Origin of the sequence: Pseudomonas sp. BMW13 (genome assembly GCF_013357275.1) — a bacterium.
Classification (GTDB): Bacteria; Pseudomonadota; Gammaproteobacteria; order Pseudomonadales; family Pseudomonadaceae; genus Aquipseudomonas; species Aquipseudomonas khazarica.
Window position 1 is genome coordinate 56,666 of record NZ_SUKD01000001.1, and the last position, 57,256, is coordinate 113,921.

53 protein-coding genes (2 of these 53 cut by a window edge) are annotated in these 57,256 nt (G+C 58.8%); 26 read left to right on the forward strand and 27 right to left on the reverse strand.

Going from position 1 to position 57,256, the window contains the following annotated elements; translation table 11 throughout:
* The 19 genes from glmU to rpmH all read right to left on the reverse strand — a co-directional run.
* Positions 1 to 1,240, reverse strand: the 5' portion of a protein-coding gene (glmU, locus tag E4487_RS00265) for a bifunctional UDP-N-acetylglucosamine diphosphorylase/glucosamine-1-phosphate N-acetyltransferase GlmU (protein ID WP_175252488.1). 122 nt of this gene lie to the left of the window's left edge; the window shows 1,240 of its 1,362 coding nt (coding positions 1-1,240); it begins with the start codon at positions 1,238 to 1,240; the stop codon falls past the left edge of the window.
* A gap of 112 nt (positions 1,241 to 1,352) precedes the next feature.
* On the reverse strand, positions 1,353 to 1,778 hold the full coding sequence (locus E4487_RS00270) for a F0F1 ATP synthase subunit epsilon (RefSeq protein ID WP_037054758.1): 426 nt from the start codon (positions 1,776 to 1,778) through the stop codon (positions 1,353 to 1,355).
* An 80-nt stretch (positions 1,779 to 1,858) separates the two neighbouring features.
* A complete protein-coding gene (gene atpD, locus E4487_RS00275) occupies positions 1,859 to 3,235 on the reverse strand; it encodes a F0F1 ATP synthase subunit beta (protein WP_037054766.1) in 1,377 nt (458 codons plus the stop codon).
* Between the two features lie 30 nt (positions 3,236 to 3,265).
* Complete coding sequence (atpG, locus tag E4487_RS00280; protein WP_037054767.1) at positions 3,266 to 4,126, reverse strand: F0F1 ATP synthase subunit gamma; 861 nt, start codon at positions 4,124 to 4,126, stop codon at positions 3,266 to 3,268.
* A gap of 50 nt (positions 4,127 to 4,176) precedes the next feature.
* Positions 4,177 to 5,721 carry a F0F1 ATP synthase subunit alpha gene (gene atpA / locus E4487_RS00285; protein ID WP_037054768.1) on the reverse strand — a complete coding sequence of 515 codons (1,545 nt, stop codon included), beginning with the start codon at positions 5,719 to 5,721 and terminating at the stop codon, positions 4,177 to 4,179.
* A 21-nt stretch (positions 5,722 to 5,742) separates the two neighbouring features.
* Positions 5,743 to 6,279, reverse strand: coding sequence for a F0F1 ATP synthase subunit delta (locus E4487_RS00290; protein WP_037054769.1), 537 nt, complete (start codon positions 6,277 to 6,279; stop codon positions 5,743 to 5,745).
* Between the two features lie 14 nt (positions 6,280 to 6,293).
* A complete protein-coding gene (locus tag E4487_RS00295) occupies positions 6,294 to 6,764 on the reverse strand; it encodes a F0F1 ATP synthase subunit B (protein WP_037054770.1) in 471 nt (156 codons plus the stop codon).
* Positions 6,765 to 6,820: 56 nt separating this feature from the next.
* Positions 6,821 to 7,078, reverse strand: coding sequence for a F0F1 ATP synthase subunit C (atpE, locus tag E4487_RS00300; protein WP_003097235.1), 258 nt, complete (start codon positions 7,076 to 7,078; stop codon positions 6,821 to 6,823).
* Positions 7,079 to 7,229: 151 nt separating this feature from the next.
* On the reverse strand, positions 7,230 to 8,096 hold the full coding sequence (gene atpB, locus E4487_RS00305) for a F0F1 ATP synthase subunit A (protein ID WP_037054772.1): 867 nt from the start codon (positions 8,094 to 8,096) through the stop codon (positions 7,230 to 7,232).
* Between the two features lie 17 nt (positions 8,097 to 8,113).
* Positions 8,114 to 8,518 (reverse strand): F0F1 ATP synthase subunit I, encoded by a 405-nt coding sequence (locus E4487_RS00310; protein WP_037054774.1) that lies wholly within the window; start codon positions 8,516 to 8,518, stop codon positions 8,114 to 8,116.
* 160 nt (positions 8,519 to 8,678) lie between these two features.
* The gene (locus E4487_RS00315; protein ID WP_037054776.1) at positions 8,679 to 9,548 is read right to left on the reverse strand and encodes a ParB/RepB/Spo0J family partition protein; all 870 of its coding nucleotides are present in this window, start codon (positions 9,546 to 9,548) and stop codon (positions 8,679 to 8,681) included.
* A gap of 11 nt (positions 9,549 to 9,559) precedes the next feature.
* Positions 9,560 to 10,348: a ParA family protein gene (locus E4487_RS00320; RefSeq protein ID WP_037054778.1), complete on the reverse strand. Its 789-nt coding sequence runs from the start codon at positions 10,346 to 10,348 to the stop codon at positions 9,560 to 9,562.
* Positions 10,349 to 10,360: 12 nt separating this feature from the next.
* Positions 10,361 to 11,008, reverse strand: a complete 648-nt coding sequence (rsmG, locus tag E4487_RS00325) for a 16S rRNA (guanine(527)-N(7))-methyltransferase RsmG (protein ID WP_167519235.1) — start codon at positions 11,006 to 11,008, stop codon at positions 10,361 to 10,363.
* A complete protein-coding gene (gene mnmG, locus E4487_RS00330) occupies positions 11,005 to 12,897 on the reverse strand; it encodes a tRNA uridine-5-carboxymethylaminomethyl(34) synthesis enzyme MnmG (protein WP_175252489.1) in 1,893 nt (630 codons plus the stop codon). Before mnmG ends, rsmG begins: the two co-directional genes overlap by 4 nt.
* 639 nt (positions 12,898 to 13,536) lie before the next feature.
* Positions 13,537 to 14,904 carry a tRNA uridine-5-carboxymethylaminomethyl(34) synthesis GTPase MnmE gene (gene mnmE / locus E4487_RS00335; protein WP_152490065.1) on the reverse strand — a complete coding sequence of 456 codons (1,368 nt, stop codon included), beginning with the start codon at positions 14,902 to 14,904 and terminating at the stop codon, positions 13,537 to 13,539.
* A gap of 105 nt (positions 14,905 to 15,009) precedes the next feature.
* The gene (gene yidC, locus E4487_RS00340; RefSeq protein WP_150607333.1) at positions 15,010 to 16,755 is read right to left on the reverse strand and encodes a membrane protein insertase YidC; all 1,746 of its coding nucleotides are present in this window, start codon (positions 16,753 to 16,755) and stop codon (positions 15,010 to 15,012) included.
* 2 nt (positions 16,756 to 16,757) lie between these two features.
* The gene (gene yidD, locus E4487_RS00345; protein ID WP_080757053.1) at positions 16,758 to 17,003 is read right to left on the reverse strand and encodes a membrane protein insertion efficiency factor YidD; all 246 of its coding nucleotides are present in this window, start codon (positions 17,001 to 17,003) and stop codon (positions 16,758 to 16,760) included.
* Positions 16,996 to 17,397, reverse strand: coding sequence for a ribonuclease P protein component (gene rnpA / locus E4487_RS00350; RefSeq protein ID WP_134676624.1), 402 nt, complete (start codon positions 17,395 to 17,397; stop codon positions 16,996 to 16,998). Before rnpA ends, yidD begins: the two co-directional genes overlap by 8 nt.
* A gap of 16 nt (positions 17,398 to 17,413) precedes the next feature.
* Positions 17,414 to 17,548: a 50S ribosomal protein L34 gene (rpmH, locus tag E4487_RS00355; RefSeq protein ID WP_003290924.1), complete on the reverse strand. Its 135-nt coding sequence runs from the start codon at positions 17,546 to 17,548 to the stop codon at positions 17,414 to 17,416.
* Between the two features lie 518 nt (positions 17,549 to 18,066).
* Here rpmH and dnaA point away from each other — a divergent pair.
* The 11 genes from dnaA (at position 18,067) to E4487_RS00410 (ending at position 34,712) form a co-directional block, all read left to right on the forward strand.
* The gene (gene dnaA / locus E4487_RS00360) at positions 18,067 to 19,557 is read left to right on the forward strand and encodes a chromosomal replication initiator protein DnaA (protein ID WP_037054792.1); all 1,491 of its coding nucleotides are present in this window, start codon (positions 18,067 to 18,069) and stop codon (positions 19,555 to 19,557) included.
* A gap of 31 nt (positions 19,558 to 19,588) precedes the next feature.
* On the forward strand, positions 19,589 to 20,692 hold the full coding sequence (gene dnaN / locus E4487_RS00365; protein ID WP_037054793.1) for a DNA polymerase III subunit beta: 1,104 nt from the start codon (positions 19,589 to 19,591) through the stop codon (positions 20,690 to 20,692).
* A 7-nt stretch (positions 20,693 to 20,699) separates the two neighbouring features.
* Positions 20,700 to 21,803 carry a DNA replication/repair protein RecF gene (gene recF, locus E4487_RS00370; RefSeq protein WP_047592343.1) on the forward strand — a complete coding sequence of 368 codons (1,104 nt, stop codon included), beginning with the start codon at positions 20,700 to 20,702 and terminating at the stop codon, positions 21,801 to 21,803.
* A gap of 4 nt (positions 21,804 to 21,807) precedes the next feature.
* Positions 21,808 to 24,228, forward strand: coding sequence for a DNA topoisomerase (ATP-hydrolyzing) subunit B (gyrB, locus tag E4487_RS00375; RefSeq protein ID WP_037054798.1), 2,421 nt, complete (start codon positions 21,808 to 21,810; stop codon positions 24,226 to 24,228).
* A gap of 632 nt (positions 24,229 to 24,860) precedes the next feature.
* Complete coding sequence (locus E4487_RS00380) at positions 24,861 to 26,471, forward strand: class I SAM-dependent DNA methyltransferase (RefSeq protein WP_175252490.1); 1,611 nt, start codon at positions 24,861 to 24,863, stop codon at positions 26,469 to 26,471.
* A complete protein-coding gene (locus tag E4487_RS00385; protein WP_175252491.1) occupies positions 26,468 to 27,715 on the forward strand; it encodes a restriction endonuclease subunit S in 1,248 nt (415 codons plus the stop codon). The genes E4487_RS00380 and E4487_RS00385 overlap by 4 nt, the downstream gene beginning before the upstream one ends.
* A gap of 10 nt (positions 27,716 to 27,725) precedes the next feature.
* On the forward strand, positions 27,726 to 28,610 hold the full coding sequence (locus tag E4487_RS00390; RefSeq protein ID WP_175252492.1) for an OST-HTH/LOTUS domain-containing protein: 885 nt from the start codon (positions 27,726 to 27,728) through the stop codon (positions 28,608 to 28,610).
* Between the two features lie 3 nt (positions 28,611 to 28,613).
* Positions 28,614 to 31,898: a type I restriction endonuclease subunit R gene (locus E4487_RS00395; protein WP_175252493.1), complete on the forward strand. Its 3,285-nt coding sequence runs from the start codon at positions 28,614 to 28,616 to the stop codon at positions 31,896 to 31,898.
* Between the two features lie 13 nt (positions 31,899 to 31,911).
* Positions 31,912 to 32,622, forward strand: a complete 711-nt coding sequence (locus E4487_RS00400; RefSeq protein ID WP_175252494.1) for a SprT family zinc-dependent metalloprotease — start codon at positions 31,912 to 31,914, stop codon at positions 32,620 to 32,622.
* Positions 32,623 to 32,625: 3 nt separating this feature from the next.
* The gene (locus E4487_RS00405; RefSeq protein WP_175252495.1) at positions 32,626 to 33,567 is read left to right on the forward strand and encodes a hypothetical protein; all 942 of its coding nucleotides are present in this window, start codon (positions 32,626 to 32,628) and stop codon (positions 33,565 to 33,567) included.
* 98 nt (positions 33,568 to 33,665) lie between these two features.
* Entirely contained in the window at positions 33,666 to 34,712 is a 1,047-nt protein-coding gene (locus tag E4487_RS00410) for a hypothetical protein (RefSeq protein WP_175252496.1), read from the forward strand.
* Between the two features lie 10 nt (positions 34,713 to 34,722).
* Here the strand turns inward: E4487_RS00410 and E4487_RS00415 are convergent, their stop codons facing one another.
* Both E4487_RS00415 and E4487_RS00420 read right to left on the reverse strand, forming a co-directional pair.
* Complete coding sequence (locus tag E4487_RS00415; protein WP_175252497.1) at positions 34,723 to 34,953, reverse strand: hypothetical protein; 231 nt, start codon at positions 34,951 to 34,953, stop codon at positions 34,723 to 34,725.
* Positions 34,954 to 35,119: 166 nt separating this feature from the next.
* Positions 35,120 to 36,175, reverse strand: coding sequence for a hypothetical protein (locus tag E4487_RS00420; protein ID WP_175252498.1), 1,056 nt, complete (start codon positions 36,173 to 36,175; stop codon positions 35,120 to 35,122).
* Positions 36,176 to 36,278: 103 nt separating this feature from the next.
* Between E4487_RS00420 and E4487_RS00425 the strand changes: the two genes are divergently transcribed.
* The 8 genes from E4487_RS00425 (at position 36,279) to E4487_RS00460 (ending at position 44,217) form a co-directional block, all read left to right on the forward strand.
* Positions 36,279 to 37,001 (forward strand): hypothetical protein, encoded by a 723-nt coding sequence (locus E4487_RS00425; protein ID WP_106735641.1) that lies wholly within the window; start codon positions 36,279 to 36,281, stop codon positions 36,999 to 37,001.
* 1 nt (position 37,002) lies between these two features.
* Positions 37,003 to 38,958, forward strand: coding sequence for a transposase (locus E4487_RS00430; RefSeq protein ID WP_175252499.1), 1,956 nt, complete (start codon positions 37,003 to 37,005; stop codon positions 38,956 to 38,958).
* A complete protein-coding gene (locus tag E4487_RS00435; RefSeq protein ID WP_175252500.1) occupies positions 38,958 to 39,938 on the forward strand; it encodes a TniB family NTP-binding protein in 981 nt (326 codons plus the stop codon). The genes E4487_RS00430 and E4487_RS00435 overlap by 1 nt, the downstream gene beginning before the upstream one ends.
* Positions 39,939 to 39,950: 12 nt before the next feature.
* Positions 39,951 to 41,828 (forward strand): TniQ family protein, encoded by a 1,878-nt coding sequence (locus E4487_RS00440; RefSeq protein ID WP_175252501.1) that lies wholly within the window; start codon positions 39,951 to 39,953, stop codon positions 41,826 to 41,828.
* The gene (locus E4487_RS00445) at positions 41,822 to 42,154 is read left to right on the forward strand and encodes a hypothetical protein (RefSeq protein ID WP_106735637.1); all 333 of its coding nucleotides are present in this window, start codon (positions 41,822 to 41,824) and stop codon (positions 42,152 to 42,154) included. Before E4487_RS00440 ends, E4487_RS00445 begins: the two co-directional genes overlap by 7 nt.
* A 13-nt stretch (positions 42,155 to 42,167) precedes the next feature.
* Positions 42,168 to 42,575: a hypothetical protein gene (locus tag E4487_RS00450; RefSeq protein WP_106735636.1), complete on the forward strand. Its 408-nt coding sequence runs from the start codon at positions 42,168 to 42,170 to the stop codon at positions 42,573 to 42,575.
* Between the two features lie 10 nt (positions 42,576 to 42,585).
* Positions 42,586 to 42,987, forward strand: coding sequence for a hypothetical protein (locus tag E4487_RS00455; protein ID WP_256579549.1), 402 nt, complete (start codon positions 42,586 to 42,588; stop codon positions 42,985 to 42,987).
* Between the two features lie 90 nt (positions 42,988 to 43,077).
* A complete protein-coding gene (locus tag E4487_RS00460; protein ID WP_175252502.1) occupies positions 43,078 to 44,217 on the forward strand; it encodes a hypothetical protein in 1,140 nt (379 codons plus the stop codon).
* Here E4487_RS00460 and E4487_RS00465 read toward each other — a convergent pair.
* Complete coding sequence (locus E4487_RS00465; RefSeq protein ID WP_175252503.1) at positions 44,211 to 45,164, reverse strand: hypothetical protein; 954 nt, start codon at positions 45,162 to 45,164, stop codon at positions 44,211 to 44,213. The genes E4487_RS00460 and E4487_RS00465 overlap by 7 nt on opposite strands.
* Before the next feature lie 128 nt (positions 45,165 to 45,292).
* On the opposite strand from E4487_RS00465, the gene E4487_RS00470 reads away from it, so the two are divergent.
* From E4487_RS00470 to E4487_RS00500, 7 genes are all read left to right on the forward strand, one after another.
* On the forward strand, positions 45,293 to 46,459 hold the full coding sequence (locus E4487_RS00470) for a competence protein CoiA family protein (RefSeq protein ID WP_175252504.1): 1,167 nt from the start codon (positions 45,293 to 45,295) through the stop codon (positions 46,457 to 46,459).
* 220 nt (positions 46,460 to 46,679) lie between these two features.
* Entirely contained in the window at positions 46,680 to 47,762 is a 1,083-nt protein-coding gene (locus tag E4487_RS00475) for an ATP-binding protein (protein ID WP_175252505.1), read from the forward strand.
* 23 nt (positions 47,763 to 47,785) lie between these two features.
* Positions 47,786 to 48,346 carry a winged helix-turn-helix transcriptional regulator gene (locus E4487_RS00480; protein WP_175252506.1) on the forward strand — a complete coding sequence of 187 codons (561 nt, stop codon included), beginning with the start codon at positions 47,786 to 47,788 and terminating at the stop codon, positions 48,344 to 48,346.
* Positions 48,347 to 48,635: 289 nt separating this feature from the next.
* A complete protein-coding gene (locus E4487_RS00485) occupies positions 48,636 to 48,968 on the forward strand; it encodes a YegP family protein (protein WP_090506100.1) in 333 nt (110 codons plus the stop codon).
* 398 nt (positions 48,969 to 49,366) lie between these two features.
* The gene (locus tag E4487_RS00490; protein WP_003284884.1) at positions 49,367 to 49,606 is read left to right on the forward strand and encodes a type II toxin-antitoxin system RelB/DinJ family antitoxin; all 240 of its coding nucleotides are present in this window, start codon (positions 49,367 to 49,369) and stop codon (positions 49,604 to 49,606) included.
* Positions 49,596 to 49,883 (forward strand): type II toxin-antitoxin system RelE/ParE family toxin, encoded by a 288-nt coding sequence (locus tag E4487_RS00495; protein WP_044315231.1) that lies wholly within the window; start codon positions 49,596 to 49,598, stop codon positions 49,881 to 49,883. The genes E4487_RS00490 and E4487_RS00495 overlap by 11 nt, the downstream gene beginning before the upstream one ends.
* Before the next feature lie 44 nt (positions 49,884 to 49,927).
* Entirely contained in the window at positions 49,928 to 52,315 is a 2,388-nt protein-coding gene (locus E4487_RS00500) for a DEAD/DEAH box helicase family protein (RefSeq protein WP_175252507.1), read from the forward strand.
* A 613-nt stretch (positions 52,316 to 52,928) separates the two neighbouring features.
* Here E4487_RS00500 and E4487_RS00505 read toward each other — a convergent pair.
* The 5 genes in view from E4487_RS00505 to E4487_RS00525 are tightly spaced (at most 9 nt apart) and all read right to left on the reverse strand, a layout consistent with a single transcriptional unit that may run on beyond the window.
* Complete coding sequence (locus E4487_RS00505; RefSeq protein WP_037052335.1) at positions 52,929 to 53,861, reverse strand: phosphatidate cytidylyltransferase; 933 nt, start codon at positions 53,859 to 53,861, stop codon at positions 52,929 to 52,931.
* A gap of 1 nt (position 53,862) precedes the next feature.
* Entirely contained in the window at positions 53,863 to 54,486 is a 624-nt protein-coding gene (locus E4487_RS00510) for a 1-acyl-sn-glycerol-3-phosphate acyltransferase (RefSeq protein WP_037052333.1), read from the reverse strand.
* 9 nt (positions 54,487 to 54,495) lie between these two features.
* Complete coding sequence (locus E4487_RS00515) at positions 54,496 to 54,945, reverse strand: hypothetical protein (RefSeq protein WP_175252508.1); 450 nt, start codon at positions 54,943 to 54,945, stop codon at positions 54,496 to 54,498.
* Positions 54,935 to 56,272, reverse strand: coding sequence for a phosphatase PAP2/dual specificity phosphatase family protein (locus E4487_RS00520; protein WP_175252509.1), 1,338 nt, complete (start codon positions 56,270 to 56,272; stop codon positions 54,935 to 54,937). Before E4487_RS00520 ends, E4487_RS00515 begins: the two co-directional genes overlap by 11 nt.
* Positions 56,272 to 57,256: the 3' portion of a bifunctional alpha/beta hydrolase/class I SAM-dependent methyltransferase gene (locus E4487_RS00525; protein WP_175252510.1), read on the reverse strand. Its footprint extends 770 nt past the window's final position; 985 of the gene's 1,755 nt are visible here — the last part of the coding sequence; the start codon falls outside the window, past its right edge; it ends in the stop codon at positions 56,272 to 56,274. The genes E4487_RS00520 and E4487_RS00525 overlap by 1 nt, the downstream gene beginning before the upstream one ends.

The window sequence follows — 57,256 nt, forward strand, 5'->3', positions numbered from 1 at the left end:
CACCAAGGTTGACCGGCGCCACCAGGGCGCTGTTGGAACCGATGAACACGTCCTCGCCCATCACCGTCCGGAACTTGTTGGCGCCGTCGTAGTTGCAGGTGATGGTGCCTGCGCCGATGTTGCTCCGCGCACCGATCTCGGCATCGCCCAGGTAGCTGAGGTGACCGGCCTTGGCGCCCTCGCCCAGCACGGCGTTCTTCAGCTCGACGAAGTTACCCACATGGGCCCTGGCCCCCAGTCGGGTGCCCGGACGCAGACGCGCGAACGGACCGCAGTCGGCGCCCTCGCCCATCTCGGCACCTTCCAGATGACTGTTGGCCTTGACGATGGCGCCCTTGCGCAGGACGGAGTCCCTGATCACGCAGTTCGGACCGATCTGCACGTCGTCCTCGATCACCACCCGGCCTTCGAGGATCACGTTGACGTCGATCAGCACGTCACGTCCCACCGTCACCTCGCCGCGCAGGTCGAAACGCTGCGGATCGCGCAGGGTCACGCCCTGCGCCATCAGGCGGCGCGCGGCGCGCTGCTGATAGTGGCGCTCCAGCTGCGCCAGCTGGATACGGTCGTTGGCCCCCAGCACTTCCATCTCGTCGGCCGCCTGCTCGGTGGCCACGATCAGGCCATCGGCGACGGCCATGGCGATCACGTCGGTGAGGTAGTACTCGCCCTGCGCGTTTCTGTTGGACAGGCGCCCCAGCCAGTCCCCCAGGCGCTTGCCCGGAACCGCGAGAATGCCGGTGTTGCCTTCGCGGATGGCCCGCTGCGCGTCATTGGCGTCCTTGTGCTCGACGATCGCCTGCACCACGCCGTTGTCATCACGGACGATGCGGCCGTAGCCTGTCGGGTCGGCCAGCTCGACGGTGAGCAGCCCCAGCTGGTCATCACTGACCAGGGCCAGCAGGCGTTCGAGCGTCGCGCTCTCGATCAGCGGCACGTCGCCATAGAGGATCAGCACGGTGTCGGCGCTGAGCTGCGGCAGCGCCTGAGCAACGGCGTGGCCGGTGCCGAGCTGCTCGGCCTGAATGACGAAGTTCAGGTCGGCGGCGGCCAGGCGCTCGCGCACGGTAACGGCGCCATGCCCGATCACCACCTGGATGCTGCTGGGCTGCAGACTGCGTGCGGTGGCGATGACATGCCCGAGCATGGGCTTGTCAGCGACCGGGTGCAGGACCTTGGGCAGGGCGGAACGCATGCGGGTGCCTTGCCCTGCAGCGAGGATGACGATATCGAGCGACATAAACGACGATTCCTTGGCAGCCTCCGTCGCGGGGCGCCGGAGGGTGAAACGGCAGAAATGAAAAAGGGTAGCCTAGGCTACCCTTTCTCTTGCAACGGTTGAAGTGGGGGCCTCAGCCGCCGAACTTCTTGCGCAGTTGCTGGACGGTACGCAGCTGGGCTGCGACTTCGGCCAGGTGAGCGGCGGCGGAGCTGTAGTTGAACTCAGCACCCTGCTCGCTCAGCGCTTTCTCGGCGGCCTTGAGGGCCTCCTGAGCAGCGGCTTCATCGATGTCTGCTGCACGCTGCACGGTGTCGGCGAGAACCTTGACCATGTTCGGCTGCACTTCGAGGAAACCACCGGAGATGTAGAACACCTCGGCTTCACCACCCTGCTTGATCAGGCGGATCGGGCCCGGCTTCAGGTCGGTGATCAGTGGCGCGTGGCCTGGAGCGATACCCAGATCACCCAGGTTGCCGTGCGCAATCACCATCTCCACCAGGCCGGAGAAGATCTCCGCTTCCGCGCTGACGATATCGCAATGGACTGTCATAGCCATACGCTTGCCTCAGGTTGCAGGCTGTGGACAACCCAGGTTATCCACAAACCTGATGCGCCCGTTGCCAGGCGCATGGGTGATTACAGTTTCTTCGCTTTCTCGATGGCTTCGTCGATGCCGCCAACCATGTAGAAAGCCTGCTCCGGCAGGTGGTCGTAGTCGCCCTTGAGGATACCGCTGAAGCCAGCGATGGTGTCCTTCAGGGAGACGTACTTGCCTGGGGAACCGGTGAACACTTCGGCCACGAAGAACGGCTGGGACAGGAAGCGCTGGATCTTACGAGCGCGCGATACCAGCTGCTTGTCCGCTTCGGACAGCTCGTCCATACCCAGAATGGCGATGATGTCCTTCAGTTCCTTGTAACGCTGCAGCACGTACTGAACGCCACGAGCGGTCTCGTAGTGTTCGTTGCCGATGACGTTCGGATCCAGCTGACGGCTGGTGGAGTCCAGCGGGTCAACGGCCGGGTAGATACCCAGGGAAGCGATGTCACGGCTCAGTACGACGGTGGCGTCCAAGTGGGCGAAGGTGGTCGCCGGGCTCGGGTCGGTCAGGTCGTCCGCAGGTACGTATACGGCCTGGATCGAGGTGATCGAACCTTTCTTGGTGGAGGTGATGCGCTCCTGCAGAACGCCCATCTCTTCGGCCAGGGTCGGCTGGTAACCTACTGCCGACGGCATACGGCCGAGCAGTGCGGATACTTCGGTACCGGCCAGGGTGTAACGGTAGATGTTGTCGACGAACAACAGTACGTCACGGCCTTCGTCACGGAACTTCTCGGCCATGGTCAGGCCGGTCAGGGCGACGCGCAGACGGTTGCCTGGTGGCTCGTTCATCTGACCGTAGACCAGGGCTACCTTGTCCAGAACGTTGGAGTCCTTCATCTCGTGGTAGAAGTCGTTACCCTCACGAGTACGCTCACCCACACCGGCGAACACGGAATAACCGCTGTGCTCGATGGCGATGTTACGGATCAGTTCCATCATGTTCACGGTCTTGCCGACACCGGCACCACCGAACAGACCGACCTTACCACCCTTGGCGAACGGGCAGACCAGGTCGATTACCTTGATGCCGGTTTCCAGCAGGTCGTTGCCGCCCGCTTGCTCGGCATAGCTCGGCGCAGCGCGGTGGATTTCCCACTGCTCTTCTTCACCGATGGGGCCGGCTTCGTCGATCGGGTTGCCCAGCACGTCCATGATACGGCCCAGGGTCGCTTTACCGACCGGTACCGAGATGGCCTTGTTGGTACGAGTGATGTCCAGACCGCGCTTGAGGCCTTCGGTCGAACCCATCGCAATGGTACGTACCACACCGTCGCCCAGCTGCTGCTGAACTTCCAGGGTGGTTTCGGCGCCAACTACTTTCAGCGCCTCGTATACGGCTGGCACCTGATCACGCGGGAATTCCACGTCGATAACGGCGCCGATGATTTGAACGATACGTCCGCTACTCATCTTTGGTTCCTCTGAATATTTGAACCGTTCTTAAACCGCGGCAGCGCCGCCGACGATTTCCGAAATCTCTTGGGTGATCGCTGCCTGACGCGCCTTGTTGTAAATCAGCTGCAGGTCTTTGATGAGCTGGCCAGCGTTGTCGGTGGCGTTCTTCATCGCGATCATCCGTGCAGCCTGCTCGGCCGCATTGTTCTCGACCACTGCCTGGTACACCTGGGATTCGACGTAGCGAACCATCAGGCCTTCGAGCAGTTCCTTGGCATCGGGCTCGTACAGATAGTCCCAGTGATGCTTGAGGTCTTGATCCGGATCGGCCACCAGCGGAACCAACTGCTCCACTGTAGGCTTCTGCGTCATGGTATTGATGAACTTGTTCGAGACCACGGACAGACGGTCGATACGCCCCTCGAGGTAAGCGTCGAGCATGACCTTGACACTACCGATCAGGTCGTTGATCGACGGCTCTTCGCCGAGGTGGCTGATCGCAGCGACGACATTGCCACCAAAGTTGCGGAAGAATGCCGCACCCTTGGAGCCAATCACGCAGAGATCGATCTCCACGCCTTGCTCGCGATCTTTCGCCATGTCCTTGACCAGGGCCTTGAACAGGTTGGTGTTCAAGCCACCGCACAGACCACGGTCACTGCTCACCACCACATAACCGGCGCGCTTGACGGGGCGCTCGATCATGAAGGGATGGCGGTACTCCGGGTTGGCGTTGGCCAGATGACCAATCACCTGGCGGATACGCTCCGCGTAGGGACGGCTAGCAGCCATGCGCTGTTGTGCCTTGCGCATTTTGCTGACCGCCACCTTTTCCATGGCGCTGGTGATCTTCTGCGTGCTTTTGATGCTCGCAATCTTGCTGCGAATCTCTTTTGCGCCTGCCATTTCACACCTATCGGGTTAGCAGGCGGGCGTCTTGCGACGCCCGCTGCGGCTTACCAGGTTTGGGTGGCTTTGAACTTCTCGATACCGGCTTTGATGCCCGCGTCGATTTCGTCGTTGAAGTCACCTTTCACGTTGATCTTGGCCATCAGATCGGCCAGCTCACGGTTGAAGTAGCCCAGCAGGGCTGCTTCGAAGGCGCCAACTTTGTTCACTTCCACGTCGGTCAGGAAGCCACGCTCGGCAGCGTACAGAGACACGGACATGTCGGCGATCGACATGGGTGCGTACTGCTTCTGCTTCATCAGCTCGGTAACGCGCTGACCGTGCTCGAGCTGCTTGCGGGTGGCTTCGTCCAGGTCAGAGGCGAACTGGGCGAAGGCCGCCAGTTCACGGTACTGAGCCAGAGCGGTACGGATACCACCGGAGAGCTTCTTGATGATCTTGGTCTGAGCGGCACCGCCCACACGGGATACCGAGATACCGGCGTTGACGGCCGGACGGATACCCGAGTTGAACATGGCCGATTCCAGGAAGATCTGACCGTCGGTGATCGAGATCACGTTGGTCGGAACGAACGCGGAAACGTCACCCGCCTGGGTTTCGATGATCGGCAGAGCGGTCAGGGAACCAGTCTTGCCGGTCACGGCGCCATTGGTGAACTTCTCGACGTATTCCTCGGAAACGCGGGAAGCGCGCTCCAGCAGGCGGCTGTGGAGATAGAACACGTCGCCCGGGTAGGCTTCACGGCCTGGCGGACGGCGCAGCAGCAGGGAGATCTGGCGGTAAGCAACGGCCTGCTTGGACAGGTCGTCGTACACGATCAGAGCGTCTTCACCGCGGTCGCGGAAGTATTCGCCCATGGTGCAGCCGGAGTACGGCGCCAGGAACTGCAGTGCGGCGGATTCGGAAGCGGAAGCGGCCACCACGATGGTGTTGGCCAGCGCACCGGTTTCTTCCAGCTTGCGCACGACGTTGGCGATGGTCGATTGCTTCTGACCGATAGCCACGTACACGCAGCGGATGCCGCTGTCTTTCTGGTTGATGATGGCGTCGACGGCCAGAGCGGTCTTACCGATCTGACGGTCACCGATGATCAGCTCGCGCTGGCCACGGCCGACCGGGATCATGGCATCGACCGACTTGTAACCGGTCTGTACCGGCTGGTCGACGGACTTACGCCAGATCACGCCCGGTGCAACCTTCTCAACCGCGTCAGTTGCCTGAGCGTTGATCGGGCCTTTGCCGTCGATCGGGTTACCCAGTGCGTCGACGACGCGGCCCAGCAGTTCCGGACCAACCGGGACTTCCAGGATGCGACCGGTGCACTTGGCGCTCATGCCTTCGGCCAGGCTGGTGTAAGCACCCAGCACAACGGCACCGACGGAGTCTTGCTCCAGGTTCAGTGCCATACCGTAGACACCGCCCGGGAACTCGATCATTTCGCCGTACATGACGTCGGCCAGACCGTAGATACGCACGATACCGTCGGAAACGGAGACAATGGTGCCTTCGTTGCGGGCTTGGGAGGCGACGTCGAGTTTCTCGATGCGCCCCTTGATGATTTCACTAATTTCGGAAGGATTGAGTTGCTGCATAGCTCTGCTGCCCCTTCAAACTCAAGATTTCAATGCTTCGGCCAGTTTCGCGAGCTTGCCGCGAACCGAGCCATCGATTACCAGGTCGCCGGCGCGGATCAGTACACCACCGATCAGGGTGGCATCTTCCGCGGCGTGCAGACGCACTTCTCGGCCGAGCCGTGCACTGAGAACCTTGGCGAGTTTGTCTTGCTGTTCATCGCTCAATGCGAAGGCACTGGTGACATCCACGTCGATCGACTTCTCTTGCTCGGCCTTGTACAGCTCGAACAGGGCGAAGACATCCGGCAACAAGGCCAGACGATCGTTCTCGGCGATAACGCGGATGAAGTTCTGTGCCTGGGCGTCGAACTTGTCACCACACACCTCGACAAAGGTGGTGGCCTTTTCTGTACTCGTCAGACGCGGGGCCTTGAGCACGCGCTGCATGGTGTCGTCGAGCGACACCGCTGCAGCCAGGCCGAGCATGGCTGACCAATTGGCCAGTTGCTGGTGGGCCTGGGCGTGCTCGAAGGCAGCCTTAGCGTAAGGTCGGGCCAGCGTGGTCAGTTCTGCCATGATCGCGCCCTCGCTTAAATTTCGGCTGCCAGTTTGTTAACCAGCTCCGCATGCGCGTTTTGGTCGATGGATGCGCCCAGGATCTTCTCCGCACCGCTGACTGCCAGGCCACCCACTTGGGCGCGCAGGGCGTCTTTGATGCCGTTGATTTCCTGTTCGATCTCGGCCTGAGCCTGAGCCTTCACGCGGTCAGCTTCGACACGGGCCTGATCACGGGCTTCGTCGACGATCTGAGCAGCACGCTTATTGGCTTGCTCGATGATTTCGGCGGCCTGACCTTTGGCTTCGCGCAGTTGCTGGGCCACTTTCTCGTGGGCCAGCTCCAGATCACGAGCCGCGCGGTTGGCAGCGTCCAAGCCGTCTGCGATCTTCTTCTGACGTTCCTGCAAAGCCGCAATGACCGGAGGCCATACGAACTTCATGCAGAACAGCACGAAGATGAAGAAGGCAACGGACTGGCCTATCAGGGTTGCATTAATGTTCACGCCAACACCTCGCTCGTTCGTTGTCCGTCACACCAATTCACTCGAAGACGAGTGAATTAGCCTGCGATTTGACCAACGAAGGGGTTCGCGAAGGTGAAGAACAGTGCGATACCAACACCGATCATGGTCACGGCGTCGAGCAGACCGGCGACGATGAACATTTTAACTTGCAGCATCGGGACCATTTCCGGCTGACGCGCAGCGCCTTCCAGGAACTTGCCACCCAGCAGACCGAAACCGATGGCGGTACCCAGGGCACCCAGGCCGATCAGCAGTGCAACGGCGATAGCGGTCAAACCAACTACAGTTTCCATTTTTCCTCCCGACTTACAGTCGTATTGGTTAAGGTTTTTGTTGAAGCGGTAAAACGAAATCGTTTGTTTACAGCAGCCCTCATGCCCGCGGGCAGTGAGGGTTTGTCCTGGCAGGCGCCGCCTGAGCGGCGCCGCGGAACCTTAGCGCGCCTTAGTGGTTGTCTTCGTGCGCCATCGACAGGTAGACGATGGTCAGCATCATGAAGATGAACGCCTGCAGCACGATGATCAGGATGTGGAAGATGGCCCAGGCCAGCTGCAGCACACCACCCAGCGAGCCCAGCAGCATGCCGCCGCTGAACATGATGGCGATCAGGATGAAGATCAGCTCGCCGGCATACAGGTTGCCGAACAGTCGCAGTGCCAGGGAGACCGGCTTGGCGATCAGGGTGACGAATTCCAGCAGGAAGTTCACCGGGACCAGCAGGATCTTCATGGCGATGTTGTTGGAGCTGAACGGGTGCATGGTCAGCTCGCCGAGGAAGCCGCCGATGCCCTTGACCTTGACGCTGTAGAACAGGATCAGGGCGAACACCGACAGGGCCAGGCCCAGGGTCGCGTTCGGGTCGGTGGTCGGCACGACACGGAAGTACAGGTGCGGATCGCCAACCAGGGTGGCAGCCAGTTTCGGCAGCCAGTCAACCGGGATGAGGTCCATGAAGTTCATCAGGAAGACCCAGACGAAGATGGTCAGGGCCAGCGGGGCAATCAGCGGATTGCGACCGTGGAAGGTGTCCTTGACGCTGCCATCGACGAACTCGACCAGAACCTCGACGAAGTTCTGCAGGCCGCCCGGCTGGTCCGAGGTGGCCTTGCGCGCCGCCAGGCGGAACAGGACGATGAAGATCAGGCCGAGAACCACCGACACCGCCAGGGTGTCTACGTGGAAGGCCCAGAAGCCCATTTCTTTGGCTTCCTGTGCGGTGTGGGCGAAACTCCAGCCGTTCACCGGGTGCTGACCATAGGTCAGGTTGGTGAGGTGGTGCTGGATGTAACCCGAAGCGGTTTCTGCTGCCATTATTTGCCTCGAACGCTTTAAGGTCTTGAAAATTTCGTTATCAGCAGCGGGGCGAACCAGCTGACCATCAGGGTCAGCAGGTAGACACCGAACAACATCGGTGCCTCCAGGGGTTTCACGCCCGCAAACGTCAGCGCAAAGAGCACGAACGTCAGAATCAGTTTTCCCGCTTCGCCCGCATAAAAAGAACGGACGATTTCCCTAGCCGCCCGCGCGCCGCTGTAGCGGAACGCCTTGTGGGCGAAATACAGATTCGGCAACCAGGCGATCATGCCCCCCAACAGTGCCGAATAACCCGCCACGTTGCCTCGCCATTGCCAGGTCAGCGTAGCAGCGAGCAGCAATACGACGAGTTGTGCCATCAGCACCGGGAAGACCGGTAGGCGATGGAAGGGCAGGCGCTTCGGCATGCGGCGTTCCATCAACTGATGTCCCTCGACTATCGACCGCTTTAACTCAATGAATTGGCATAAAAAGTGCCAACAAAATTGCGCGCAGAGTATAGGGGGCGTATTCCCCCCATTCAACTGTCCGGTAGTGATTTCCGACCATGCGCTACATGGTCAGGTGTGGCGAATTGTTTCAGCGGATGTGAGCGAGCACGCCCTGCAATTCGTCGAGGGAGTTGTAGCGGATGACCAACTGGCCCTTGCCCTTGGCGCCGTGTTTTATCTGCACTGGCGAGCCCAGACGCTCTGCCAGACGCTGTTCGAGGCGACTGATGTCCGGGTCGGGCTTGGCTTTTGCCGGCGCCGGTTTGGCACTCAGCCACTGGCGAACCAGCGCTTCGGTCTGGCGTACGGTGAGGCCGCGTGCGACAACGTGTCGCGCAGCTTCGACCTGCTGTTCGAGGGGCAGACCGAGCAATGCACGGGCATGACCCATCTCCAGATCGCCATGGGACAGCAGCGTCTTGATCTCGTCCGGCAGGGCGATCAGACGCAGCAGGTTGGTGATGGTGACGCGCGATTTGCCGACGGCATCGGCGACCTGCTGCTGGGTCAGCTCGAACTCCTGCTGCAGGCGCTGCAGGGCGACGGCTTCCTCGATCGGATTGAGGTCCTCGCGCTGGATGTTCTCGATCAGCGCCATGGCGATGGCGGCTTCGTCCGCCAGCTCGCGAACCATGGCCGGGATCTTGTCCTGGCCGGCCAGCTGGCTGGCTCGCCAGCGACGCTCACCGGCGACGATCTCGAAACGACCGTCGCCGATCGGCCGCAGCACGATAGGTTGCATCACGCCCTGGGCGCGGATGGAGGCGGCGAGTTCTTCCAGAGCGGTCTGGTCCATGTCGCGACGCGGCTGGTACTTGCCCCGCTGGATCAGTTCCAGCGGCACGTATTGCAGCTCACGCGTATCGACCTGGGCGGCCTCTTCCTGCAGTGCACTGACGGTGTTGCCACCGAGCAGGGCGTCCAGACCTCGACCCAGACCTCGTTTCTTCGCAGCCATGCGGATGTTCCTTAAGCGGTAGCGGTTTTCGCGGCGGCGCGCTGACGGCGCACCAGCTCGCCGGCCAATGCCAGGTAGGCGATGGCACCACGGGATTGTTTGTCATACACCAGCGCCGGCATGCCGAAGCTCGGAGCCTCGGCCAGGCGCACGTTACGCGGGATCACGGCGTCGTACAGCTTGTCGCCGAAATGCTCCTTGAGCTGAGCGCTGACATCGTTGGTCAGGCTGATGCGCGGGTCGTACATGGTACGCAGCAGACCTTCGATCTGCAGCTTGGGATTGAGCAGCTGGCCGATGCGCTGGATGCTGTTGACCAGATCGGAGAGCCCTTCCAGCGCGTAGTACTCGCACTGCATGGGGATGATCACACCGTCGGCGGCGACCAGGGCGTTGATGGTCAGCATGTTCAGCGACGGCGGGCAGTCGATGAGGATGTAGTCGTAGTTCTCGCGGATCGGCGCCAGGGCATAGCGCAGGCGACTTTCCTTCATCTTCATTTCCAGCAGCGCGACTTCGGCGGCCGTCAGGTCGCGGTTGGCCGGCAACAGCTGGTAGCCGCCATGCTCGGAAAACTGCATCGCCTCGCTGAGATCGCATTCGCCGATCAGCACGTCGTAGATCGAGTGCTCGAGGGCATGCTTGTCGATGCCACTGCCCATGGTCGCGTTGCCCTGCGGGTCGAGGTCGATGAGCAGCACGCGGCGCTTGGTCGCCACCAGAGAAGCAGCCAGGTTGATGCACGTCGTGGTTTTGCCCACGCCGCCTTTCTGATTGGCGATCGCGAATACCTTGGCCATCTTCCTTCCCCCTTAGACCGAGCGACGCAGTATCAACAGATGGCGTTGGCCTTGGCAACCGGGAACCCGCAACACGTGCGTGGCACTGAGGCGGAAGTCCGCCGGCAACGCCTGCAGCTCATCGTCCGGGTGGACCCCTTTCATCGCCAGCCACTGGGTGTCGGCATTGCCAAGGTGGCGCGTCCAGTCGCTGAAATCCTGCAGGCTGCTGAACGCCCGCGAGCTGATGCCATCGAAGGGCCGCTCGGGTCGATACGCTTCGACCCGGCTGTGGACAACCTCAAGGTTGTCGAGTTTCAGCTCGAGCTTCACCTGGACCAGAAAACGGGTCTTCTTGCCATTGGAGTCGAGCAGGGTGAAATGCCGCTCGGGGAACATGATCGCCAGCGGAATGCCGGGCATGCCGCCGCCGCTGCCGACGTCCAGCCAGTTATCCCCACGCTCGGCCACGAAGGGCACCACCGACAGGCTGTCGAGCAGGTGACGCGACACCATCTCGTCGGGATCGCGCACGGCGGTGAGGTTGTAGGCCTTGTTCCACTTGATCAGCAGGCCCAGGTAGGCGAGCAGTTGCTGCTGTTGTGGCTCGCTGAGCTCGACGCCAAGCTCGCGAGCGCCCTGGATCAGTTCTTCGGCGTGGCGCTGGGTGACCGACATCAGGCGCTCTGCTCCAGTTTCTGACCCGCACTGCGTTTCTTCAGGTGAATCAGCAGCAGAGAGATCGCCGCCGGCGTGACACCGGGAATGCGCCCGGCCTGGCCGAGGGTGGCCGGACGGGTGTTGCCCAGCTTGAACTGGATTTCCTTGGACAGACCGGAGATGGCGCTGTAGTCCAGATCCTCCGGCAGCTTGGTGTCCTCGCTGGCCCGCAGCTTGGCGATCTCTTCCTGCTGGCGGTCGATGTAGCCGGCGTACTTGGTCTTGATCTCGACCTGTTCGGCCACCTGGTTATCCACAGCCGGTGACTCGGTCACTTCGGCAAGGGTGGCGTAATCGATCTCCGGACGGGCCAGCAGATTGAGCAGGTGGTACTCGTGGGCCAGCGGGGTACCGAAACGCGCGGCGATGGCATCACCCTGCGGGGTGCCCGGGCGTACCCAGGTGCTCTTCAGGCGCTGTTCTTCCTGGATGATGCCCTCACGCTTGGCTTCGAACGCCGCCCAGCGCTCGTCATCGACCAGGCCCAGCTCGCGGCCCTTCTCGGTCAGGCGCAGGTCGGCGTTGTCCTCGCGCAGAATCAGCCGGTACTCGGCCCGCGAGGTGAACATGCGGTAAGGCTCCTGGGTGCCGAGGGTGATCAGGTCGTCGACCAGCACACCGATGTAGGCCTCGTCACGGCGCGGGCACCAGGCTTCCTTGCCCTGCGCGCGCAGCGCGGCGTTGCAGCCCGCCAGCAGGCCCTGGGCGCCGGCTTCTTCGTAGCCGGTGGTGCCGTTGATCTGCCCGGCGAAGAACAGGCCGCCGATGACCTTGGTCTCCAGGCTGTACTTCAGGTCGCGCGGATCGAAGTAGTCGTACTCGATGGCATATCCCGGACGCACGATGTGGGCGTTCTCCATGCCGCGGATGCTGCGCACGATCTGCAGCTGCACATCGAACGGCAGCGAGGTGGAGATACCGTTGGGATACAGCTCATGGGTGGTCAGGCCTTCCGGCTCGATGAACACCTGGTGGCTGTCCTTGTCGGCGAAGCGGTGGATCTTGTCTTCGATCGACGGGCAGTAGCGCGGCCCCACGCCTTCGATGACACCGGAATACATCGGCGAACGGTCGAGGTTCGCCGCGATGATCTCGTGGGTACGGGCGTTGGTGTGGGTGATCCAGCAACTGATCTGCTGCGGCTGATGCTCGCGCTTGCCGAGGAAGGACATCAGCGGCGTCGGTGTGTCCCCCGGCTGCTCGGTCATCACCGAGAAGTCCACGGAGCGTCCGTCGATGCGCGGCGGAGTGCCGGTTTTCAGGCGACCGACGCGCAGCGGCAGTTCGCGCAGGCGCTGGGCCAGGGTGATGGAAGGCGGGTCGCCGGCGCGGCCACCGGAGTAGTTCTGCAGGCCGATGTGGATAAGTCCACCGAGGAAGGTGCCTGTGGTCAACACCACAGAATCCGCATGGAACCTGAGGCCCATCTGGGTAACCACGCCCTTGACCTCGGCGTTTTCCACAATCAGGTCATCGGCGGCCTGTTGAAAAATCCACAGATTGGCCTGGTTTTCCAGAATCTCGCGTACCGCCGCCTTGTACAGCACGCGATCGGCCTGCGCTCGGGTCGCTCGAACGGCCGGACCCTTGCGGCTGTTGAGGATACGGAACTGGATGCCGCCCTTGTCGGTGGCAGTCGCCATGGCACCGCCGAGGGCATCGATTTCCTTGACCAGGTGGCTCTTGCCGATCCCGCCGATGGCCGGGTTGCAGCTCATCTGGCCAAGGGTCTCGACATTATGGGTGAGCAGCAGGGTCTTCACGCCCATGCGCGCTGCAGCCAGGGCTGCCTCGGTACCGGCATGACCGCCGCCGATCACGATCACGTCAAAACGGGAAGGGAAATCCACCACGCACCTCGTGCCTGTTGAGAAAGGGGTCTGAAAGAAAGGCGGCAAGTATAGGGACTTCGCTCTCCTGAATGAAGCCTTCTGCACAAAAAATAGCCAACCGGTTACCGCCGTTCTCTGCGCCTGTGCGCCCGACCTGATCACCCTCCTGGCATGCCAAAGCGGGTACTGGCTTATAAAGAATAGAAAGAGAGAATTTTTATAAAGCTTGTTCTTTATGTTTATGTATAGAGCAGGCCATTTCTGTGGATAACAAGCTACAGGCCTTGTACTTCAGGGTGTACAGAGAATGATAAGGCTGTGTCGATCCTGCTCGTTTGCGCTGGGAAAGCTGCTGAACCACTGTGGATGGAATGGATGGTTACCCACAGGGGCGGTTACGCCCAGCTTTGTCATAGGCTTATGGGCAGGGTTCAGGGGCGGTTTTCCACAGGGTTTATCCGGGCCTGAATAACTCGCTGGCGAGGCGGCGCACGCTGGATATGTGAGGCGAAAGAAAGCTGCAGGCAGCGGGCATCAGCCCGGATGCGAGCCAGGAAGTGGCAAGGAAGGCTGAGTCGGCGCTGGGAGAAGGCTGGAGGAGCGCGCTTCGTACCACGGGAAGAGAGCGACGCGGCGGCCTGTCTCAGCCTGCCGGTGTCACTTGCCGATGCAGAAGCTGGAGAAGATGCGCCCCAGCAGGTCGTCGCTGCTGAAAGCGCCGGTGATCTCACCCAGGGCCTGCTGGGCCATGCGCAGGTCTTCGGCGAGGAGTTCGCCTGCGCCCATCAGGGTCAGCTGGTTGCGGCCGTGATCGAGGTACTGTTCAGCCTGGTGCAGGGCTTCGAGGTGGCGGCGACGGGCGCTGAAACCGCTTTCGGCGGTCTGTTGATAACCCATGCAGGCTTTCAGATGCTCGCGCAGCAGTTCCAGGCCTTCGGCGGACTTGGCCGACAGACTGAGGGTGACATGGCCATCGGCGCTGGTTGCCAGCGTGACGGCCTCGCCTGACAGGTCGGCCTTGTTGCGGATCAGGGTGACGCGCGCGGGATCCGGGCGCTGCTCGAGAAACTCCGGCCACAGGGCGAAGGGATCGGCTGCCTCCGGTGCGGTGGAGTCGACCACCAGCAGGACGCGGTCGGCCTCGCCTATGGCCTTCAGCGCGCGCTCCACGCCGATGCGCTCCACCTGGTCATCGGTAGCGCGCAGGCCAGCGGTGTCGACCACGTGCAGGGGCATGCCGTCGATGTGGATATGTTCGCGCAGGACGTCGCGGGTGGTGCCGGCGATATCCGTGACGATGGCCGCCTCGCGCCCGGCCAGGGCATTGAGCAGGCTGGACTTGCCGGCGTTGGGGCGGCCGGCGATGACCACGGTCATGCCGTCGCGCAGCAAGGCGCCCTGGCCAGCTTCACGCAACACTGTGGATAAGTCTGCGCGAACGCCGTCGAGTTGCTTCAGCACATGGCCGTCGGCGAGAAAATCGATTTCTTCCTCGGGGAAGTCGATGGCCGCCTCGACATAGATGCGCAGCTGGATCAGCGCTTCGGTCAGCGCATGCACGCGCCTGGAAAACTCGCCCTGCAGCGAGCGCAGGGCATTGCGTGCGGCCTGTTCGGAGCTGGCCTCGATCAGGTCGGCGATGGCTTCGGCCTGGGCCAGGTCGAGCTTGTCGTTGAGAAATGCACGTTCGCTGAACTCACCGGGTCGGGCCAGGCGTGCACCCAGCTCCAGGCAACGGCGCAGCAGCAGGTCGAGCACCACCGGGCCACCGTGGCCCTGCAGTTCGAGCACGTCCTCGCCGGTGAAGGAGTTCGGGCCGGGAAAGTAGATCGCCAGGCCTTCGTCCAGCACCTGCTCGGCCTCGCCGTGAAAGGCGCCGTGATGAGCGAAGCGGGGTTTCAGCTCGCGCCGGCAGATCGTCTGCGCCAACTGCCCGGCCAGTGGCCCCGAGACCCGCACGATGCCGACGCCGCCGCGTCCCTGGGCGGTGGCTACGGCTGCGATGGTGTCTCGGGCATGGGTCATGGCATTCACTCGGTTGTAGGCAGGGCCAGGGTCGCTACGGGGACGATGGATAGCAAAACGCCCCAATCATGGGGCGTTTGCTTGATGCTTGGAAGCCTTGTCGAATCAGGCGTTGGCCGGTTTCGATGCGGCTTCGATCCTGCGGGTAATGTACCACTGCTGGGCGATGGACAGGCAGTTGTTGACCACCCAGTACAGCACCAGACCAGCCGGGAACCACAGGAAGAAGAAGGTGAAGATGATCGGCATCAGCTTCATCACGCGCGCCTGCATGGGGTCCGGCGGCGTCGGGTTGAGCTGCTGCTGGATGAACATGGTCGCGCCCATGATGATCGGCAGGATGAAGAACGGATCCTTGATCGACAGGTCGGTGATCCAGAACATCCACGGTGCCTGACGCATTTCCACGGATTCCAGCAGTACCCAGTACAGGGCGAGGAACACCGGCATCTGCACCAGGATCGGCAGGCAGCCGCCCAGCGGATTGATCTTCTCTTTCTTGTACAGCTCCATCATCGCCTGGGACATCTTCTGGCGATCGTCACCGTGCTGCTCCTTCAGGGCCTGCAGCTTCGGCGATACGGCACGCATGCGCGCCATCGAGCGGTAGCTGGCGGCCGACAGCGGGAAGAAGATCAGCTTGATGATGATGGTCAGGAAGATGATCGACCAGCCCCAGTTGCCCAGCAGGCTGTGGATGACCTGCAGCAGCCAGAAGATCGGCTGGGCGAGGAACCACAGGAAGCCGTAGTCAACGGTCAGCTCCAGGCCCGGGGACAGGGTGCCCAGGTGTTCCTGCAGCTTGGGACCGGCATAGAGAACGGCACCGGTTTCGCCCTTGGCGCCGGCAGCGACCTGTACGGCCGGGCCGGTGAAGCCGACGATGTAGTTGCCCTGGCTGTCCTTGCGGGTCTGGATCAGGTTGCTGGCATCCTTGCTCGGCACCCAGGCGGTGACGAAGTAATGCTGCAGCCAGGCTACCCAACCACCCTGGACGGTTTCCTTGAAGGCGTGCTTGTCGATGTCTTTCATCGACAGCTTCTTGTAGGGCTCGTCAGGGGTCCAGACGGCGGCGCCCAGGTAGGTGGCGGTGCCGGTCGCGGTGGTCGAGGACGGATCGCCGCTGCTGTCACGCTTGAGCTGGGCGAACAGGTTGCCGCTCCAGGCCTGGTCGCTCTGGTTGTCGATCAGGTAACGAACGTCGACCTGGTAGGCGGACGGATCGATGCAGCCAGGCTTCTTCAGCTGCTGCTCACGGGCCGAGCACTGCGGGTTCAGGCCACGCTTGAAGCTGTAGCGCTTGATGTAGCTGACGCCGTTTTCGCTGTAGGTCAGGTCGACCACCAGGCTGTCCTGGCCTTCGGCCAGCGCATAGCTCTGCTTCTCGCTGCTCCACAGGGCACGACCGCTGGATTTGTCCGGAGCGTTCTGGCCGATCAGGCCGCTCTGGGCCAGATAGGTGCGCTCGCTGCCATTGTCGAACAGCTGGAAGGGCACGTCCGGGCGGTCCTGACGGCGAGGGTACTGAGGCAGACGCAGTTGCACGACGTCGCCACCACGCGGATCGATGGCCAGCTCGAGCACGTCGGTCTTGACCCGAATCAGCTCGTCGCTGGTGGCAGCGGTCGGCGCCACGGCAGCAGCGCTGGGCTCGGCCACGGCAGTGGGGATGTCATCGCCGCTGGTGCTGGCGGATGCCGCTGGCGTGTCAGGCAGGTTGGGCGTCGCGACGTTCGAGGTGCTTACCTCGGCCGGCAGGGCAGCCTGGCCATAGTCCTGGTTCCATTGCAGGACCATGAGGTAGGACACGACTGCCAGGGCGACGATCAGGATCGAGCGTTGGATATCCATGATTATTCGGCCATCGAAGGGGATCGGGATGTTTTCGCGGGGGGCACCGGGTCGTAGCCACCTGGATTCCAGGGATGGCAGCGACCTAGCCGGCGGGCTGTCAGCCAGCCACCACGCAGGAAGCCATGTTGATCGATGGCTTCGTAGGCATAGCAGGAACAGCTTGGGTAGAAGCGGCAGTGACTGGCCATCAGGGGGCTGATGGCGTAGCGATAAACCTGGATGCAGGCTAGGGCCACTTTACGCATGGGGCGTGTCGCTTGTCCCGGGGGATGGTTCTGCGTCGTGACTGGGCCGGTTACGGGCCAGGCGTTTCCAGAGCTTGCCGAACTGCTGAGCGAGTTCGGCATTTTCCAGATCGCCTAGCCCTTTCCGGGCGACCACCACGATGTCCCAGCCAATCAGGTTGTGCTGATTGAGCCGGAACGACTCGCGGATTTGACGCTTGATGCGGTTGCGCTCGACGGCGAGCTTGACGCTCTTCTTGCCGATCACCAGACCTAGACGGGAATGATCAAGCTGGTTGTCGCGCGCTAGCAACAGGACACTTTTGCCCGGAGCCTTACCGCTTGGGGAGTCGAAGACTGCCTTGAATTGCCGGGGAGTCAGCAGTCGCTTTTCCCGGCCGAAGCCTCGACTCACCACCTGTCTGGATGAATTAGACAGTCAGACGCTTGCGGCCCTTGGCGCGACGACGCGACAGGACTTGACGGCCGTTCTTGGTGGCCATACGAGCACGGAAACCGTGGGTGCGAGCGCGCTTGATGGTGCTGGGTTGGAAAGTGCGTTTCATGGTGCGTTACCTGGGTGATCGACTAGGGTCGGAATGACCCCGGTTTAAAGAGACCGGCAATTCTAGAGAAAGCCGCACGGTAGGTCAATTTCCAACCAACCTTATTCGCCAGATAAGAATAGAAAGAAGGAAAGGGTTTAAAGAACCTTTTCTTTTTTTATGATGATTAGCGCCGTTCCCCGCTGTGGAAAACCCGCTGCAGAGCCGGCTGCCTGTGGCGTGCGCGGAATCATAAGCCTGTCTGAAACGGGTGCGTGAGGTGTGTGCCCGCTGGGTACAGCCTGAGGACAGAATGCGGGTTTACCCACAGGGCGTTTATCCCTGCACTCATCCCCAGGCTTTTGCAGAATGTTCAGGGGCGCTTATCCACAAGGTTTAGCGCGCCTAAGATAAGCCTGATGAATGTAACTAAGGCTTTGATTTTACTTGGCCATCTTCATCTTGCTATGTGGATAACTCGGTCGTGGCTCGCTACAATGGCAGCTGTTTTTGCACGCCGCCTGGATAGGGGATAGTCAGTGTCAGTGGAACTATGGCAGCAGTGCGTCGAGCTCCTGCGCGATGAATTGCCGGCCCAGCAATTCAACACCTGGATACGTCCTCTGCAGGTCGAAGCCGAAGGCGACGAGCTGCGTGTCTACGCGCCCAACCGCTTCGTGCTCGATTGGGTCAATGAAAAGTACCTGAGTCGTTTGCTGGAGCTGCTCGGTGAGCGCGCCGGTGGCCTGGTGCCTGCGCTTTCCTTATTAATAGGCAGCAAGCGCGCGGCAACCGCTCGTGTTGCACCGACCGCGCCGCCACCGGCTGCCGCTCGTGCCGCGCAGCAGCAGAAAGTCGCCGCGACCAGCAAGCCCGTTCCGCCACCCGTGCAGGAAGAGCCTTCGCGCGCCAGTTTCGACTCCATGGCCGGCGCTGCTCCGCAACCGCCGACACCGGCCGTTGCGCCGCGTACAGAACGTACGGTGCAGGTCGAAGGTGGGCTCAAGCACACCAGTTACCTCAATCGCACCTTCACCTTCGACAACTTCGTCGAGGGCAAGTCCAACCAGTTGGCGCGTGCCGCTGCCTGGCAGGTGGCCGACAATCCCAAGCACGGCTACAACCCGCTGTTCCTCTATGGCGGTGTCGGCCTGGGCAAGACGCACCTGATGCATGCGGTGGGTAATCACCTGCTGGCGAAGAACCCCAATGCCAAGGTGGTCTATCTGCACTCCGAGCGTTTCGTCGCCGACATGGTCAAGGCGCTGCAGCTCAACGCCATCAACGAGTTCAAGCGTTTCTACCGTTCGGTGGACGCGCTGCTGATCGATGACATCCAGTTCTTCGCCAAGAAGGAGCGCTCCCAGGAGGAGTTCTTCCATACCTTCAACGCGCTGCTCGAAGGTGGTCAGCAGGTCATTCTCACCAGTGACCGCTACCCGAAGGAGATCGAAGGTCTGGAGGAGCGCCTGAAGTCGCGCTTCGGCTGGGGCCTGACCGTTGCGGTCGAGCCGCCTGAGCTGGAGACCCGTGTCGCAATCCTGATGAAGAAGGCCGACCAGGCCAAGGTGGATCTGCCGCACGATGCGGCCTTCTTCATTGCCCAGCGCATTCGCTCCAACGTGCGCGAGCTGGAAGGTGCGTTGAAACGGGTGATCGCTCACTCGCACTTCATGGGGCGCGACATCACCATCGAGCTGATCCGTGAGTCGCTCAAGGATCTGTTGGCCCTGCAGGACAAGCTGGTCAGCATCGACAATATCCAGCGCACCACGGCCGAGTACTACAAGATCAAGATCTCCGACCTGCTGTCGAAACGACGCTCGCGTTCCATCGCGCGGCCGCGTCAGGTGGCGATGGCGCTGTCGAAGGAACTGACCAACCACAGCCTGCCGGAAATCGGTGTGGCCTTCGGCGGTCGTGATCACACCACGGTATTGCACGCATGCCGTAAGATTGCTGAACTTAGGGAATCCGACGCGGACATCCGCGAGGACTACAAGAACCTGCTGCGTACCCTGACTACCTGATTCGCAGCTCCACGAGGCAAGGGACTAGACCATGCATTTCACCATTCAACGCGAAGCCCTGTTGAAACCCCTGCAACTGGTCGCCGGTGTCGTGGAACGACGCCAGACGCTGCCGGTTCTGTCCAACGTCCTGCTGGTGGTCGAAGGCCAGCAGCTGTCGCTGACCGGTACCGACCTGGAAGTCGAACTGGTTGGCCGCGTCACGCTGGAAGATGCCGCCGAGCCGGGCGAAATCACCGTGCCGGCACGCAAGCTGATGGACATCTGCAAGAGCCTGCCGAGCGACGCGCTGATCGATATCCGCGTCGACGACCAGAAGTTGCTGGTCAAGGCCGGTCGCAGCCGCTTCACCTTGTCGACCCTGCCGGCCAATGACTTCCCCACCGTCGAGGAAGGTCCGGGTTCGCTGACCTTCAACCTGCCGCAGGCCAAGCTGCGTCGCCTGATCGAGCGCACCAGTTTCGCCATGGCTCAGCAGGACGTGCGCTACTACCTCAACGGTATGCTGCTGGAAGTACAGAGCGGCATGCTGCGCGCCGTGGCCACCGACGGTCACCGCCTGGCCATGTGCTCGATGGAAGCCAGCATCCAGCAGGACGGCAAGCACCAGGTGATCGTGCCGCGCAAAGGTATTCTCGAGCTGGCGCGCCTGCTCACCGAGCAGGACGCCGAAGTGGCCATCGTCCTGGGTCAGCACCACATCCGTGCCAACACCGGCGAGTTCACCTTCACCTCCAAGCTAGTCGACGGCAAGTTCCCGGATTACGAGCGCGTTCTGCCGCGCGGTGGCGACAAGCTGGTGCTGGCGGATCGTCAGGGCCTGCGTGAAGCGTTCAGCCGTACGGCGATTCTCTCCAACGAGAAGTACCGCGGTATTCGCCTGACCCTGGCGGCCGGTCTGCTGAAGATCCAGGCCAACAACCCGGAGCAGGAAGAGGCCGAGGAAGAGATCGTCGTCGACTACAACGGCAGCGGCCTGGAGATCGGTTTCAACGTCAGCTACCTGCTGGACGTGCTGGGGGTGATGGGCACCGAACAGGTTCGCCTGATTCTCTCCGATTCCAACAGCAGTGCCCTGCTGCAGGAAGCCGACAACGACGATTCTGCCTACGTCGTCATGCCGATGAGGCTCTAAGCCTTTAATGTCCCTCAGCCGCATCATGGTCACCGCGGTGCGCAATCTGCACCCGGTGACCCTCTCCCCCTCCCCCCGCATCAACATCCTTCACGGCGCCAACGGCAGCGGCAAGACCAGTGTGCTGGAGGCCATCCATCTGCTCGGCCTCGCTCGCTCCTTTCGCAGCACGCGCCTGCAACCCGTCATTCACTACGAGCAACCGGCCTGTACCATTTTCGGCCAGGTGCAACTGGCGGAAGGTGGCACCAGCAATCTGGGTATCTCCCGCGATCGTCAGGGTGAGTTGCAGATTCGCATCGATGGCCAGAATGCACGCAGTGCTGCTCAGCTCGCCGATCTGTTGCCGCTGCAGCTGATCAACCCGGACAGTTTTCGCCTGCTGGAGGGCGCGCCGAAGATCCGCCGGCAGTTCCTCGACTGGGGTGTGTTCCACGTGGAACATCGCTTTCTCGGTGCCTGGCAGCGGCTGCAGAAAGCCCTGCGGCAGCGGAACTCGTGGCTGCGGCATGGTACACTTGATGGTGCTTCGCAGGCCGCATGGGACCGCGAATTGTGCAGTGCGAGCCAGGACATAGACACCTACCGAAGGGCCTATATCCAGGCGCTGAAGCCGGTGTTCGAACGTACGCTCGCCGAGCTGCTGCAGCTGGAAGGACTGACCCTGAGTTACTACCGCGGCTGGGACAAGGATCGTGAGCTGAGCGACGTGCTCGCCTCATCCCTCCAGCGTGACCAGCAACTCGGACACACCCAGGCCGGACCACAGCGCGCCGATTTGCGTCTGCGCCTGGCGGGGCATAACGCGGCAGAGATCCTGTCGCGGGGGCAACAGAAACTGGTGGTGTGTGCATTACGCATCGCCCAGGGCCACTTGGTCAACGAAGCCAAGCGAGGCCAGTGTATCTATCTGGTGGACGACCTACCGTCGGAACTGGATGAGCAGCACCGTCAGGCGTTATGCCGGTTGCTGGAAGATTTGCGCTGCCAGGTGTTCATCACCTGTGTAGATCATGAATTGTTGAGGGAAGGCTGGCAGACGGATACGCCGGTTGCCATGTTCCACGTGGAACATGGCCGTATCACCCAGACCCAAGACCATCGGGAGTGAAGGCATGAGCGAGAACCAAACGTACGACTCCTCCAGCATCAAGGTGCTGAAAGGACTGGACGCCGTACGCAAACGTCCCGGGATGTACATCGGTGACACGGACGATGGTAGTGGTCTGCACCACATGGTGTTCGAGGTGGTCGACAACTCGATCGACGAGGCGCTGGCCGGTTATTGCAGCGAAATCACCATCACCATCCACCCTGATGAGTCGATCAGTGTGCGGGACAACGGCCGTGGTATCCCGGTCGACACGCACAAGGAGGAAGGTGTTTCCGCCGCAGAGGTCATCATGACCGTGCTGCACGCGGGCGGTAAGTTCGACGACAACAGCTACAAGGTCTCCGGTGGTCTGCACGGCGTGGGTGTCTCGGTGGTCAATGCCCTCTCCAAGGAGCTGGTGTTGACCATTCGCCGTAGCGGCAAGATCTGGGAGCAGACCTATGTGCATGGCGTGCCTCAGGCGCCCCTGACCGCTGTCGGCGATACCGATGGCACGGGCACGCAGATCCACTTCAAACCGTCCGAAGAGACCTTCGCCAACATTCACTTCAGCTGGGATATCCTGGCCAAGCGTCTGCGCGAGCTGTCTTTCCTCAACTCCGGCGTGGGTATCCTGCTGCGTGACGAGCGCACCGGCAAGGAAGAGCTGTTCAAGTACGAAGGCGGACTGAAGGCCTTCGTCGAGTTCCTCAACACCAACAAGACCGTGGTCAACCAGGTGTTCCACTTCAACATCCAGCGCGAAGAAGATGGCGTAGGTGTGGAAGTCGCCCTGCAGTGGAACGACAGCTTCAACGAGAACATCCTCTGCTTCACCAACAACATTCCCCAGCGTGACGGTGGTACCCACCTGGCAGGCTTCCGCTCTGCCCTCACCCGTCACCTGAACAACTACATCGAGCAGGAAGGCCTGGCCAAGAAGTTCAAGGTCAGCACCACCGGTGACGATGCCCGTGAAGGCCTGACCGCGATCATCTCGGTCAAGGTTCCGGACCCGAAATTCAGCTCGCAGACCAAGGACAAGCTGGTCTCCAGCGAAGTGAAGACCGCGGTCGAGCAGGAAATGGGCAAGTACTTCGCCGACTTCCTGCTGGAAAACCCGAACGAAGCCAAGGCTGTGGTCGGCAAGATGATCGACGCTGCCCGTGCCCGTGAAGCGGCGCGCAAGGCACGTGAGATGACCCGCCGCAAGGGTGCACTGGATATCGCCGGCCTGCCCGGCAAACTGGCGGACTGCCAGGAGAAAGACCCGGCGCTGTCCGAACTCTACATCGTGGAGGGTGACTCCGCGGGCGGTTCTGCCAAGCAGGGCCGTAACCGCAAGACCCAGGCGATCCTGCCGCTCAAGGGCAAGATCCTCAACGTCGAGAAGGCGCGCTTCGACAAGATGCTCTCCTCCGCCGAAGTCGGCACCCTGATCACCGCGCTGGGCTGTGGTATCGGGCGTGAGGAATACAACATCGACAAGCTGCGTTACCACAACATCATCATCATGACCGATGCTGACGTCGACGGTTCGCACATCCGCACCCTGCTGCTGACCTTCTTCTTCCGTCAGCTGCCCGAGCTGATCGAGCGTGGCTATGTCTACATCGCCCAGCCACCGCTGTACAAGGTCAAGCGCGGCAAGCAGGAGCAGTACATCAAGGACGATGAGGCCATGGACGAATACATGACCCAGTCGGCCCTGGAAGACGCCAGCCTGCACGTCAACGAGAATGCCCCGGGTCTGTCCGGTGGTGCGCTGGAGAAGCTGGTCGGCGACTATCGCGGCGTGATGAAGACCCTGGATCGCCTGTCGCGCGTCTACCCCAAGGACATCACCGAGAACCTCGTCTACCTGCCGCGCATCGGCCTCGAGCAGCTGGCCGACCATGCCGGCATGCAGGCCTGGCTGGACAGCTTCAGCGCGCGTCTGAAGTCGATGGAGAAGTCCGGGCAGACCTACACTGCCAGCCTGCGTGAAGACCGTGAGCGCCACGTCTGGCTGCCTGAGGTCGAGGTCAAGGCACACGGTCTGTCCAGCTACACCACCTTCAACCGCGACTTCTTCGCCAGCAACGACTACAAGAGCGTCACTGCGCTGGGCGATCAGCTGAACAGTCTGCTGGAAGACGGTGCCTACGTGCAGCGTGGCGAGCGCAAGAAGCCGGTGAGCACGTTCAAGGAAGCCCTGGACTGGCTGATGACAGAAAGCACCAAGCGTCACAGCGTGCAGCGATACAAAGGTCTCGGCGAGATGAACCCGGATCAGCTGTGGGAAACCACCATGGACCCGGAAGTGCGGCGCATGCTCAAGGTGACCATCGAGGATGCCATCGCGGCCGACCAGATCTTCAACACCCTGATGGGCGATGCCGTGGAGCCGCGCCGCGACTTCATCGAGTCCAATGCCCTGGCGGTGTCGAACCTGGACTTCTGATCACTTGTCGACGGGCAGGTTAATTGGCATGATTTAACGAGTTATTGTCATGACAATTTCTGTCACTACCCCGGCCTAGCGCCGGGGTTTTTCTTTGTAGATCAGTCTTTTAGGCATAGCCGCACAACCACCCACAGGCGAGCCGTGTAGTGAAGCTACAAGGATGAGGCGAAAAATCTCGTTTTGGCGTGGACGAATTCTGGGAGATTCGGCAGGACGGCAAGGGCGCTTCAATTTATGCCAATCAAAAGGGCATCGCCCATCAGTGATGACTTGATGGGCAGTACGATGCGACACGCTTGCGGCTTCTTTAAAACGAACCGCATGCTGATGTGCCTGCCACCCTGCCACCCTGCCACCCTGCCACCCTGCTGTAGGTGGACAAAGTTATTTGCCCATTCGGCCAAAGTTAGAGGGTTAGGCCAAAGTTAATTGCCTGCTGCCCTCCTCCTGGAAACCCCGGTTGACTGAAAGGTCTGCCGGGGTTTTGTCGTTCATGGGGAATTGATTTTTCGGGCTTCAAGTGGCGTCGACTTGTAGAATCGAGCCCACATTTTTCTGATACGCCTAGGCGGCATGGCAGCAATCGCCAGGTGCTGGGCGTCGTGCTTTGTATAGGGATTGATTTACCCATGGCTGACAAGCTGTCACTCGAAACGCTGGAGTCCTGGCTCTGGGAGTCCGCCAACATCCTGCGCGGTTCTATCGACTCCTCCGACTTCAAGAACTACATCTTTGGCCTGCTCTTCCTCAAGCGTTACAACGACGTGTTCGAAGAGCGCATTGCCAAGCTGATGAAGGACGAAGGCCTGAGCTTTGGCGATGCTCAGGATGAGATTGAGGATAAATGGGGAAAATTCCCGATTAGTGCCCGTTGGTTCGATCTGATATCGCGCACCGAGAATATTGGTGAAGCCCTCGACAAGGCTTTCGCGACCATCGAGGCCAACAACCCTGAACTGCAACATGTGTTGACCGCTACGCAGTACGGCGATAAGCGAGTGCTGTCGGATGCCACCTTGCAGCGTCTGATGCGCCACTTTAACCAGTACAAGCTGGGCAATGACGACCTGTACAAGGCCGACATGCTAGGCGATGCCTACGAGTATCTGATCAAGCAGTTTGCCGATGACGCAGGTAAAAAAGGTGGCGAGTTCTATACGCCCAAGGCCGTGGTGCAATTGGTAGTTGAGCTAATCGACCCGCAGCCCGGCCACAGTGTGTACGACCCCACCTGTGGCAGTGGCGGCATGCTGGTGGAGAGCGCCCACCATGTGTCCAACTTGCCCAATGGCACCTTGATGGGCAAGCCTAATGTTCTGCTTTACGGGCAGGAAAAGAACCTCGGCACCTGGGCCATCGCCAAGCTCAATCTATACCTGCACAACATGCATGCCGAGATTGAACGCGGCGATACGCTGGTCGAGCCCAAGCACCTAGACGGCGATTACCTGAAGACCTTCGACCGGGTGATTGCCAATCCGCCGTTCTCAGCAAAATCCTGGTGGGCACCGTTGGAGCTGAGCAACGAGAACGAGCAAGACAGTGGCAAGAAGCCCAAAGCTCCAAACTACAAGCAGGTCAGTGACCCTTATGGTCGCTTGGTCTATGGCGTCCCGCCACGGAGTTATGCCGACCTCGCCTTTGCTCAGCATATGTTGGCCAGCCTCAAGGCTGATGGCCGCATGGGGGTTATCCTGCCCCATGGGGTGCTATTCCGCAGCGGTGAGGAAGGCAAGATTCGCGAGGGGCTTCTGTTCGGTACAGATGCGGCCAACGGTAATCAGCCTGGCGATCTGATTGAGGCAATCGTCGGCCTCCCGTCTGCCCTGTTCTACAACACCGGTATCCCGGCTTGCGTTTTGATCTTGAACAAGCAGAAACCCGTTGCGCTGAAGGGTAAGGTCATCATCATCGACGGCAGCCGCGACTACCTCGAAGGGAAGGCGCAGAACAGTCTGCGCGCTGAAGACATCACGCGCATTGTGAGCACTCACAAGGCGGCATTTGAGCAGCAAGCTGAGGTCGAAAACTATTGCCGGGTAGTTTCGTTAGACGAGATCCGTAGCAACGACGGCAATCTCAATATTGCCCGCTATATCGACAATGGTGAGTCTGAAGAGACTGTCGATGTGGCTGCAATCTTGAAGAAGCTGGAGGCGCTGGCCGAGGAAGAAGCGCAGATTGATGCGCGAATGAATGGGTATCTGGTGGAGTTGGGGTTACTGGAGATTGAGGCATGAGCTTGGCTGAAAAACCGGGCTATACATCAACACCATGCGGCTGGATTCCTGCCGCTTGGTCAGCCGAAAAGCTCTCCGGATTGGTTGATGTGATTTATGGAAAGTCACCGGCTGATATTAAAAGGTCGGAGCGTGGCATTCCGATCTATGGTACGGGTGGTATTTCCGGGTACACCGATTCACCTTTGTATGAGGGCCCTAGCATCATCCTGGGACGCAAAGGAACGATTGATAAAGTGCAGCGTAGCGATGGCCCATTTTGGGCAATTGATACGACCTTTTATACAACGCCGAAAGTGACCTTTGATTGGTCATGGCTTTACTACTGCATCTCGTCGTTTGATTTAAGAAAGCTTAACGAAGCTTCCGGTGTTCCCAGTTTGAGTCGGGATTCGCTGGAATCGCTCGACATTGCTCTTCCCCCTCTCCCTGAGCAACAAAAAATCGCCGCCATCCTCACAGCCGTGGACGACAAGCTGGATGTAATTGCCCGCCAAATTGAAGCTACTCAGATCCTCAAGCAGGGACTGATGCAAACCCTATTCAGTCGTGGCGTTGGTGCCCAAGAGGCCGATGGCCACTGGGCACCGCATACCGAGTTTAAGGACAGTGAGTTGGGGGATATTCCGGTGGGGTGGGAGGTTCGTACCTTAGAAAGCGTTGCGACTGTGGAGCGAGGAAAATTCTCTGCGCGCCCGCGCAATGACCCAAAATATTTCGAGAATGGAGATATTCCCTTTGTTCAAACTGGCGATATCGCATCCGTACCTAGATACATAGAAAACGCGTCGCAATTCTTGAATGCCGATGGATTAGCGGTCAGCAAGCGTTTTCCGGCAGGCACTATTTTCATCACTATTGCAGCAAATATTGGCGATGTGGCTATCGCCAAAATCCCAATGACTTGCCCCGACAGCCTTGTCGGCATCAAAGCTAACTCGGATGCGTGCGATAACATTTGGCTCTACTACCTACTAGCGAATAACAAAGACTACTTCGACTCGCAATCAACGCAGAACGCACAAAAGAATATCAACTTGCAGGTTCTAAAGCCGTTCTTGTTCGCATTACCGAGCTTGAAAGAGCAGCATCGCATCGCTGAGGTTCTCACAACTCTAGATGACAAGCTTGAAGTTCTTGTATATCGCCAAACCCAATACCAAACGCTTAAACGTGGCCTGATGCAAAAACTGCTAACCGGCGAGTGGCGGGTCAAGCTCGATAGCTCTAGCGGTACAGCCTGAGTTTTTATTCATGGACGAAATCATCCCCCTGCCCTCAGATCCTGTACCTGACCTGCAACGCACCGTGCAGCGCAAGCTCGGGCGCTGCATGTTGCAGTTACAGCAGTACGAGCGGCTGCTCAAGGCAATGGTTGCCCATAGCGAGTTGAGTGGCCCTCCAGAACGACTTCAGGCGATTCGCGACGAGAAGGTTGCCTGTGCCCATAAGAAGACCTTAGGCACCTTGGTGGGGATGCTGACCGAGAGTTATCTGAAGCTGCCGGATTTAGCTGATGAGCCAGAGCAGGCTGAGCCGAGTGATCAGATATGGATCAGCTTCCGATGCCAGATGGAGTTACCTGAGGAGCACTACGCCGAAACCAAGGCTGCGCTCAAGGAGCTGGTCGACCTGCGTAATGAGTTGGTGCACCACTTTCTTCAGCGCTTTGACCTTTGGAGTGTTGATGGCTGTATAGCCGCCGAGTCATATCTCGATGAAAGTTATGAAACCATCGACGGCCATTACCTGACGCTGCGCGATTGGGCCAAATCCATGGATGAAGCTCGGCAGCTCATGGTGTCCTTTATGCAGACCCCGGAGTACAGGGATTTCGTTATCAACGGTATTGGGCCGGATGGCACCGTGCACTGGGCTAGCAGCGGTATAACCAACTGCTTACGTGAAGCGGAAACCAAGCTGGCTCAGACTGGGTGGACACCTCTTTTCGAAGCCATTCACTGGATAGCCAAGACCTACCCCGAGCAGACGCCCAAGCGTTATGGCTGCGGAAGCTGGCGTCATGTCATCCATGCGTCGCAGCAGTTTGAAATTCGCAAGCAAAGCCAAGCCGATACTGGCGCTACGGTAGTTTGGTATCGCAGTCGTCCGAGGGAAACCTCCAAGGAGCAGGAGTAAGCAATGAGCCAGTCACCAGAGAAGGTCGGGGTCGAGCTGCCCGCTATCAACTGGCTGATCAAGTTGGGCTACACCCATCTGCCTGGTACCCAGGTACAAGTTGAGCATCGCCACCTGGCTCCGGTGCTGGATGATGTGTTGCAGGCTCGGCTGCTCATCCTCAACCCATGGCTGGCGAGCGCTCCCGGTGGTATCAGCGCGGCGTTGATCGAGCTACGCAAGCGCGTCAATGATGAGCTGTTGCCTGCCAACAAAGCGTTCTGGGAACAGGTGGTTCACCGTTCGGATATCCAGGTGAAGGATGTCGAGGGCAAGCCGCGCAGCGTGCGTTTCTTCGATGCCAGTGATGCCAGCAACAACGACTTCCATGTGGTCGATCAGTACGTGGGGCGCAATGCGGATGGGGATGTTTTCCGGCCAGACCTGCTGTTGTTTGTGAATGGCTTGCCGCTCGCCATCATCGAATGCAAAGCCAGCCATCACCGCCTGGACGAAGCCCTGGGCCAGCTGGATGGCTATCAAAGCACCTTCCCTACCCAGTTTGTGTTCAACCAGGTATGTGTTGGGTTGAATCGGCGTGAAGGGCTGTATGGGGCGATCCTAACCAAGCCTGCCTATTACGCCCGCTATCGGTTGCAGGCGCAGGAGACTGCCGCTGTTGCCGCCCTGTTAGGAGAAGCGTCCAGTGAGCAGGATAGCCTGCTGTGGGCATTGTTTGAGCCGAGCCGCTTCCTGCAACTGATCACCCATTTTGTGCTGTTTGAAACCCGCGACGGCAAAACGGTGAAGAAGCTGCCGCGCTATCAACAGTGGCGTGCCGTGCGCAAAACTGTGGATCGGCTGTGCGCGCCGAAACCCATGGGCGGCGTCGTTTGGCACACTCAGGGTAGTGGCAAGTCCCTGACCATGGCCCTGCTCGCGCGCATGCTGCGGGCCGATAGCACGGGGTTGAACAACCCCACCGTGTTGGTGCTGACTGACCGTAAAGACCTCGATAAGCAGATATTCGACACCTTCCACGCGGTGGGCATTAACGCCATCCAGGCCGTGTCGGTTGATGGCTTGCTGAAGATGCTGTCCAACGACTACGGCAGCGTGTTCACCAGCACTGTGCAGAAGTTCCAAGAGAACGATCAGCCCAGTGAGCAGGCTGCCGAGACGCCTGGCGAAGAAGATGATGCCCTACAGGCGACTCGCCACCGGCGGATTCGTGAGGAAAAGGACTTCTTCATCGTGCATGAGCGCAATGTCCGCCACCTAGAGGTGGATGAGCACGGTGTTCCGGTTAAGCCCAAGTGGGAAGAAATCAGCCGGGAGAAGGTGCACTTCCGGGTACTCAGCACCAAGCCAAATTTCTACGTGCTGGTCGATGAAGCTCACCGTAGTCAGTACGACTTCCTCGCGGCCTTTATGCGCGCCAGTTTGCCCAACGCCAAATTCATCGCCTTCACCGGTACGCCGCTGCTACAAGAGGACAAACACACGCTGGGCGAGTTTGGTGGTGGCGAGTACATCGACGAGTACCGTCTGCACGAGGCAGTGGCGGATGGCGCAACCCTGCCAATCAAGTACCAGGATGCCTGGGTGGCTCTGTCGGCCAATACTGATTTGGATGCGGCGTTCAAAGAGCAATTCTCCGACCAGAGTGAGGTGCGCCAGCACGAATTGAAGCGTGAACTGCTACGTCGTTGGCGTCAGGCCGGTGATCGTATGGAGCAGGTTGCGGAGCATCTGGTCGAACACTTCCTCAGTAACGTAAAAGCCAAGGGCCTGAAGGCCATGCTGGTATGCGATGGCCGGGATATGGCAGTGCGCTACAAGGACTTGCTCGATGCGATCATGGTAGAGCGGGCGAACAAAGGGCTGCCCACTTTTGACAGCAAGGTGGTGATATCTCTGACCAGCATCACCTCTTCCCGTACAGGCGCTTCCGCCATGGAAGAGGCAGCAGAGTATGAAGTAGAGGCCGACAAGATTCGCAGCATCGAGGAGCGGATTAAGGCCGAGTTGAAAGCCGGAAAAACTCCGGTGGCCATGCCTTCCGAGCAGATCGGCAACTTTGTCAGCAAGATGTTTCCCCTGCCCTACGGCGACGAGACTAAGGGGCTTGATGGTAAGCCGAAGGCGAACAACGTCGGGCTGATCATCGTCTCTGACATGTTGCTGACTGGGTGGGATGCCCCGATTGTCGGCACCATGTACCTCGACAAGCCGTTAAAAGAACATACTCTGTTGCAGGCTATCGCACGGGTGAACCGCACCCTGCCTGGCAAGAATGCTGGCTACATCGTGGATTACCACGGGGTGGTCGATCACCTTGATCACGCCCTGAAAATATACGGCGGCGAGGTGAAGCCTTCGCAGGTCTGGGAAGGTGTTGAAACCGAACTGCCTAAGCTGCAAGCCACGCTCGACCGCATTCTCAAGTTGCTGCCGAAAAAGAATGACCCGGTGGCACAGCGCGAGGCCTACAAAGACGACGCCGAGCGCTTCCTTGATCCTGCCACCAGGCTGGACATGGTCGAAGAATTCCTCGACCTGGTGAAACAGTTCAACCGCTCAGTGGACATCATCCTGCCGGACGTACGTGGCGTACCGTTCAAGCCCTATTTCACCCTGCTAGGTGAAATTCGCCTGATGCTGCGCGACAAACTGCCGGGTAATACCTACAAGGAACGCATCACCAAACTGGAGTCCGCGCTGCTGCAACAGCTGCTGGATGAGTACATCGCTGCCAGCCCGGCGAAGAGCTTGCTGGGTCATGAGGTGTCGATTCTGGATGCCAGCGATATGGAGCGTTTGAAGAAACTGGCGAGCCCCGGTAGTCGCGCCCTGGTGATGAAAAACCAGCTGAAGCAAACCATCGTTACCGGCAAGGACAAGGATCCAGCATTCTTCGAAAAGATCGCCGAGGAGCTGGAAAAGCTGCTGGAAGAGGAAAAGGCGGGTCGTATTACCCAAGCCAAGTTTCTGGAGCAACTGGAGATGTTCAGCCAGCGTATTCAGGACAAGGACAAAACCGGTTTTGAAAAGCCCGCACACTCGGCGGTGTACCACTACCTTGCCGCACAACTGGCTGAGGACACGGCAAGAGTGGCAACGACCAAGTTGTTCGAAGATGAAATGCTGAACCGTGCGCTGGCGACAGAAAACTGGAAGAAAATGCCAGATACGCACCCTGACTTTCGAGACCACCTGCGCGGGGTATTGATGCCTCTCGCAGGCTGGGAGCGTTCGGTGGCGCGTGATCACGCCAAACGTATCTTCGATATCTTGCTGAAAAACTGAAGCGGCGCCACCCATGCCTGTGTTGAATTACGGCCAAACGGCTATCGAGTGGCACTTCCAGCTCGATAGCAAACTCAAGCGCCATTACGTAACCGTAGAACGGGGGCGGCCTGTGCTATTGCGTGGGCCGCAGGTGGATGAGCTTGAGCAAGAGGCTTTGGTGCTGCGCAGAGCGCGCTGGATTCGAGAAAAGCTGGCCCAGGTGAATCAGCCCCTTGCCCGCGAACCCATCGTGACTGGCAGTCGCCTGCGCTATGCAGGGCGCACCTATTACACCGAAGTTCGTCACGTGCCAGACGCCCTCAAGCCTCGGTTGGCTTTCACTGCATCACGTTTCATCGTTGATAACCCCGAAGGCTTGAGCATTCATCCCGACGCACTGATGCCCTTGCTGGAGCGATTCTATAGGGATCGAGCCCACGAGAAGCTGCCACTACGTGTTCGCCACTGGCAACGAGAGACCGGACTACTGGCTGCGGGTGTACGTATTCGCCATTTTCAAAGCCGTTGGGCAAGCTGCGATGCGAGCCACATCCTGGAGTTTCATCCTCGGGTGATGGAGCTACCGGCCAGCGTGCAGGACTACGTCATCGTCCATGAGCTGTGCCATACGGTGGAAAAGAATCATACCAAGGCCTTTTGGGCGCTTGTGGCCAGCCATATGCCGGATTGGCAGCGGCAGCATCAGGTGTTGGAACAGGCGGTGTTTGGTGATGCGGTGTAGGTGATGAAAATCCCAGTACGAAAGTTAAGTCGTTTTTATGAGAAGACTACACATAGCAATGTGGTTCAGTCCGCTAGAAGATTGATCTTCACCCATTGCTCTCAGTCCATGGAGGAGCTTGGCCGTTATCATGCAGATACCGTCTACAATTTTGGTGGGACAGGTATTCTTATTAAATACCATGAGAAATTCTTTCTGCTGACGGCGCAGCACGTTATAGATGCTCACTACGAGATCGCACAGAATGAATCGCCTTTTTTTACCCATCTTTATTCTGACAGAGGGTGGGCAGGTGCCGAGGATCTTGGGTTTCCAATGCGAGGCTGGCGCATAGGGGAATTAATAAAAGAAGATATGCCAAATATCGACATGCAGGATATTGTTTTGGTCGAGCTGGCATCACTCTTCCGTTTTCCAAATACATTCATTGATCTCGACTCTCCCAATGCGCCGAAAGGTGTTCCAGTAAGAAATATATACAAGGGGATGATTCTTGTTGTCTCTGGTTATCCGGTAGACGATAACCCGATTGATTACCCTTATGGTGATGATTACAACTGCTCTACGGTGCTCAATAAGCACATCACTTATGGGAGCTGCGATTTCGATGGTTCAACACCTATTCTGCGCTTCCACGGGGAGAAGACGCACGCCATGCTAAATGGTATGAGTGGCGGAATGGTGTCAAACCTGATGCCTAAGGCTAACCAGGTTGAATGGGTAGGAATGATTCAGAAAGCTGGCAACAGTATTATCCATTTCTATCCGGCTTCTTGGATTATTCCGGCTATCAGAAAATATATGGAGGCCAGCCATTACATTATAGATCCAGCGGTTATGCTAACAAATCTAGAGATTGATCTATCCCAAGAAGCAGTTGTTGGGCGAGGAGAATACTATCAGCTCATCAGAAAAATGACGGATACATTCAGGCAAAGAACTTAGCAGGATAGTCTCTACAGCTGATGATGAACGCCAGAAAATAAGAACTTTAGACAAAACTGAAGCCTAGGTGAGTCCATAACGGCTCAAAGGAATGGACGATGAAGCTTGTTCGGGATGCACGCACTCTGAAAGGCAAGGCTCTTTACTCTCTCCGTACGGGAATGCAGGCGTTTAATAGCTTCGATGACGATGGGCGTATCACTACGGTACTGCTGCACCTCCAGCATGCTTGCGAGATGTTGCTGAAGGGCGTGCTGGTGCAGAACCAGGCTAAGGTCTTCGACAAAGAGGCGGGGCGTTCGATTAGCTTCGATAAGTGCCTCGGACTCTGCACGGCGCACTTTGGCCTGACGGCTGAGGAAGCCGGTGCAATGCGTGCGATTGATAGCTTGCGGGATGCGGCTCAGCACTGGTTTGTCGTCGTCGCCGAGGATCTGCTGTATCTCAACACACGAGCATTGATCACGGCTTTTGATGCCTATATGCAGCGTGCCCTGGAGGATGCCCTGATAAAGCACATCCCTGCTAGGGTTTTGCCAGTCTCAACCATGCCTCCTGGCGATTTCGAGTTCTTGGTGGATCGCGAATATCGCTTGATCCGGGAGTTGCTGGAGCCTGGTCGGCGGCACCGGGACGAAGCCCGTGCACGGATTCGTTCCCTGCTCGCCATGGAGTCGATTGCCGTGGAAGAGGTTGTTATATCCGAGCGTGACATCGACCGTATCGAGCGGGCAGTGCGTGCAGGGCAAGACATCCTTGAGGTCTTTCCTCGACTCTCCACTGTGGGTACGCGCACTGATGGTGAGGGGGTGAACCTAGTCGTTCATTTCTCCAGGAAGGAAGGCGCCCCTGTGCGCTATATCGGCGGTGATGACCCTGCCGACGCGGCTGCTGTGCGTGAGCTGGATCTCCAGAAGAAGTTCTACCTGGGGGCAGCCGACTTGGCTCAGAAGCTTGGGCTAACCCAGCCTAAGGCTCGGGTGTTGCGAGCTCATTTGGGGATAGATGCGGACGTGACCTGTCGTCATGTCTTCGAGTTTGGATCTACCAAGATTCCGCGCTTTTCGGACAATGCTTTCCGACGTATGCGCGAGGCCATGGACAATCTCGACATCGAGGAGCTTTGGCGGGCACGCCAGCGGTAGCGTCGCTGGATCAAAGCTCCACCACCAGCGCCTTGATCCCCACTTCTGCGCAAAATCGCCCCACTGCCGTCAGAGAGCGCCAGAGCCGCACTGGTTCGCGCCGCGAGCGCACCGGTAGCCATTTCACCCCGAGGCGCAGCTCTAGGCGCCAGGCCTCGCCCTCACGCAGCACCCGAAACTCTCGCGCGGCACCAGTCTCAACCAGCGCCTGCAACGTCTCCTGCTCGATGGCTCTTTTCATGGCCCCCTGCTCTCGCGTCAAACCAGTCCCTAGGTGTCTGGTATAGCGCAGGGCCGCAGGTCGGTCACCGCAGCTTGTTGAGCGGCCACCGGTACCTGGTGAGGTGTGGGGCCTGATTTAACAGATGCTCCTATTACGCGCAGTCCTGCGGGTCATGCACGTGCTACTACATGTCGAGATCGACTTCCAGGGCGCCGCGTCTCTCAACTGGGCTGGCGTTAGCCCCTTCGCCCACGGCCTTGATACGGGATTGGACGACTTCGCGGAACAGTCGGCTTTTGGTGGGATGCTTCGGCAGCTTTAACAGCGGACGTAAGGCCACCAACTCGCCAGAGGGTTGCCCATCGGCTGCCTCTATCGAGCAGTACAACTCCGCCCGCTCAATCAGCCCTGCGCCAGTCCGAAGCTGTTTGATCAGTTGGGTGAAGTACTGTTCGAACAGCACCTCTAGCACGCCATGGTCGTCGAAATGCGCCAAGTACAGCCACTGCCCTTTAGGGTCATAAGGTGAACCGCCCCAATGCAGGCTGAGTTCGGCCAGGCGCTGGAGCACCACGTTAGCCCGCTCGAACACACACCAGATGTGCGGTGCCACCGCGCGTTGCGACAGCGCGTGCTCATAGAGCTCCCGTGCTGCGGTGGTTGGATCGCGCCACGCACCCGGCTGAATGCATAGCACCACGCAGGTGAGCTTGCCTTTAGCGTTGTACACATAGTAACCACCCGGAGCGCCCAAGGTGCTGCGCCGACGTAGCACGCGCCCTTGGTAGGCATCAAACACGTACAGGTCTGAGGTGCTAAAAAAGTCTTCCATGCGCTGGTACAGCGCGTGTTTAGAGGCGGTCGCGCGGAGGGGGCGTGGAGCTGGGTTTTCCGCTGTGGTGGCAGCCTGGTTGCGAACCAGTGCTTCGAGTTCATGCAATTTCAGCTGGTTGCTCAGTACCGCATGGAGTACCTCTTGTGCGACCTCGGGGGCAATCGATCCCAGCTTGGCCAGGCGCTCTAGGGGAGCATAACCGCAGTGCAGTGTGGCCCTGTCAAAGGCCGGTGTGAGTCCATCCAAAAAGCGCCCGGCGATTTTGATGCGTGACCAAGTCTTGGGTTTCAGGCCCAGTTGAGTGGCGACTTCCGGATCGCTGAAGCGCTGTTCGCGGGGTTGCTGCTCCAAAGCGATGCCCTCTTGGTAAGTGTCATACCAACTGGTGTCGACGCGGCGGCCCATAGCGGTTTCTCTGGTTTAAGTTGGACTGTCATTTAAATTTGTTGACAACCCTACCAAGTCTGACTATGAATGTAAATGTCCTTTCTAGGAGATTCCACTAAACATGCCTTCCAGAGCAAAAAATCGTAAACCTGTTCGCGATGTAGCCAAGCGCGTTAAGCGTGGCCACAAGGCCTATGTCGTGCCAACACCGCGTAATGACGCGGGTTGGGTTGCGGGTCAAAGCTTTCTGGAGCGCAACCACCTGCTGCTGTTGAGCGTGCAAGTGGGAATCAAGCGGCTGTGGGATCAGGCGGTGTGCATCGATCTGGACAACGAGACCCTGGTGGATCGCCTGGCGGACTTGCCCAAGCGTGGCGGCAAAGCTGTACGTCGCTACACCGCCGACAGTGCGTATGAGCGCGATGATGGTCAGCAGGGAGTGTGTGAGAGCAAGCCGAGTGCGTTTTTGGCGAAGCACGGCGAAAAACATGCACTGGCTAAGAAAGTCCTCAACAAGTACGGCAAGTCGTTCACCACATTGACGGAAGAACAGTTCACCCCTGTTTTCATTTCCAATCTGGAAAACCTGCTGAAAGCCACGAGTGAGGGGCAACGACATCACGCCGAGTTGGCGATTGAAAAACTCCACAAGGCCCTGGCGCATCAGCAGCGTTGGTTGACCCAGGCCCTCAAGCAATCTGCCGGTCTATCGAACGCCGACATTTTCTTTGGGCTAGCCCATGGGGTGCTGTGCGCGGATCTGAGGCAGTCCCTATTTGACAGCAACAGTTGGGTTGAAGCGGCGCATGGCAGCCTTGATCACCTGATGTTCGTGGAGCTGTGACATGGCCGTACTCAACGACAGCTACCTCAGTCCACGGCGCTACAAAGTCGGTGGCCTGGTTGCAGGCTGTGATGGCCGACAGTATGTGATCGACACTATCCACACCAAAGCCCAGCAAGTGGTGCTGCTGGGCCCGGTGGGTGAAACCTACGTTTATGAAAGCAATGAGTTCCGTAATCGGGTAGCGGCGGGTGAGCTTCGACTGGTGGTCTGCAAGCAGAACGCCGAAGGTGTCGAAGAAGTTTTCGAGCCCCGGAAACTCATGGGCAATGAAAGTAAAGTGCTGGAGGAACGTCAGCAGTACATCGATATCATTCTGAAATACATCGATAACAGCACTTGGGATTATATCTACGAGAAAATTAAGGAAGAATACGGCGGCAAGCGAAAAATTCCAGGCCGGCGTAGCATTGAGCGCTACTGGCAGATCTATAAGCAGGCTAAGTCGCCAAATTGTCTAGCACCCAAATATTCACTGCGGGGTGTACATCGTTCGTTGTCGCTGGATCCACATGTTGAAGAAATCATCATCAATGTGTTGGAAGAGAAATACTGCAATAGCTCAGGGTTCAGTGTTAAAGACATTGTCGAAATCATTAATATTCGGTGCGACAAAAAATCCGCTGAGCTGAATGTTGAACTGGGCGGTATTTCACGGCGCGCAGTCGGTCGAATTATTGAAAACCTCAATATTAAGCAATTGAAAGGCCGACTGAACCAAAAGACGTTTCGTTTGATCATGCGCAATGCCTTGCACTTTTTCGATGTGCAAGAGCCTTATGCGCGAGTTGAACTGGACTCAACCGTATTGGATATTTTGCTCGTCGATGCGTTCGGTAACATCATCGGAAGTCCGACTCTTTACGCGCTTATCGACACTGCGACGCAGACGATTGTCGGTATCTTTCTGACTATTCAGCCGGCCAGTCAGATCGGCGTTCTGCAAGCTCTCCAGTTTGCTTTTTCACCGAAAGGTGAAGCGTTTCGTCAACAGCACGGTTGTATTCACCATTGGCCTGCACCAGCCGACATTCGCGTCTTGGTGATGGATAACGGCGCCGACTGCCATGGCCCGATGGTCGTAAAAGCTGCCCGTTATTTGTCGATGATGCTCGAATACTGCATCGCTGGCGCCCCCTACCAAAAACCCTTTATCGAACGTTTTTTTGGCAGCTTGCACACGATGTTGATCAAAAAATTGCCTGGCGCGAAATACTCGCATGACAAGCGTGAAGAGCATGCCTTAGAGAATGCTGAGAAAACGGCAAAGCTCACACTCGATGAATTGAATTCGCTGATTATCCGCTGGATCACGGACACGTATCACCTAAAACATAGCGACCGTCTAACGAGTAAGTTTAATCGTGCTTGCTCCCCGGCTCAGGCGCTAGAGATCTTGAGCCAGCAATATGTGCTATTTCCAGCGCCCTCAGCCGAAGAGCTTCTGGAAGCCTGTCGTCATCATCTAGAGGTCAAACTCAATGTGACGCGTGAGGGACTCAACTATCAATGCCAGCAATACCAGAATGAATATATTTCTGCACTGTATAAGACCAATGGTAAGCAGAAAGTCGAAGCGTATGTGAATCCCATCGATTGCAGCGCGATCCATGTTTTCGATACTGACAGCAAAAGCTGGCGTGTGGTGCCGAACAAAAACCCACATATGCCGGCGATGAGTTTTGAGCAGGCCAAGTATTACCGCAGTTTGAACTACAAAACGGATCTTGAGATTTCAAGAACCGAGCATGTGCTGAGTCAACACCAGATTATCGAAGACGCACACGCCAGCAAGAGCAGAAAGGGGCGGATCAATCGTAATCGTAAGGCCGAACGCGACATCGCACGCGCCCAAGCAGCGATCACGACAGCCTCTCAGCAGCCGGTGGCCGACGTACCGCTGGTATCGCCGGATCCCACTCAGGCACCAGTGAAACCATATCGGAGGAAAAAGTAATGACGAATGCGGCGAAGAAAGTGGTGCGTTCGGAGGGCTTTTTCCATGGTCATCTGCTGCGAGCTTATGAGCGCGGTCGTAGAGTGATTGAGCACGCGCAGGCGCAGGCGCAGGCGCAGGCGCAGGCGCCGATGCCAGAACAGGAACGTGAGCCACAGATTTTTATCTTGCTGGGGGCGGCGGGCACGGGCAAGACCGACACCATTTCGGGTTGGGTCTCTGAGTTCCCTCAGCAACAGACGGCGCAAGGCAAGATTACTAAGCCGGTGATCCATGTGACCTGCCCTGTAGAGCCGGATCAGCGATCAATGGCCCAGAGCATTATTCGTGGCCTAAAAGGTCGTGTGCTGAGCAAAAGCACTAAGGCGGATGTGGTCGAGCAAGCTTTGGAGCAGCTGAGAGTTCTTGAGGTCAGTGCAATCATTTTCGATGAAGTCCAGCACATCGCTGAAAACCTCAGTGAAGCAAAAATGAAAATTGCAGTGAAATTTCTGCAATACATCCTTGATGAGTCTAAAGCCTCGCTGATCCTGGTGGGACTGCCGACAGCCCAGCGCTTTATCAACCTTGACCCTGCGTTTCAACGGCGTTGCCTAGCTACGGAGCTGCTTTATCCCTACGCCTGGAGCAGCGATAGACACCGCCAGGACTTTGCCGACGGGGTGGCGTTGATCGCAGAGGCTTATCGCGAGCACGGGTGGAAGACCGTGCTAGATGACCCTGACTCGCTTAAGCCTCTGTATGCCGCCTGTATGGGGCGCTTTGGCGTGCTGATCGACTTCCTCAGCCATGCCGAGACCGATAACGGGCGAAAAGTGATCGACATGAAATGCCTGGCCAAGGCCTACACCCATGGGATTAACCATCAACCGTTTGCCGGTAATCCGTTCTCGCCGAGCACCCAAATCTCGGAACAGGAGCTGAACGCGGAATATGTGCGCGTGCTTCAGCAGGCGCATTTGCCGATTCCTAAGTTGTAAGGAGGCGACGCCATGTCATTTTTTCAGAGTGTCAGCCTCAAGCCGGGTGAAAGCTTGAACTCCTTGCTCATGCGCAAAGCCGAGCTAAACGGCTACGGTACGGCGCATGCGCTGCTGGATGACGTTGACCTGACCATGAAGGTCAGCTATCTGCCGGAGGAGCTGGAGCCACTTCGAGCATGCTTTGAGCTGGCTGAGCCTGACCTGATGCTAGGCAGTGCAGGTCAGGCTCCTTACCTGAGGCAAAAGGCGTTTTTGCGCAGCCAGTGTTCGCCTGTGTGCCCTCAATGCCTGGTTGATGAGGGCGTGGCACACGAGGCGTGGTCTCATCTGCTGGTAACCGCCTGCCCTGTGCATCAGACGGAACTGCTCAGCCAATGCCCGCAGTGTGCAGAGCCAATCAGTCTGACCCGACGAGTGTTGATGCATTGCGATTGTGGCTATGACTATCGTCACGCCATCAGTGAGCCTGCGTCAGCGTTCTCTGCTGGACTTTCAGCCTTGTTGGCAAATGCCGCTGCGCCAACTCGACAGGCGCTACCGGCACCACTTAATCAGCTAGGTTTTGAGCCACTGCTACCCGCGTTTCTGCTGATGCTGACGAAAGCCCAGGGACGCATGAGTGATCAGCTTCCTACGAAGTTTCGCTTTGCTGCCAGCTCCTCTTTTGACGATTCTTTGGCGATGGTGGGGTATTTAGAGTCGCTGTTGGGTGAGTGGCCACAGCGTTTCGATGAGGTTCTGGAAGACCTCCTCCTTGAGGGTGAAGGGGTCAGCTTGGCCGGACGAATCGGCACCTGGTTCCGGGAGCTTTTCAGCACCTATTCGGGGCCAAGTTTCGATTTCCTGCGGGATCGATTCAAGGCACAGGTTGCCGACCATTTTGATGGGCGTCTAGGCGTCAGCATGCGAGCCCTGATGTTTGGGGCTGACAACGCAGATGCCATGCAGTGGTTCTCGGCGGCAGAGGCTGCACGGCTTCTGGGGGTGGCTCCCGACATCTTGGCCAACCTGGTGATTACGCAGCAGGTTGAGGGGCGAGTACATCAGGAGGGCAAGAGTCGATTCATTGCCGTTCACCGCTCAACACTCGACCAGATTGCAGCTAATCGAGCTAGCTATCTCTCCTCGACGGAAGCCCGTCAGCGTCTGAACGTCTCGAAGAATTTCTTCGAGCGGTTTATCCAGGCAGGGGGCTTGCGTCGCTACAAGCGCACCGAGCGACCGGTACTCGTGGCCGGCGAATTCCGAGTCGCAGATGTCGATCAGGTGATTCAGCAACTAGTGGGATGTGTCTACAAAAAGCCCAGAGCAGCACAGCTGATCGGCATTCAAGACATCTCCGCCAAGCACGGTATTTCTAACAGCAAGATCGTGGGCGTTTTGCAGGACATCCTGCAAGGCATTGTTCGGCCTGTGGCTCACGTCAGCTCACTGGATGGGCTGGCCGGCTTGCAATTCGACAAGACGGAGATCGAGCAGCGTGTTCGTGACAACGATCCTGACGTTGCGTTCAGTGTTGATGACTTGGCTCAGGTGTCTGGCTGGAAACCTGGTGTGATCAAAAAATGGATTCAAGGTGGATACCTCAAAAGCATCGTTCAGACGCATGGCAAGGCCAAGCGCGATGTCGTTCTGGTCTCCGCGCTGATCGAGTTTCTGCTGACATACAGCCCCACCGCTGAGTTATCCAAACAGCTCAAGACCAAGACCTTGTACCTAATGCAGTCCTGGCGTCCCGCCAAGATTGAAGTCATCACGCCCCCTCAGGATTCCGTGGGTGGCCTACGTGGTTTGCTGGTGCGAAATGCTGACCTTGCCCGCGCTGCGCAGCTGAGAAAACCCACTATCCGGGAGCTCGCTGATCAGCTGGAGGAGTCCCCATGCTGACGCTACTCAAGAAAGCCAAGCTGGCCGATGCCCTGCTCGATGATTACCCCGAAGTCATCACAGGCTACATCGTCGACGCCAAGGTGGTGTCCGGTTGCCTGGTTGGGACTGCGTACAAGACTTGGGGATATGCCAGAGGGGAAAAACTGATCTCTGGGAGCATCACGCAGATCATCGACTGCGGCCCGCGTTGGTTGATCAAAACGCGCGAGCAGGATTGTCTGGTCGTCGTGAATTTTTCCCGTGGGGGGCGGCAGTCGCTGCTGCACCTCATCGACCTGTTCGACACCGCGCGGGTGGCGCAGTCGCACTGGTGCCTGCATTGAGAGCCCGGTACACATGATCCCTTCGGCGCCACGCTTTAGTCTCGATGACATCCAGGCCTGCCCGGAAAGTGCCTGGATCGTCGATGGTGCAGTCTTGCGTTGCGCGGGGGAGGCGCTGCATTGCGCACTGGTGCAAGACCTCAAGAGCCAACGGGTACTGGGCTGGTCGACTGCGTTGGACGCAGATCCAGCGCTGATGTTGCGGGCCGTGGAGTTAGCGTGTCAGCGGCATCCACGGACGCGCCCCACCCTGCTGTATCTCGATGCTCAGGTTGAGCAGGGCCCGGCGCATGTGATTGCCGCCCTGACGTGTCTGGAGATTCAGTTGTGTTTTTTGCAGGGGCAGGAGCAGTGGCTGCTCAAGCCATTGGCAGCGGTTTGGAGCCAACTCCAAGCCGGTTTCGACGACCAGGAGAAATGAGGGTCTTGCTTTGGACGATCTTCAAACGATCACTGACCTGCTCTCTGGCGCCGGGGAACCGATGACCGGCTCAGACATGACCGATGAGCAGGCGCTGGCCTTTGCGCGTGAGCGCTTCCCCTATTCCGAGTTTTGTTTGGTTCGTCACTGGCGTTGGATCGACCTCGATGTGAGCGAAGCTCAGCGCCTTGAACTGGAAAAAACGCAGCGTATGCCGGTGATGCTGTATGCCGATGGAGTTGTGTACGACTCGATGCGTCGCTGGGATGTCGGCGATTCAGTGCGTACGTCATTTCTGTCTGTTTTCGAGGAGGGTTTCGTGTTCCGGACGTTGAATACGGTCTACCTGATGCTTGGCGATGGCCAGCGCAAACGCGCGGCGCTGGAAACCGTGGGCCGCATTCGTTTCTGAGCCTGGGCCCCTTGGCTGGGGATTCGAACCAGGCTTCGCATAACACGCCATGGGGTAAATGGCCGCTAGCTCAACTTCCCGGAGGCGGTGATGTGGGAGCGATATGATCGAGACAAGCTGTTTGCCGAGGTGTGGGCCGAGCCGGTGCAATCGGTGGCCAAGCGCTACGGGCTGTCGGATGTGGGCTTGAAGAAACTGTGCAGTCGCTTGCAGATTCCGACTCCTCCCCGAGGTTACTGGGCCAAGCTGAAAGCGGGCAAAGCGGTACTCGCCCCACCAACGTTGCCGCTGTTCAAAGGGAATCCCCGTCATCTCCATCGCTTTGTGGCGCAACCGCTCAAACCATCTGGTGAGGCCCCACCACCGGATGCCCGGTTGCTGCCGGTTCTGGCGTTTGAGCGTGATCCCGCTAATCACATCCGGGTACCGAGTCGAGGAACGCATTGGCATCCCCTGGTGGCCGCTACCCGTGATGCCCTCAACAGCGGTTACAAAGACAACCGAGGGATACCGATTCCAGGTGGTCGGGGGTTCGATATTTCTGTGTCGGTTGGCCAGCGCAAACGGGCATTCCGGGTGTTGAATACCCTGGTCAAAGCCTTGGAAAAGCGTGGCTACAGCCTGCGCCCTGGTGATCGGCACATGCAGGTCGAAATGTATGGTAGCCGCTTCACGCTAGGCATCTATGAGCCCACCAAACGCTCCAACTATGTTCCAACGGCGAAAGAGCTGGCGGCCAAAAGTCGTGGCGAACATAGCTATTGGCCGCGCTATCAGTACACCCCGTCGGGAACGCTCGAAATCCGTTGCGGCGATGGCCATGACGCGGTGGTCAAAGACACGGTGCGGCAATCCATCGAGGAGCAGCTCAATCTGGCGGTGGAGGTGATGGCTAGGCGGGCGATCAGCAGGCTTCGCTACCAGGAAGAGCAAGAGCGCTTGGCGGCGATCCGCGAAAAGCGCCGCCAGGAGGCATTGGCACAGCAAGCGATTCAGGACGCCGAGAAGAAAAGGCTGGAGCAGCTGATTGCAGATGCGCAGCGCTGGCAGCAGGCGGAAACCATCCGGGCGTTTTTACGTGCCCAAGAAGCTCATGGTCAGCAGGTTGGCGGTTTGTCCGAACAGCAGCAGATGTTTCTGGCCTGGGCTCGGGCTAAAGCGAACTGGCTGGATCCCTTGGTAATGCAGCCAGACGCCATTCTGGATCAGAAGATAAAGATTCCTTACTGATCCTTCTCTTCGGGCATGGGGGGGCCAATGTACGCACCTCGTAGGGTCATCCGGTCAAAGCTATAGACATGGGCGTGTGGGCTTTCGACGCAGCGACCTACCAGGGGGAGTTGATGGTTTGGCTTGCCGGGTTGGAGCTCGATGGTGCTGCCGCAAACGGGGCAGTCAGCCGAAAAGCGCACCAGGCGCGTCCAGCGGTAGTTGTCATGCCGGAACATTTCCAGCTCGCAGCTGGTTTCTTTGAACGCGGACACCCAGTTAGGTGCTTTCACGACGCAGTCATCAATCACTTTGAACCAAGGTGAGTAGCCCTCGCGCCAGATGAATACAAATCCTGCCAGGCTGAGGCATAGGGTGATGAGGCTTCCCATCGTAATGGGCCCCTCACGTAGGCTCAGGCTCAGCAGCATGATTCCGAGTAGGGCAACCCAGAATGCACTGCCCAGAAGGATTGAGCTCAGAAAGCTGATACCTCTGACACTCAGGTTGCGCATTTCACCGCCACTCAGGAACAGGCGAGCCGCGAGCGATGGCTTGATTGCGCCCTTGGCGGAACGTCGGTAGATGATTGATGAGGCGGGTTCTACTTCAGGCGTTTTCTCTTCGTCATTTTGGGGTTCCAGTTCCAGCCAATACAGGCTGACCACGCCCCTGCCGCCACCTGGCGTATAGCCAAGTTGCAGGCGCGGCTCATCTGATTCTGACTGGGCCAGCTTCAGGGTGCGCCGCAGGATCGAGATTTTCGGCACCCAATCCTTAGGGTCTGAGTCTTTCTCCGCAGCATTACCGCAGCCGGCGAGCAGAGTCTTAGCCTCAAAGGTCAGTTTCTCTTGGTTGTCAGGGCGGGCAAGACAGCTATTGGTCATGAACAGCAGGATCTCGTAGGCCCGTCCGCGCGAGGGGTTCTCTGTGAGGTGATGCTTTAGACGCTGAAGAGCTTCGAACATGCAATTCCCTATGCTTATGATTTTTAAGGATTTAAAACCTGGATTTCCGGAATACGGCCATATCTGGAGGTTTTTTCTGCCGCGTATTTTCAGTCTTGAGACCTTCTTAACTCCAGCGGAAAAGTCTCATGACCATGACGATTGCAGTAGATGTCAGTGGCCGAGTTGTTTCGATTAACGAAGTAGTACGCGGTCTGGCTTGTGGCTGTCGGTGCATTGAATGCAATGAGGTCGTTGTTGCTCGCCAAGGGCTACAGCGGATGCACCATTTTTCCCATGCCTCACATAAAGCGCCCTGTGAGGTCACGCCAGAAAGCTTTCTGCACCGATACGCCAAGCAGGTGGTGGGAGAAAGCTTAGGCTTGCAGCTGCCTCCGCAGCCGGGGCATCGCCCAGATTCTGAAGACAAGAGTTCTTGGTGGGATTTTGAATCCGTCAAAGAAGAACCCTGGATGGGAGATTTCAGGCCCGACCTTGCTGCTGAGCTGATGGATGGCCCGTTATTGATTGAGTTCGCCTGCACCTCGTTTGTTGATGAGGAGAAACTGGCGCGGATCAAGCAGTTGGGCATTCGCACCGTCGAGATCGACTTGAGCGGTTTGGTCGTAACGCCCTCATCTGATGGTTTGCTGGAGATAAAAAGATCCATCCTGCATGACGCGACCTTAAAGCAGTGGCTCTACCCGCTCCCGGAAATCGTTGTTGGCGGCGATATGTTGCTGCCTGTTGATAGCGGCGTTCAGCAGGAGTCCAGCGTGCACTTGCCTGAGCGGCAGCGGTTCACGATTCAGGGCTTTTGGGTCGATCTGCGGGTGCTTGAGTTCGGCTCTGTGGTAGTGCGCTCTGTGGCGTACAGTCCGGCTATCGCGGAGCTGCTCAAGCGACTGTCGCGCCGATACGCAGGTCGCTATGTGGCCAAGTACAAGAACTGGATGTTTCCTGCGTGGACAAGGTCTGCGCTTCAGGATGAGCTTAAGGCACTGGCTGATGGTGATAGCCCTGGTTTGAGTAGAGCGGTTGATCCGTCTTCACGGGTACTAGAGGCGTCGTTCACGACTGAGAGTCAGCCGGACGTGAATGGTTACCTCGATGCGCGACTCATCCTCCGGCACTACCGTACAGGGCTTGCTCCTGGATGCCTGCCTTGCGGCGAATTCAAGGCTCGGCACTATGGCATTGGGTTGGACTGTGATGCGTTGGAAGATTTCTTCCGGGCCAGTGGCGTTGAGCTTCTTGGTGTGGAGGTGATTCGGATAGCTGGTAAGGCTGATTTCGTTTACGTATTGCGTCGATGATTTGATCGCCTCTGGTGGGAGGGATAACTACATCCTGGGTCAGACCGCTGCTTCAGCCGGGATCTGAGGCCTTGGCCAATGGTGCCTAACTGGTCTCAGGCGCTCACTAAGTTATAGTGGCGTCCGTCCATTCTCTCTTGGCCTGCGCTGCTGTAGAGAGGGGTGATCATCGAGGTTTGATAGAAATTCTGGATGCCAAACAGCCAAGGAGACTAGGTGGTTGATTGCTGATGTTGAGCGTTTTCTGCGGGAAAACCCAGGCACTAAAGCTAAGGACATCGCCAAGCATCTTGGGGTGGCTAAAGGGGAGGTCAATTCTCTTCTTTATAAGAGTCCTGATACGTTCGCCCAAGATGCTGACCATCGGTGGTCGGTGGTGAAGACTGTGCTGACCATTGTCCTTAAAAAGGAGGCGTGGGTGGACAGCTCTTCCTTTGAGGATGTGCTGGCTGCTGTTGGGTCGCCCTTGGATTCCGCCTGCACAGGCGCAGTGTTCGTTGTGCCCGAGGGCTGCAAGATCATGATTGATGCTGCGGCGCGAATGCTTGCGCTATGCAATCAGCTCGTGATGGTTGGTAAGGCGGTGTCGATTGATTTCAGTGCCTGCAAGGCAACGCTGACTTACTTCAATCGGCTAGGTTTTTTTGACCACCTAGCTGGGGCCGTGAATGTGATACCGGAGCGACCCTCCCTATCAGGGGCGGCAACCTACCGTGGCAACAATCATGGTGTGGTTGAGCTTGCACCGATTGCTCCTCACATCCCCGATGAGTCCATTCCGAAGCGTTTGAAAAATAGCCTGGTGGAGTGTGCAGGTGAACGCTATATGCAGTCCGCGTTCACCTTCATTTCGGAGCTATTTGGCAACGTGAGGGATCATGCAAAGTCCGAGATTCCGGGCGTTGCAGCTCTTCAGTACTACCCGAAAGGCCGCAAAATTCAGACAGTGATCTCTGACAGCGGGATTGGCATTGTCGGAAGCCTTCAGCCTGTTCTGGAACGGAAGTACCCACAGCTCTTTCAGCAGCTCGATTTCTCGAAAGCAGAGTCAGGGCCGGAGCTGGTCTTGCACGTCTTCAAGCAGGGGCGAGTCTCCAGTTCCGACGAAGATGGCCGGGGGCTCGGGCTGAAACGAAGTGGTGATATGGCCGCTGATTTCAATGCCACGGTTACGGTGAGACAAAGAAACTTTGAGCTGACGATGGTCTACAGCGATGGTCGATTCAACCGTAGCTACCCCCGAATGGATATGCCAACCATCCTGGGAACCCATATCTGCTTTGACTTCTTAATTGACAGCTAAAGCCCTCTCGTTAAACTGAGCAAATGAATCAGAAATCAATTACGGTCAAGCTAAGAGACTTCACTGAGGACGACCACCCTTTTGGCAATGTCCAGGGGAAGGCAACCTTTGGGAAACTGCTCGACTTCGTTCACTCCCATCCGCAGTACTCCGTTTTTGGGATCTCCCTCTCTGGCATAGAAGCGACGGATGCGTCATTTCCGAGAGAAAGCGTGGTTGCTGTCGCGAAGCTTTTTAGGGGAGAGCGCGGCTTCTTTCTCAAAGATGTCAGAAGTCGAGACTTACTGGATAACTGGAGCTATGCGGCCCAGGCCAAAGAGATTCCTCTGACTGTCTGGGCCGATGACGGTTACCAAATTATCGGGCCTGAGATCAGCTCGTCCACGAAGGAACTGTTGGAGTGCGTGCTGTCTCAGCGTTCGGTAACTGCCGCCAAGGTGGCCGAAACGCTGAAAATTTCGGTCGCCAATGCCAGTACCAAGCTCAAAAAGCTCAAGGATCAAGGGTACATCCTCAGAGCCGAGGAGACGGCTGAGTCTGGCGGGATCGAGTACGTCTACTTTGCCATTGGCGAATCTGCTTAAACAGCTTTACATAATCAGAATAGAGGCGTAACGTTTGCTTTGACTCCAAGGGATTTGTGTAATCTCTGGTTAAACTGAATAAATAAAGCAGAATGGTGATCGATATGGCAACGAATCCTCCGGCAGGTGATGGGCATCGAAATGGTGCTGTGCGTCAGCGTTCCCAAACCCAGACTCCGTCTGGTCATTGGGTCAAACGTGATACGGAAACCGGCCAGTTCATGGACGTGAAAACGTCGGATAAAACGCCGTTCAAAGGCGTGCGGAAAGAGAAATAGGAGAACAGCTCATGAGTGCGAAATACGAGATTTTCCTGGGAGCGGATCGTCAGTATTACTTCCGGTTGAAGGCACCTAATGGCGAGAAAATTCTTGCCAGCGAAGGCTATACCACCAAGGCGAACTGCCAGAATGGTATCCAGTCGGTGAAGACCAACTCCCCTTACGATGCCAACTACAAGAAGCTGACGTCCATTAACTCCCAGTACTACTTCACCCTGCACGCAAGCAATGGGCAGGTAATCGGCAAGAGCGAAATGTATACGTCCGCTCAAGCACGTGATGGTGGTATCACGGCGGTTAAGGCGTACGGCCCGAGTGCTCCGGTGGTAGATCTCACCTGATACATCGTGCTTGTACAAACCCGCTTCGGCGGGTTTTTTGTTGCCTAAAAAAGGGGGGGCGCGTGGCCATTTCCCTGCAATCCTAAGGAGCTAACCGTTGCGGCTGTTCTGTAGACGGGGTTGGCAAGGCGAGAGACTCGGGAATTTATTAACAAAAACGTTAATAAATTCCCGAGCCGGGCGGTGCGTATATCGGGCGCTATGTTCAATGGCGCCCCGCAGGGGGCAGGGTGCTGGCGATCACTTCAGCGTTATGTGGCTACCGGGTAACTGGGGTGTGGCGCCGCAGCCAGGGGGCACTTGGTCGGTGTGCTACTGGCGGGGTCGCCAACCCGCTTGCCAAAATACGGTTACCCTGTCACTGTAAATACGAATGTCATTACAGTGAGGGTCGCATCATGGCGTCCATCAATATCCGCATCGACGACGAGCTTAAGGCGCGTGCTTACCAGGAGCTGGAAAAGCTCGGCGTCACCCCCTCTGAACTGATGCGCCAGGCTTTGCAGTATGTGGCCGAGCGCGGACAGCTGCCCTTCCGGCCCGTGCTGATGACCGAGGAAGATGAAGCGTTAATCGCCACGGTTCGTGAACGCCTGGCCGCTCCTCAGCGCGTGAAGGTTGCGCTGGATGACCTATAGCCTTGAGTTTGATGCGCGGGCACTGAAGGAGTGGCAAAAACTGGGTGATACCGTTCGCCAGCAGCTGAAGAAAAAGCTCGCTGAGGTGTTGCTCAATCCGCGCATTGAAGCCAATCGGCTCCATTCGCTGCCGGACTGCTACAAGATCAAGCTGCGCAGCAGTGGTTATCGCCTGGTGTACCAGGTGCTTGACCACGAGGTGGTGGTGTTTGTGGTCGCGGTTGATCGCCGTGAGCGTGAGCAGGCCTATCGCAAGGCAGCCGAGCGTCTTAAATAGCGGGCTCAGCTGTTCCCCTATGACTGAAAGGTGGTCTCGGCACGATGAGTGGTGATGATCTGCTTGAGCATCTACGGGCCGAAAATGCGCGCTTGATCGCGCTGTTGGAAGCGCATGGTGTTGAGTGGCGCTTGCCTGACGAGCCGCCGCTAGTCGAACCGACTAGCCCGCCTCCACTGATAAGTTCGAGTCTCGACACGGATGCCAAGTTGGCGTTGTTCAGGCGACTGTTTCGGGGCCGTGCCGATGTGTTTCCCGTGCGCTGGGAAAGCAAGGCCGGTAAATCGGGCTACTCACCGGCGTGCGCCAATGAATGGCGACCCGGTGTGTGTGAGAAGCCACGGATCAAGTGCGGAGATTGCTCGTTCCGCCAACTCCTGCCGCTGACCGATCAGGTGCTCTACAAGCATCTGGCCGGAGATATTGTCATCGGCGTTTACCCGTTGCTGCCAGACGACACCTGCTACTTCCTGGCGGTGGATTTTGACGAGGCCGATTGGCGTGAAGATGTCACGGCTTTTGCCCAGTCATGTTGTGAGTTGGACGTGCCGGTGGCACTGGAAATCTCTCGCTCGGGCAACGGGGCGCACGCCTGGATTTTCTTCGAGCGTAATGTCCCCGCCTATGAGGCGCGCCTGCTCGGCTCCGCGATCATCAGTCATACCTGCGAGCGTACCCGGCAACTGACGCTGGGCTCGTATGACCGACTGTTTCCAAATCAGGACAGCATGCCCAAAGGCGGCTTTGGCAACTTGATTGCCTTACCCTTGCAGAAGCGGGCCCGCGCGTTTGGCGGCAGTGTTTTTGTCGATGAGACGCTGACGCCCTATCCCGACCAGTGGGCATTTCTGGCCAGCATTCAGCCTATGCCCGTGCAGGATATTGTGCCGAAAACCCTGCTGGCCACTGGAGGTCGCCATCCATTGGATGTCACCGCAGTTGCGGATGACGACGAGCCGAAACCCTGGCAGCGCACAGCGGAAAAGACTCAGAAGTTGGCTTGTCCGTTACCCGAGTCAGTGAACGTTACCCTGGCCAACCAGATCTATTTCGACAAGTCCGAACTGCCCCAGCCATTGGTCAACAAGCTCATCCGCTTGGCGGCCTTTCAGAACCCCGAATTCTACAAGGCACAGGCCATGCGTATGCCTGTGTGGAACAAGCCCCGGATCATTGGGTGCGCGGAAAACTTTCCCCAGCATATAGCCTTGCCCCGTGGCTGCCTGGATGACGTGCGGGCATTGCTTCATGACAACGGGGTTGAGCTGGTGCTGCACGATGAGCGCTTCGCAGGAGAGCCCATTGATGTCCGCTTTGCGGGCACGCTACGCCCGGATCAAGAGGCTGCTCTCGAAGGCATGTTGGCGCACGACACCGGCGTCCTCTGTGCGCCCACTGCTTTTGGTAAAACCGTCACGGCAGCCGCGCTGATTGCCAGGCGAGGTGTAAACACGTTGGTGCTGGTGCACCGGACGGAATTGCTCCAGCAGTGGAAGGAAAGGTTGCAGGCGTTTCTGGGCGCAGACAAAACGAAGGTCGGCACTATAGGCGGTGGTAAGGTCAAGCCGACCGGCATCATCGATATTGCCGTGATGCAGTCTTTGTCGCGGCAAGGTGAAGTCAGCGAGCAGGTGAAAAACTACGGGCAAATCATCGTGGATGAATGCCATCACCTGTCAGCCTTTTCATTCGAGGCCCTCCTCAAGGCTGCTGGGGCCAAATATGTCTTGGGTCTGACCGCTACGCCAGTCCGTCGTGATGGCCAGCAGCCGATTATCTTCATGCAGTGCGGGCCCATTCGGCATACAGCGAGTAGGCCGGAGAGTGCTCCAGCTGATCTGGCCGTGACGCCGCAGTGGCTTTCTCGACCGATAGTCATGCCCGAAGGGACAGGCATCCAAGATGTCTTCTTGCAGGTGTGCAGCGACACAGAGCGAACAGCCAAGATTGTTGCTGAGGTTGGAGATGTTTTTGACCAAGGCCGGAAGATCCTGGTGCTGACTGAGCGAACGGATCACCTCAACGCTATTGAGGCGCAGTTGGTCGGTCGGGTCGAGAACCTATTCACGCTGCATGGGCGGATGTCCAAGAAGCAACGCGCTGCGCTAATTGGCGAACTGGAAGCACTGCCAGCAGATGCCCCGCGTGTGATCCTAGCAACCGGGAAATTGGTTGGAGAGGGTTTTGACCACCCGGCACTGGATACCTTGGTACTGGCCATGCCGGTTTCCTGGAAGGGCACTCTCCAGCAGTATGCGGGCCGCCTGCATCGGGAACATGCGAGTAAGGCGGATGTGCGCATCATTGACTTCATTGATGCCGGACATCCTGCATTGCTCCGTATGTGGAGCAAGCGCCAAGCGGGTTACAAGGCTATGGGCTATCGATTTGTTGATTCGTCCAGCTCAATGGAACTGCCGGCAAATGGTTAACGAGTCTTCATACAGCCACCAAGCTTCCGTCTGTCGGAGTCGGAAAGTGGCTGTTTCCTACGCAGTGGATTCGCCGTAATCTGGGTTGCATTGACAGGTTGTCAATCCAGGCTGTGGCTTGAGGTCTGCCTCCAGCACGTCCGCTGTCTTACCGAAATGTAGTGCTGTGAGCGGCTCGTTTCAGGGGCTTACGGAAAATGCCATTTATTGCGGTAATTTCGGCGGAAAATGCCACTTTATGTGGCTCAATCATGCCAATAATGGTGCCCATTGCTTTTCGTAACTCATTGATTTAGTTGAGTTTACCTGTGGTTCTGAATGCCAGGTTTGTCGCCCGTCGACATCACCAGTCTCTGGTATCGGAAACAGAAACCCCGGCCTGTGTGCCGGGGTTTTTTATGGCTGTCGCTATGGCAAAAGGCTTACAAGGAGAAGCGCCATGGGCGTCTCCCCTCGCCTACGGGTCTTGGCTAATCTACACACACCTACCGGGAACTGGATGTCCCGGGTCACGGATGACAGACCGCGCCAGGACGGCAAACGACAGGAAGTCGGAAGGTCATGAAAAACCCGCCTCGGCGGGTTTTTTATTGCCTGCAGAAAAGGCGGGCCGTCAGGCCCACCAGTAGCGCACCATGTGGAAGAACACCGGGGCGGCGAAGCACACCGAGTCCAGCCGATCGAGCATGCCGCCATGGCCTTCGATCATGTGGCCCCAATCCTTCACGCCGCGATCGCGCTTGATCGCCGACATCACCAGGCCGCCAGCGAAGCCGAGCATGCATACCAGCAAGGCGAAGAGCGCCGCCTGCCAGAAGGCGAACGGGGTGATCCAGCACAGCGAGGCGCCGATCAGCGTGGCCAGCGCCACGCCGCCGACGAAGCCCTCCACGGTCTTCGAGGGCGACAGGTTGGGGGCGATCTTGTGCTTGCCGAACAGCTTGCCGCAGACGTACTGCAGGACGTCCGAGAGCTGCACGACGATGATCAGCCAGGCGATCAGCAGCAGGTTGCGCCCTTCGTAGCCGGGAATGTCCAGGGTCAGCAAGGCGGGCACCGAGGAGATGCAGTACACCGCGATCATCAGGCCCCACTGCACCTTGGCTGCACGTTCCAGGTAGCGCGTGGTGTCGCCGCCCAGCGAGGCGAGAATCGGCAGCAGCAGGAACAGGTAGACCGGGATGAAGATGGCGAACAGGCCGTACCAGCCCAGGGCGATCAGCAGGTACTGCATCGGCAGGGCGAAGTAGAAGGCCGCGACCAATGCGGGATAGTCGCTGCGGCGGGTGGGCGTCAGCGTCATGAACTCGCGCAGGGCGTAGAAGGACACGAAGTAGAACAGCAGAACGACGCCGTTGTTGCCGAACAGGAAGGCGATGCCGATGACCAGCACCATCACCCACCAGGCGTTGATTCGCGCGTTGAGGTTGTCGATGACCGGGTTGGGGCGATCACCACTGCGCTTCTTCAGGAAGAAGCCGACCAGGCTGGCCAGCAGCAGCAGGGCACCGATACCGGCGAACAGCAGCAGGGTATTGCGATCCATGTCAGGCCTCCTCGGGTGCCAGTGCCAGCAGGGCGTTGCGCGCGCGTTCCAGGAAGGCTTCCTTGCCCTCCCCCTCGATGGGCTCCACGGCCGCACCGAAACTCAGGGTGCACAGCAAAGGCAGGGGCAATGCACGGCCCTTGGGCATCACCCGGTTGAGGTTGGCGATCCATACCGGCACCAGCTCGACCTGCGGGCGTTGCTGAGCCAGGTGGAAGAGCCCGCTCTTGAACGGCAGCAGCGGCTCGTCGCTGAGGTTGCGCGTGCCTTCGGGGAAGATGATCAGCGAATCGCCACCGTCCAGCGCATCGAGCATCGCCTGCAGCGGATTGGCGCCCTCTTCCTTGCGCTCGCGATCGACCAGCACGCCGTTGAACACGCGATTGATCAGGAAGCTGCGCATGCCCGGTTTCTGCCAGTAATCGGCACCGGCCACCGGGCGCGTGGTCTTGCGCAGCTCCGGCGGCAGTGATGCCCACAGCAGGACGAAATCGCCGTGGCTGCTGTGGTTGGCGTAGTACAGACGCTGGGTGGGCTGGGCGGTGCTGCCCAGCCAGAGGGCGCGGGCCCCCGTGAGCAGGCGGGCCGCCGAGGTGATGGCGAAAGCGGTCAATGCAGCGAGCATGGCGACTCCTTAACCGGGTGGGGGAAATGCGTGAATGAAGACGATGCCCGACAGCACGAGCACAGCCTGGAACAGCAGGCACAGTACCTGCCTACGCAGCAGGCCGAGTGCACCCTGGCAGCGCAGGCTCCAGCTGCGCCCGGCCTGTTCGGCAGGTTGCAGGCCGAGGCGCTGCAGCGCCTGATCCAGCGCCTCGGTGTGCGCGTCCAGCTGCTCACCGGCGCACGCCAGTTGCTGGAACAGTTCGGCGTCCAGGGCGACGCGCAGTGCCCAGTACTTCTCGGCGAGCCCGACCAGCAGCAATGCCGCGCAGAACAGCCCCAGGCCGAGGCCGCCTGGCGCACCCAGCAGGGGCGACAGCCCGAGCACGACAGCGACCAGGCTCAGCGCAGTGGAAAAGTGATCGACGCTGCGTCCGCGTCGCAGCAGCGCGGCGACCAGTTGCAGGTCAGCCTGCATGGGCGACCTCCACCTGTTGTGGGGCCTCGAGCAGGCGCTGCAGCGCTGCCAGATGCTGTGGACCGAGCACCACCTGTGGGCGGGCCTGGCGGATCAGCTCGACCGCGCTGTGCACATCGCCGCAGCGCCCGCTGTGCAGCAGCCAGGCCGCGACGGCGGTGGCGCTGCGTGAGTAGCCCAGGGCGCAACAGACCAGCAGCGGCCCCTGATGGCGCAGGCGCTCGATGGCTTCGGCGGCGTGTCGGCATGTCGCGGCATCCGGTGCAACCAGGTCCAGTGCCGGCAGGCTGCAATAGGCCAGCGTGCCCGGTGCTGCGGGTAGTTCGGCGCACAGGTCGACCAGCGCGGCGTAGCCGTCGAGATCGCCCGCCGCAGGCAGACGGCCGAGGTGAATACCGTCGACCACCAGGCTGGGCGCGGGCTGGCGGTACGTCCATAGCCGCGAATTGATCCAGGCGGCGAGCAGGTACGGGCCGAGCAGTGCCGTAGCCGCCGGGCTGAGACGCCCATTGGCTTGCTTCTGGAAGCCGGCCGCGCCGAACAGCAGGTAGTTGAGTGCGACCATGGCCAGGGAAACGCTCGGCCACAACAGCCACAGCCAGGCACCGCCCAGGTTGACCGCCAGTGCCGAGCACAGCAGCGCGCCGAGGCTGTAGCGCAGTGCCAGGCGCCAGTGACGAGGATCAGTGGCCAGGCGCATGTGCTGCAACGGCGTGCTGCCCTGCAGCGGCAGCAGCCAGAGGCAGAAGAAGCCGGCGAGCAGCCCGGTGGGCACGTCGATGAAGTGGTGTTGCCAGGTGGTCAGCACGGACAGGCCGATCAGCCCCATCCACAGGTGCAGCAGTCCGCGCCAGAGCGGGCCGCGGGCATGGTTGGCGAACATCGCCCAGATGATCACCAGCAGCGTGATGTGCAGAGAGGGTGCCTGGTTGAAGGGTTTGTCGAAACCCATCAGCAGGTCGAAGAGCATGCCGAACGTGCCCTCCAGAGGGGGGCGCTCGAAGGTGAAGCGCAGCGGCCAGAGGAGGAAGCAGGCCACGCAGATCACCTGCGCGGCGAGCAGGCGCAGCGCATGGCGGTCCATCTCGCGGCGGCACGCGGGCAGCAGGAACGACAGGCCGTAGAGCAGGTCGATCGACCAGTAGGGCACGATGGTCCAGGGCCAGAGCGGCACCTGCGTCTCCCAGGCGAAGACCAGGCTGCCGACATCGTCACGCTGGCCGGTGAACCAGTTGGCGAAGCCGTAGCTGGCGAAGAACAGCGGGCCGAGCAACAGCAGCCAGAGAACGCCCCGCTTCCACAATCCCTGCTCGCGGGTGCTCTGCATCACTTCACCCGTTGCGCCAGGGACACGCTGAAGATGCCCCACTGATCGATACGCTGGGCCACCTTGCGGAAGCCTGCTGCCTCGACCAGCTGGTCCATCTCCGCCTGGCTGCGCCGGCGCATGACCCAGGCCTGGCCGTCACGGTGGCTGGTCAGGGCGCGGGCGATCAGCTCCAGCTGCGGGTGCCAGGGTTGCCCCGTGTAGACCAGGTAGCCGCCCTCCTCGACCGCTGCCGCCAGGCCCGCCAGTGAGTCGCCGACCATCTGGTTGCTGCCGAACAGTTCGTACAGGCCGGAGACCACCGCCAGGGTCGGTTTGGGATCGAGCGCCGCGAGGTCTTCGCGGTCGAAGGCATCGCCCTTGACGAAACGGGCGATGTCGCCGAGATCCTTCTGCTGGATCAGCGCATTGCCGTCGCGAACGTTGATGTCGCTGTAGTCGCGCAGGAGGATCGAGTCCGGACGCTGTTCCTGGCCCTCCAGCGATTCGAGGATGTAACGGCCATGGCCAGCGGCGATGTCGACGATGCGCACGGCCTTGCCTGCCTCACGCAGCCTGAGCATGGCCAGGCGCAGCAGCTCCTCGGCATGCAGCTTGCGCTGGCGGATGCCACGCCAGCCGATGGAGTCCAGGTAGTTCCGGTCGATCAGCCGGCCCAGCGCGCCCTTGCCGCTGGGCTGGTTGCGGTAGACGTAGTCCAGCGTGCTGCCGGAGTCGAAGCCGGTGTCGAAACCCAGCTTGACCCCGTCCGACAGGCCGCTGCCGAGGCGCATGCCGGCGCGGGTGGCGCGCCAGTACAGGTCGCGCAGCGAGTTCTGCGGCAAGGGCGCAGCCAGCTCCTCGGCTTCGGCGCAGGTGACGCCCAGGCGGTCGGCGTCGAGCAGCGACGGCCGTGCCATGGGTTGCTCGAAGTTGCGCAGGATGAAGCGGCGGGCGCGGCTCAGTGCATGGGCCCGGTCACGCTCGCCGAGGGTGTCGTGGAAG

What these genes read in the sequence shown, in the direction of transcription:
- mnmE (WP_152490065.1), bottom strand. Translation starts at nt 14,904, where the DNA reads ATGACCCATGCCCGAGACACCATCGCAGCCGTAGCCACCGCCCAGGGA.
- E4487_RS00380 (WP_175252490.1), top strand. Translation starts at nt 24,861, where the DNA reads ATGGCTGACAAGCTGTCACTCGAAACGCTGGAGTCCTGGCTCTGGGAG.
- dnaN (WP_037054793.1), top strand. Translation starts at nt 19,589, where the DNA reads ATGCATTTCACCATTCAACGCGAAGCCCTGTTGAAACCCCTGCAACTG.
- E4487_RS00500 (WP_175252507.1), top strand. Translation starts at nt 49,928, where the DNA reads ATGAGTGGTGATGATCTGCTTGAGCATCTACGGGCCGAAAATGCGCGC.
- E4487_RS00410 (WP_175252496.1), top strand. Translation starts at nt 33,666, where the DNA reads ATGAAGCTTGTTCGGGATGCACGCACTCTGAAAGGCAAGGCTCTTTAC.
- E4487_RS00320 (WP_037054778.1), bottom strand. Translation starts at nt 10,348, where the DNA reads ATGGCCAAGGTATTCGCGATCGCCAATCAGAAAGGCGGCGTGGGCAAA.
- atpG (WP_037054767.1), bottom strand. Translation starts at nt 4,126, where the DNA reads ATGGCAGGCGCAAAAGAGATTCGCAGCAAGATTGCGAGCATCAAAAGC.
- E4487_RS00515 (WP_175252508.1), bottom strand. Translation starts at nt 54,945, where the DNA reads ATGCAGGCTGACCTGCAACTGGTCGCCGCGCTGCTGCGACGCGGACGC.
- E4487_RS00490 (WP_003284884.1), top strand. Translation starts at nt 49,367, where the DNA reads ATGGCGTCCATCAATATCCGCATCGACGACGAGCTTAAGGCGCGTGCT.
- E4487_RS00505 (WP_037052335.1), bottom strand. Translation starts at nt 53,861, where the DNA reads ATGGATCGCAATACCCTGCTGCTGTTCGCCGGTATCGGTGCCCTGCTG.
- atpE (WP_003097235.1), bottom strand. Translation starts at nt 7,078, where the DNA reads ATGGAAACTGTAGTTGGTTTGACCGCTATCGCCGTTGCACTGCTGATC.
- E4487_RS00425 (WP_106735641.1), top strand. Translation starts at nt 36,279, where the DNA reads ATGCCTTCCAGAGCAAAAAATCGTAAACCTGTTCGCGATGTAGCCAAG.
- E4487_RS00440 (WP_175252501.1), top strand. Translation starts at nt 39,951, where the DNA reads ATGTCATTTTTTCAGAGTGTCAGCCTCAAGCCGGGTGAAAGCTTGAAC.
- E4487_RS00470 (WP_175252504.1), top strand. Translation starts at nt 45,293, where the DNA reads ATGACCATGACGATTGCAGTAGATGTCAGTGGCCGAGTTGTTTCGATT.
- E4487_RS00480 (WP_175252506.1), top strand. Translation starts at nt 47,786, where the DNA reads ATGAATCAGAAATCAATTACGGTCAAGCTAAGAGACTTCACTGAGGAC.
- E4487_RS00445 (WP_106735637.1), top strand. Translation starts at nt 41,822, where the DNA reads ATGCTGACGCTACTCAAGAAAGCCAAGCTGGCCGATGCCCTGCTCGAT.
- yidD (WP_080757053.1), bottom strand. Translation starts at nt 17,003, where the DNA reads ATGCGTAAAGTGGCCCTAGCCTGCATCCAGGTTTATCGCTACGCCATC.
- E4487_RS00385 (WP_175252491.1), top strand. Translation starts at nt 26,468, where the DNA reads ATGAGCTTGGCTGAAAAACCGGGCTATACATCAACACCATGCGGCTGG.
- E4487_RS00430 (WP_175252499.1), top strand. Translation starts at nt 37,003, where the DNA reads ATGGCCGTACTCAACGACAGCTACCTCAGTCCACGGCGCTACAAAGTC.
- gyrB (WP_037054798.1), top strand. Translation starts at nt 21,808, where the DNA reads ATGAGCGAGAACCAAACGTACGACTCCTCCAGCATCAAGGTGCTGAAA.
- E4487_RS00395 (WP_175252493.1), top strand. Translation starts at nt 28,614, where the DNA reads ATGAGCCAGTCACCAGAGAAGGTCGGGGTCGAGCTGCCCGCTATCAAC.
- E4487_RS00460 (WP_175252502.1), top strand. Translation starts at nt 43,078, where the DNA reads ATGTGGGAGCGATATGATCGAGACAAGCTGTTTGCCGAGGTGTGGGCC.
- E4487_RS00405 (WP_175252495.1), top strand. Translation starts at nt 32,626, where the DNA reads ATGAAAATCCCAGTACGAAAGTTAAGTCGTTTTTATGAGAAGACTACA.
- E4487_RS00510 (WP_037052333.1), bottom strand. Translation starts at nt 54,486, where the DNA reads ATGCTCGCTGCATTGACCGCTTTCGCCATCACCTCGGCGGCCCGCCTG.
- E4487_RS00400 (WP_175252494.1), top strand. Translation starts at nt 31,912, where the DNA reads ATGCCTGTGTTGAATTACGGCCAAACGGCTATCGAGTGGCACTTCCAG.
- E4487_RS00520 (WP_175252509.1), bottom strand. Translation starts at nt 56,272, where the DNA reads ATGCAGAGCACCCGCGAGCAGGGATTGTGGAAGCGGGGCGTTCTCTGG.
- E4487_RS00420 (WP_175252498.1), bottom strand. Translation starts at nt 36,175, where the DNA reads ATGGGCCGCCGCGTCGACACCAGTTGGTATGACACTTACCAAGAGGGC.
- E4487_RS00315 (WP_037054776.1), bottom strand. Translation starts at nt 9,548, where the DNA reads ATGGCTGCGAAGAAACGAGGTCTGGGTCGAGGTCTGGACGCCCTGCTC.
- E4487_RS00435 (WP_175252500.1), top strand. Translation starts at nt 38,958, where the DNA reads ATGACGAATGCGGCGAAGAAAGTGGTGCGTTCGGAGGGCTTTTTCCAT.
- E4487_RS00290 (WP_037054769.1), bottom strand. Translation starts at nt 6,279, where the DNA reads ATGGCAGAACTGACCACGCTGGCCCGACCTTACGCTAAGGCTGCCTTC.
- recF (WP_047592343.1), top strand. Translation starts at nt 20,700, where the DNA reads ATGTCCCTCAGCCGCATCATGGTCACCGCGGTGCGCAATCTGCACCCG.
- rpmH (WP_003290924.1), bottom strand. Translation starts at nt 17,548, where the DNA reads ATGAAACGCACTTTCCAACCCAGCACCATCAAGCGCGCTCGCACCCAC.
- atpB (WP_037054772.1), bottom strand. Translation starts at nt 8,096, where the DNA reads ATGGCAGCAGAAACCGCTTCGGGTTACATCCAGCACCACCTCACCAAC.
- E4487_RS00390 (WP_175252492.1), top strand. Translation starts at nt 27,726, where the DNA reads ATGGACGAAATCATCCCCCTGCCCTCAGATCCTGTACCTGACCTGCAA.
- E4487_RS00465 (WP_175252503.1), bottom strand. Translation starts at nt 45,164, where the DNA reads ATGTTCGAAGCTCTTCAGCGTCTAAAGCATCACCTCACAGAGAACCCC.
- atpD (WP_037054766.1), bottom strand. Translation starts at nt 3,235, where the DNA reads ATGAGTAGCGGACGTATCGTTCAAATCATCGGCGCCGTTATCGACGTG.
- E4487_RS00495 (WP_044315231.1), top strand. Translation starts at nt 49,596, where the DNA reads ATGACCTATAGCCTTGAGTTTGATGCGCGGGCACTGAAGGAGTGGCAA.
- E4487_RS00450 (WP_106735636.1), top strand. Translation starts at nt 42,168, where the DNA reads ATGATCCCTTCGGCGCCACGCTTTAGTCTCGATGACATCCAGGCCTGC.
- E4487_RS00270 (WP_037054758.1), bottom strand. Translation starts at nt 1,778, where the DNA reads ATGGCTATGACAGTCCATTGCGATATCGTCAGCGCGGAAGCGGAGATC.
- atpA (WP_037054768.1), bottom strand. Translation starts at nt 5,721, where the DNA reads ATGCAGCAACTCAATCCTTCCGAAATTAGTGAAATCATCAAGGGGCGC.
- E4487_RS00415 (WP_175252497.1), bottom strand. Translation starts at nt 34,953, where the DNA reads ATGAAAAGAGCCATCGAGCAGGAGACGTTGCAGGCGCTGGTTGAGACT.
- yidC (WP_150607333.1), bottom strand. Translation starts at nt 16,755, where the DNA reads ATGGATATCCAACGCTCGATCCTGATCGTCGCCCTGGCAGTCGTGTCC.
- E4487_RS00310 (WP_037054774.1), bottom strand. Translation starts at nt 8,518, where the DNA reads ATGGAACGCCGCATGCCGAAGCGCCTGCCCTTCCATCGCCTACCGGTC.
- E4487_RS00485 (WP_090506100.1), top strand. Translation starts at nt 48,636, where the DNA reads ATGAGTGCGAAATACGAGATTTTCCTGGGAGCGGATCGTCAGTATTAC.